The sequence below is a fragment of the Ideonella lacteola genome (assembly GCF_038066555.1).
GTDB classification, from domain to species: domain Bacteria; phylum Pseudomonadota; class Gammaproteobacteria; order Burkholderiales; family Burkholderiaceae_C; genus Ideonella; species Ideonella lacteola.
Map to the genome: position 1 here is coordinate 115344 of NZ_JBBUTG010000005.1, position 56145 is coordinate 171488.

A 56145-nucleotide genomic window follows, 5' to 3' on the forward strand; every position below is an offset into this window, starting at 1 on the left:
GGATCAGGCGCTGTTCCACCTTGCCGCCCGTGCCCAGGGCCTGCACCACGTAGCGGCCATCGGCGCCACGCGGGCCCAGTGCCACCATGGGAATGGCCAGGGCCTGCGCCGCGCGGCCCGTCTCGATGCTGACCTGAACTGTCATGTCGGACAGCAGGCTACCCTCACGGTTAGGCACCTCGAACAGCACGTTGTAGAACACCGCATTGCCGACGCGTTCGGGGATAGGCTGGATCACCCTCAGCTTGCCCTCGTAGCGTTGGGCCTCGCCAGCCAGCGTGACAAAGCTGGCCTGCTGGCCCGGGCGAACCTGCGCGATGTCGGCCTCCGGCACGCGGGCGCGCACGGTGAACTCACCCAGGTCGGCCAGTGTGACCATCACCGGCGTCACTTGAACGGCGATCACCGTCTGTCCTTCCTGCACCGCCAGGTTGACCACTGTGCCGTTCATCGGCGCGGTGATCGCCGTGTAGCCCAGACGCAGCTGGCGCTGATCAAGCTCGGCCTGAAGGCGTTTCAGCGTGGCACTCTGGCCACGCAGGTCGGCTTCGAGCTTGGCCAGCTCGGTGTCAGCGCGCTCGGTCTCGGTGATCGCCGCGGCCTCGTTGCGCAGAAGGCGGTGCAGGCGCTCGGCTTCGCGGCGCGCGAGGCTGAGGCTGGCCTGGGTGCTGTCGATCAGCGCGGCCTGTTGCGCGACGGCGGCTTCGGCCTGGGCCACATCGCTGCGTGCCAACTCGGAATCCAGGCTCACCAGCAGCTCGCCCTTCTTGACCTGTTGGCCCAGCTCCACGTGGATCTTGCGCACCTGGCCGCTGACCTGGGCGCCCACGTCAACCTTGGTGCGGGGCTGCAAGATGCCGGCCGCCTGCACGACTTGGGTGATGTCAGCGGGCGCTGCTTCGCCATTCGGCGGCTCCGGCGGCGGCTTCGAGGGCCCGAAGGCACCCCAGGCAGCCCATCCGGCACCAGACAGCAACAGCAGCAAGGCGATTCGCCCCCACCAAGACCGCCACGCGAAGCGCAGAAAGCCGAGCGGCCGCGAAGCAGCAGAGGCCGCGGTCATTGGTTGCCGCCCTTGCGCGAGAACGGCGCAAGGACCGCGACACTGCCAACGCAGAACTCCTGTGCCGCCGTGTGACCGATCACGAAGAAGCTGCCGGGCAGCGACTGACCACGGACGTAATAAGTCAGATGAGGCACGTTGAGGACCGGCGCGAGCGACAGAAAGGATCGCGTCAGTGTACGGCGCGCGAACGCCGGGCCCAGCGTTGCGGGTGGCTGCCCGGCGTGCCGGGCCTCCCGGGGCCACCGTCGCCGCCGCCAAACTGCCGCCGAAGCCAGCGCTTCCAGCAGCGCCCCTTCGCCGTATGTGGGGCCAGGTTCGGGCCACGGCTCGCGCTACTGCCGCGTGGCTTCCGCTTCCGCTCCGGATCGTTCGGCGGGGTTCGCAGGTGATCGCGAAACACCGTGGAGGAATTCGAGGATCAACCGCGCATGGAGCTCCGGTTGTTCCTCGTGGGCCAGATGGCCCAGGCCGGCCAGTCGGCGCAGCTGGGCCTGGGGTATCCGCTTGGCGAGCTCGATGGCCTGGGTTTCAGGCACCGTGCGGTCGTTGGCCCCATGCAGCCACAGTGTCGGTGACTGCAGTCGCGGCAAGGTGGCCGTCAGTGGTGCCAGGTCCCATCCGCCCATCAGCGCCAGTGCGCCCTCGATGTGCTCGGGGCTGCGCAACAGCGTGCGGTACGCGGCCACGCCCCGCGGGTCGATGCGTGAACCCGTGGCGTCGATGAGCCGCTGAACGTTGTGATCTCGCCCGGCGCGCAGAGCCGCCCACCTTGGCGCGGCAGAACGGGCGATCAATCTCGCCAGCGGTGCCGCGCAGTAGCCGGCCAAGCCCTTGAAGGGCAGCAGCGCCGCGCCCATGAGCACCAATCCCCGCGGTGTCGCCAACGAGCTGAGAGCCATTTGCACGCCGATGGCCGCGCCCGCGGAATGGCCGCCGATGCACTCGGCCTGAAGATCGAGCGTCTGCAACAGGCTGGCAACCGCACGCGCCATGCCCGGCAACGAGCGAGCTTCGAAGGGCGCTGGGTCGCTGAAGCCATGGCCCGGCAGGTCGGGCGCCACCACGTGGTACTCAGACGCCAGCAACGGCATCAGGTCGCGCCAGGAGTGCGTGGCCGAGCCGGTGCCGTGAAGCAGCAGCAAGACAGGCCCGCGGCCCATGCGCTGCACGTGCCAGCGAAGGCCGGCCGCCTGCACGAACCCGCTGCTCTGGCGGTTGGGCCAATCGAGGCCGTCACGGTCCCAGTTCATGCGTGTCTCCCGGGGGGCCCACCGCTATGATGCAACGGCATATGACCCACACGGCGAACGACGCGTCCCACACCGTACTGTTGTCGGCGCGACTGCGCCTCGAAACCCGAGACTTGCACCAGCGCGCAGAGCGCGCGGGGCTGATGGCCGCCTTGCTTCGGGGTGAACTGGCGCGCTCGGCCTATGCCGGCCTTCTGTTCAACCTGCAAGCCATTTACGCTGCGCTCGAGGCGGGTCTTCAGCGGCACGACAAGCGCCTCACCCTGATTGATTTCGGGCCGCTGTACCGGGGCGCGGCGCTGGCCGCAGATCTGCAAGAGCTGGGATGGGCCGATGCCCCCACCGCGCCGCTGGCAGATGCCACCGCGTCTTATGTGTCGCGCCTGAATGCTCTCGCCGAGCGCGAGCCTCTGCTGCTTCTGGCGCATGCCTACGTGCGCTACCTGGGCGATCTGCACGGCGGCCAGATCCTGCATCGCCGCATCAGCCACACGCTGGCCCTGCCAGAGGATCGAGGCGCCCGCTTCTACGACTTTGGCCCGCCGGGCCGGGTGGTCGCGCTGGCCCAGGCGTTTCGCGCTGGATTGGATGCCATGCAGTTGACGCCAGTGGAGGCCGATGGTCTGGTGGCCGAGGCCCGTCGCGCCTTCCAGCGCCACGTGGAGCTGTTCGAGCAGCTCCCTCATTGATCAATCTTCGTCGAACAGCCGCATGCGGCCGTACAACGCCGTCGCGCGCTGGGTGGACGCCTCCACCTCGTTGAGCAGCGGCGCGACGGACGGCCCGCCCGGTCCGTCGGCGATGTCCATCGCCGCCAGACTGGCATTGGTGAGGATGGCGCGGATCACTTCGTCGGCATCGCGCTCCACGGGCTGCAGGCTCAGCTCGAGTTGGCGCCGGGCTGCGGCCGCACGCTGCGTGTCACTGAGATCGGCCAGCATGACGATGAAGCCGAGCAGCGTCCCATCGCGGCCGGGCACGATCTCGGCGCGCACCCCGAGGGGCAGGTCCGGCAGGCCGGCGCGTCGCAGCGCCATCTCGCCGCGCCAGGGTTGGTGCGCGGTGCGAAGCGCTTCCAGGGCCTGGCGCAGTTGAGCAGGCTCGGTGAAGCACGCAGCGAGGTCGTCCAACGTCGCAGGCGGCAGGCTACCGGCCACCAGCTGCGAGAAGGCGTCGCTGGCGAACAGCAGGCGGCCGTCCACGCCGGCAATGGCCACCGGCTCGCGCGAGGCCTGTACCGTCGCACGCACCTGCACGAGCTGGTGTTCGGCGATCAACAGCCGCACCGCATGGACCTGCACGATGATGTCGACGAGCGCGACCCCGATGGCGCGCGCGAGGGCAATCTCGCTGCTTGTCCACGGCAGGGCCGTGCCCCGCACCAGCTCAGACCAGGCCGCAAACGAACGGCGCGGCGACAAATCCAGCGGGCTGTCGCCGATCACGGGCTTGTGGGGGTCGCCCGCCCAGGTGACCGTGAGCAACTGTTCCTTGCGGAACCACATCAGGTAGTCCGGCCGGGTGGTCGACAGCTTGACGGCCAGCACGCCGCTGGCGGTCGGCGTCAGCGACTCGAGCGCCGGGTTCTGCTGCCCCACGGATGAGCAGGCGAACGGCGGCTCGTGGTTCTGCTCGTCGATCCATTGCATCAAGGCCCGCAGCTCGGGCGTGGAAGGCACCTCGCCCGAGGTCAGCACCTCGCCCTCATGGAACAGCGCCGCACCGGTGGCCTCGAGCGGCTGCAGCAGCATGCGCGGGTTGCGCAGCAGCGCGAGCCGCCAGTCGCCCTCGATCGACGTGGCTTCGACCAGACGCTGCTCGAGCCGCCGCACCAGGATGGCGACCTGGGCATGCGCATAGGTCTCGATGGCCGCGATGCGGGTCGAGATCACTTCGGCGAGCAGGTCGCAGGCGGCGCGCACGGCATGGCGCAGGTGGCGGGGTGAATAGTGGTGGGCGGCGATGAGGCCCCACAGCCGCCCTTCTCGCACCAGCGACACGACCAGCGTCGCCGTGACACCCATGTTCTTGAGGTACTGCAGATGAAGCGGCGACATGCTGCGCAGATGGCACAGCGACATGTCCAGCTCCTGGCCGGTGGTCGGCAGCAGGCGCGGCACCAGCGGCACGGGCTCGTAATGGACGTCGACCAGCACGCGGACGCGGTTGCGCAGGTAGAGCTCACGCGCTCGCTGCGGGATGTCCGAGGCGGGGTAGTGGTGGCCCAACAGCGACTCAAGCCGGGGGTCGCGCACCTCGGCCACGATCTTGCCGTGGCCGTCCTGGTCGAACTTGTAGACCATGACACGGTCGTAGCCGGTCAGGTCGTGCACGCACTGCGCCACGGCATCGGTCAGCGCGCCGATGCTCGCGGCCGCGCTGAAGCGTTGGACGGCGGCGGACACCTTGCGCAGCAGCTGGTCGTGCGAGAGCCGGTCCGCCGGTGGCGACGGCTCCAGCTCGACGATCAGGCCGCCACCGGGGTGGCGATGGGCGCTGCCTTCGAAGCAGCCCGGCGAGTGGCCCGAGCCCAAGGTGCACTGCAGCGGCACGGGCTCGCTCAAGTCCTGCGAGGCGATCAGGCGGCGCAGCCGCTCGTGCGCCGTGCCGCCCAGGCTCGCCAGGGCTCGCCCGAGCAAGTCGTCGACCGCCAGGCCCATCATCGCCGCGGTGTTGGCGCTCGCCTGGACCACCTCGAGCGCAGGCTCGCTCAACACCATGAGCAATCCATGCGGCTGCACCGAGCCTGCGAGGTGAATCAGCTCGCGTTCGCAGTTGGTCAGGTCCGCCTGACCGAACGGGGGGCTGTATTGCACAGCTCAGCGCCTGACGGCGATGCCCAACCGCTGGAGGCGCAACGCCAAGTCGTGGTCATTCAAACCGAGCAGGCGCGCCGCCGCGCGCAGCTCGCTGGCCGCGCGGTGCATGGCCGACTCGATGGCATGTCGCTCGGCCAACTCAGCCGCCTGCTGCATCAGCTCAGGCAGCGGCAACTCGCCGACCCGCTCGATCAGGCCCCTGAGCGCCGCAGCCAGCTTGTCGGACGGTGCTTCGTCGCCGGACGTCAAGGCCACTCGGCGCAGCGTCAGCCCGATGCACTCCTGATCACCGTCGGCAAGCAACGCAGCACAGACCTCCACGCCGAAGACCTGGCCGGGGGCGTGGCCGATGCTCACGCCAGAGGCCTGCGCCAGTCCGTCGCGCCGCACGTCGACCATCAACGCGGCCAGCCGGCGATCCGGGTCGCCCAAGGCGTCTGTCAACAACTGGCTGCGCACCTGGGCCTCGACGCCGCAACGGCACAGGGCCACGAACGCATCGTTGGCCATCAGGACCCGGCCGCTGGAATCGGTGACCACGACGCCCTCGCCGGCCGGCCCTTCGGCATCGAAACTCGCCGGACGAGCCCTCACCAGCAGGCGCAGCGCCCCCTGCCCTTCGCCCGGTGCACGGAACGGGGTGGCCGACAGCTCGATCTGCGTGCCTCCGTCACCTAGACGGGTGCGAACCTCGGCCGCACGCGCCGTTCTGCGCGCCATGGCCAGCAGCTCGGCGATCGGCGCCGGCAAGGGTTGCTGCAGCCCGCCGAACAGCTCGTCGGCCGTCGGGTTGGCATCGATCACGGCCAGGCTCTCGCCATCGAGCACCATCACCGCATCGGAGGCCACCTGGGCCAGCAGGCGGTCGCGCGTCTGGGCCTGGCGCAGCTTCCAGTAGTCGCGCTCCAGCTCTTGCTGCGCTTCGATGAAGCGCTGCTGGATCGCGCCGACGGCGCGCAGGTCGCGGCCGACGGCGATCAGCGGGCCCTGCTCGCCCAGCCGCAATGCGGCGTAAGAGATGGGAATGTCGGGGCCGCTGCCGGAGGGGTGATTGACCTCACGCCGCCGCGTGACGCCGGTGCTGCTCGCTTCGAGCAGCAATTGCTTGATCTTCTGGCGCGTGTCGCCGGTGACCGTCTCCTCCCACTGGCGACCCACCCATTGGCGGGCCGGCGGGTTCGGGCCGGCGTCGGCCACCGCCACGTTGCGGATGACTCCGTTCGGATCGATGACGAGGGCAATGTCGCTCGCCACGGAAACGAATGCCTTGGCCAGCTCCGGAGCGAGCCCGGACAACAAGCTCAGGTCTGCAGGGTCGGCTGGGCCAGTGGCCACGCGTTGTCTCCAAGCTCCCGCAAATCGCGGTATCCGCAGAAGTTACCACGCTTTGCCGGTGCAGATCTGATCAGCCCCCGGTGGGCGGGCAGCGCTGGCCAGCGGTCCCGACCGACGCACTACACCCGCAGCAACTGCCTCAGACTTGCCATTCATCGCTGGCGTCTTCGGCCTCGCCCTCACTGGCCCGCCGCAGTGCGCGGCGTCGCAGATGCAGGCCCCACCACTCGGCGGCGAGGGCGAGCGCCACCAGCCCCAGGCCCAAGGTGGACAGCGCGCTCATGATGGCCTCCCGAGGGCCAGGTCACGGCGAGCCAGTTCGACGATCACCAGGCGGACCCGCAACAGCACGGCCGCCAGGGCCTGCGCCGCGAAGGCCCCGGCCCAAGGCCAGGCGGCGGCAGGCACCGGCACGTCCCACGGCGGTTGCGCACCCCCGCTCGCTTGTTGCCACAAGGCACCGGTGGCCAGGGCCAGCAGCGCAGCCAATGCGCCGGTGGGCGCCAAGGCCTCTAGCAGAAGCAGCGGCAGCGCCGCTCGCGACAGACGGCCCGCCACGGCCGCCCCGAGCATCGCCAGTGCCAGCGCGAGCGCCAGCCAAGCCAGCGGCAGGTGCAGCGCCAGCAAACGCTCGGCATCGTGGCCCTCTGCCTGGGCCGGACCACCCATCGCCCGCAGGCCGGTCGCGGCCAGCACCAAAGCCATCACCAGCAAGACCGGCACCGGCCGCCACGCCAGCTCGTAAAAGCGCCAGGGATCCGCAAAGCGCGCCCAGCGCCGCAACGCGGCTTCGGTACCTCCGGGGTGGAGCAGGTCCATGGCGGTCTCCAGGTTGTTGTCAATTTGCATTGACACTACTACTATACAACCAAGTTGACAACCTGTGTGGACACATCACCGATCCAGAGCACCCTGCCCGCGCGTCGACCTCGTCCCCACGCCGTCGTCATCGGCAGCGGCTTTGGCGGGCTCGCCGCCGCGGTGCGCCTGGGTGCCCGCGGCTACCGCGTCACAGTGCTGGAGCAGCTGGATCAGCCTGGCGGACGCGCCCGCGTGCATCGCCAGGACGGCTTCACCTTTGACGCGGGCCCCACCGTGATCACGGCGCCCTTCCTCTTCGAAGAACTCTGGGCCTTGTGCGGCCGCCGCCTCCAGGACGACGTCGACCTGCGACCTGTAGCGCCCTTCTACCGCATCCGCTTCGACGACGGCGAGACCTTTGACTACAGCGGCGACGCGGCCGCGATGCGCGCCGAAGTGGCCCGCGTGGCGCCCGACGACGTGGCCGGCTATGAGCGATTCCTGGCCGCGAGCGAGGCCATTTTCAAGGTCGGCTTCGAGCAACTGGCCCACGTGCCCTTCGACCGCTGGACCGACATGGCGCGTGCGCTGCCGGCTCTGCTGAAGCTCGAGGGCTACCGCAGCGTCTATGGGCTGGCGGCCCGATACGTGCAGGACGAGCGGCTGCGCACGGTGCTCACCTTCCAGTCGCTGCTGGTCGGTGGCAACCCCTTCGACACCACCTCGGTCTACTGTCTGATCGCCTTCCTCGAGCGGCGGTGGGGCGTGCACTTCGCGATGGGCGGCACCGGCCAACTGGTGCAGGGTCTGGTTCGGTTGATCGAGGGCCAGGGCGGCACCGTTCGCTGCAACGCGCCAGTGCACGAGATCCTGGTCGAGCGCGGCACCGCCTGCGGCGTGCGGCTCGACGGCGACGTGCGCATGGCGGCCGACGTGGTCGTCAGCAACGCCGACTCCGCCTGGACCTACAAGCATCTGCTGCCTGGCGTGAAGCGGCAGCGCTGGACGGACCACCGGCTCGACCGGGCGCGGTACTCGATGAGCCTGTTCGTCTGGTACTTCGGCACGCGCCGCCAGTACCCGGATGTCGCCCACCACACGATCGCGCTGGGCCCGCGCTACGGCGGCCTGCTTGGTGACATCTTCGACCGCCACCTGCTGGCCGACGACTGCAGCCTCTACCTGCACCGCCCCACCGCCACCGACCCCTCGATGGCTCCGCCGGGTTGTGACGCTTTCTACGTGCTGTCCCCCGTGCCGCACCTGGCCAGTGGCATCGACTGGCGCGCTCACGCCGAGACTTACCGTCAGCTCATCGCCAGGCGCCTGTCGGCCACCCTGCTGCCCGGCCTGGAGGACGCGGTGGTGACCTCGCGGCTGCTGACGCCGCAAGACTTTCAGGACACCTTGTCGTCCTACCGCGGGGCCGCCTTCGGGCTGGCACCGCAGCTGGCCCAGAGCGCCTGGTTCCGGCCGCACAACCGCAGCGAAGAGGTGCGGCACTTGTACCTGGTCGGCGCCGGCACGCACCCAGGCGCCGGCCTGCCCGGCGTGCTGTCGTCGGCCCGCATCCTCGACCGTGTGGTGCCCCACGGCCGCCAACTGGCACGTGCCCATGAGACTGCCGCGGCCTGACCCCGCCGACGTGGCCGCCTGCTCAGCCCTGCTGAAGCAGCACGCGCGCAGCTTCCATGCGGCGTCGCGGCTATTGCCCGCCAGCGTGCGCGAGTCGGCCTCCGTGCTCTATGCCTTTTGCCGCGTGGCGGACGACACCGTCGATGAGCATGGCGGGCGGCACCTTGCCATCGCGAAATTGCGCGCGCGGCTGGACGCAGCCTACGACGGCAAGCCCACTTCGAACGCGGTCGACCGGGCGCTCGGCGCGGTCGTCGCGCGGCACGCCATCCCGCGCCTATTGCCCGAGCAATTGCTGGAGGGCCTGACCTGGGACGCCGAGGGCCGCACCTACGACAGCTTGGACGAGCTGTTGGACTATGCCGCGCGAGTGGCGGGCTCGGTGGGCGCGATGATGGCCCTGCTGATGGGCGCCCGCTCGTCCGCCGCCCTGGCCCGCGCCTGCGACCTCGGCGTGGCCATGCAGCTTTCCAACATCGCGCGCGACGTGGCAGAAGATGCAGGCCGCGGGCGGCTCTACCTGCCGCGCGAGTGGCTGCGCGAGGCTGGCATCGATGGCGACGCCTGGTTGGCCGCGCCGGCCTGGAGCCCGGCGCTGGAAGGCGTGCTGCGCCGCCTGCTGGCGGCGGCAGATGGTTTGTATGCGCGAGCGGCAAGTGGCATCTCGGCGCTGCCGCTGGGCTGCCGCCCGGGCATCAACGCGGCCCGCCTGCTCTATGCCGCCATCGGCCACGAAGTGCTGCGTGTGGGCGCGAGCGGCTGGCCGCGCCGCGCGGTGGTTTCGCCAGGCCGGCGTGCGTGGCTGCTGGCGCGCGCGGCGGTCACGCCATGGCCGCTGGCCGCCGGCCGGCACGAGCCGCCGCTGCATGCCAACCGCATCTTGGTGGCGGCCGTGCGGGACGCGTGCCGCCGCAGCGATGCCGACTTCGTCCTCGAACTCTTCCTGCGTCTGTCGCAACGCGAGCGCGTGCAGACGACAGTCATGGCCCGGAGGGCTTCCTGATGGCCTTGATCGCTGTGGGTCTGAACCACGGCACCGCGCCGATCGATCTGCGCGGCCGCTTCGCCATCCCCTTCGAGGGCCTGGCCGGCAGCGTGCAGAACTTGCGTTTGCACCTGGCGCGCTCGGAGCCGGAAGCCGCCATCCTCTCGACCTGCAACCGCACCGAGCTGTACGTGGCGGCCGCCAACGACGACACGCTGAAGGGAGAGGCGCTGGCTTGGCTGGCGGGCCGCGCGGGGATGACCGCCGGGCAACTGGCCGGCCACACCTATGCGATGACGGGCGCCGAGGCGGCGCGGCACGCTTTCCGCGTCGCCTCGGGCCTGGATTCTCAGATGCTGGGCGAGCCCATGATCCTGGGCCAGATGAAGCAGGCGATGCGCGCCGCGGAATCGGCCGGCGGCCTGGGCAGCACGCTGCACCAGTTGTTCCAGCGGACCTTCGAGGTCGCCAAGCAGGTGCGCTCGCGGACCGACGTCGGCGCGCAGTCGGTCAGTCTGGCCGCGGCGGCCCTGCGCACCGCACTGCAACTCTTCGAGGACATCGGTCGCACGCGGGTGCTGTGCGTCGGCGCGGGCGAGATGATCGAGCGCGCGGCCACGCATTTCGCGGCGCGCCGGCCCGAGGCGCTGGTGTTCGCCAACCGTACACCGGCGCGCGGCGCAGCGCTGGCGGCGAAGCTGGGCGGCACGGCAATTCCCCTGGCCGACCTGCCGCAGCGCTTGCACGAGTTCGACATCGTCATTTCCTGCACCGCGAGTGCGCTGCCGCTGATCGGCCTGGGCGCCGTGGAGCGGGCCTTGAAGGCGCGGCGCCGTCGGCCGATGCTGCTGCTCGACCTGGCCGTTCCGCGCGACGTCGAGCCCGAGGTCGCGCGCCTGCCTGACGCGTACTTGCGCACGCTGGACGACCTGACCGTCCAGGTGGAAGGCGCCGGGGCCCGCCGCCGGGCGGCGGTGGCGCAGGCCGAGTCGCTCATCGACGAAGGTGTGCGCCGATTCGGCCGCTGGATGGACGAGCGCGGCAGCGTGCCGCTCATCGTCACGCTGCAGGGCCAGGCCGCCGACTGGCGCGCCCTGGAACTCGCCCGTGCACGGCGGCGTCTGGCGCGTGGCGAAACGGTGGACAACGTGCTGGAGGCTCTGGCACGGGCACTGACGAGCAAGATGCTGCACGGGCCGATGGCCGCCCTGCATGCCTCTGCCGGCGAGCCCGAGGTGGCCGACCACGTGACGCGCCTGTTCTTGCGCGGCCGCCCGTAGACCACGCTCAGTGGACCACCCCGGGTAGAGCACCATAGGCAGGGCGCCATGGAAGGCCATCTGTTCGGCCTGATCGAACTGCTGCTCGTCTTCGGCCTCGTGCTCGGCATCGCATGGTGGGAGCTGCGCAGCCTGCGGCGTCCGCCCCGGCCGCCGGCCGCTGGAAAACCAGCGGGCGATGCGGCTGGCGACAAGCCCCCGCCCGATCCGCCCGTGTGAAGAGACGCCGCCGCGGCCTGCGCGTCAGCCGGCGCGGCGCGGCATGCGAAACGGCAGCAGCGCCTGCACCCACGGGGCGGCAAAGCGATCGAGCGACAGGCTCTCGTGCACCGCGCGCATCGCTTGCCCTCGGTGCTGCACAGACAGCAGCGACCGGGCGTAGAACGGGCCATCCTCCCAGGTCTGCAGCAGTCGCGCCTCGCCGCGGGTCTCTCGCGCGAGACGCCAGCGGGTGCGCGGCAGGGCAAGCGTCGGTCCGGGCGGCTCGTGGTTCAGCTGACCATCGCGGCCAACCTTCATGTTCAGCGACATCGTGCTGCCGTCGAGCCGGTGAACGTCATAGCGGACTTGGCTGTTTCCATCAGGCAGCGCGCAACGCGACCAATGCCAGCGGCTGAACGACTCCTCCAGCGGCGTGTCGCCCCAGTTCGTATCGAGGTAGCCCTCGCCCGACCAGTGCAGCGCCGGCGCATCGAGGTGCAGCGAGACCCGCGCGCGTGGCGCGATGGGCTGCCAACGGTGTGCACCCGCGGCATCGAGCGTGAAGGGGCCGCCCTCGATGACCGTCGAAGGCTCCACACGCAGCCGGCCGCGCACCCGGCCCGGCCAAGGCACTGCGAGCTCGTCCAGCGTCACCTCGAGCACCCCGCGGTCCCATTGCAGCGCGCTGGGTCCGATCTGCAGCCGGGTGGCGTTGCGCTGCAGCGCGCCGCGGCCGCGCTCGGTCATGGTCCAGCGATTCGGCCCGGTGCCGTACAGCGCACAGTTCAGCGCCACATGGTCGGCCGGATCCGCCGGGCCGCGTCGGCGAGCGCGAGCGTAGTAAGGCGAAAAGACGCTGCCAATGAACGCGATGAGCGTCAGGCCATGGCGGCCATCGTCGCTCGTCGCGTCCAGGTACCACCAAACGTACCCGCCGGGATTCAGGGGCGTGTCGAAGCCAGGTCCTCCCAGAGGCATTCGGCGGCCCGCTGGCCCGACAGCGCCGCCATCGGCACCCCCGGCCCGGGGTGTGTACTGCCCCCCGCCAGGTACAGGCCAGGCAGCGGATGCCGGGCCCCCATGCGGCGAAACGAGGCCTGCCAACCGTGGCTCGGCGGTCCGTACAGTGCCCCGCCAGTCGCCGGGAAGCGGCGCGCGAAATCGGCCGGCGTCCTCCGCTGGATCGGCGCCAGCGGCTGGATCTTCAGGCCGCAGGCCGAGAGGCGCTGGAAGACGCGTTGCTCGCATGATTCGATCTCCTGCAAAGAGGGTGGGCCGAGGTCGCCGCGCGCCGGGGCATTGACCAGGCACAGCAGGCGCTCGCCTTCGGGCGGGGGGCTCGCGTCCGCAGCGGGGCGGTCCTGCGCGCACACGTAGACCGAGGGGTCCGAGGGCAGGCTGCCATGGCGCTGGATGTCGTCGAACTCGGCCCGGTACGCCGGCGAGAAGAACACGTTGTGGCGCTCCAGCGGAAAGCCCTCGCATCGGGCCACGGCGAGCCAGGTCAGCGCCGACAAGGACCTCTGCTCCGGCCGCTCCCAGCGCCGTCGAGAGGCGCTCAGCGCTTCGGCCGCCGCGCCCCCCAGCTGACCCGCGGCGAGCGCGGCGACGTCGCCATTGAAGACGACCGCGTCGGCCCGCAGTTCCTCGCCGTCGCGCAGCCGCACGCCGACGCAGCGGCCCCGCTCGACAAGGATCTGCGCGACATCGGCATCGCAGCGCAGCTCCGCACCGCGTTGGCGAGCGAGCTTGCTCAGCACATCCGCGATACGCGCCATGCCACCTTCCACCAGCCACACGCCCTGGCGCTCCACATGGGCGACCAGCATCAAGGTGGCCGTGGCCTGGAAGGGCGACGAGCCGCAGTAGGTGGCGTAGCGGCCGAACAGCTGCTGCAGCCGCGGATCGGCGAAATGGCTGCCCAGTTCGTCCCACATGCGGGCAAAGGGCGAGATGCGCGCCAAGCCAGGCAGCCCGCGCCACCCGCTGCGCCGCACCAGCCCGAGAACGCTGGTGCGCTGGCCGCGCAGGAAGGGCTGCTCCAGCGCGTCGTGGATGGTTCTCGCCCGCCGGCAGAAGCCGCGGTAGGCGCGCGCCTCGGCGGCACCGGCGAAACCGCCGATCGCATCGACCGTGGCTTCCAGATCGGCATGCAGGTCGAGACGGTCGTGGGCGTTCCAGGCGTGGCGGGCGAGGATCTTGGCTGGCAGCAGGCTCAGGTGAGCCTCCAGACGCTCACCGACCGATTCGAACAGCTCGTCGAAGACCCAGCGCATCGTGCAGACGGTGGGGCCACTGTCCAGCCACCGCCCACCGACGGGCCGCTCGCGCAGCTTGCCGCCGGGTGCGGCGCCGCGCTCCAGCACCAGCAGCTTCAGCCCCTGTTCGGCCAGGCGAAGCGCGGCCACCAGGCCGGCGACGCCCGCACCCACGATGAGGACGGAACGCGGTCTCATTGACGACGACACTTCATGTGTCTATATTAGTTTACGCTCTACAAGTCGCTTGTAATTTACAAGCGGCATCGGACCGGAGGCCCGCATGCACGTGTCGGCTCGCATCGAACTCGCGCTGGACGCGGCGCTCGCCCTCGGTGAACGAGAGGGCCACCCGCCGAAGCTCGCACAAGCCATGCGCCACGCGGTGTTCCCGGGCGGCGCGCGCATCCGCCCCACCCTGTGCCTGGCGGTGGCCGCCGCCTGTGGCGATGACCATCCGGCACTCGCCGACGCGATGGCCGCATCCATCGAGCTGCTGCACTGCGCCTCGCTGGTCCACGACGACCTGCCCTGCTTCGATGACGCGCCCACGCGGCGTGGCCAGCCGTCGGTGCACCGCGCGTTCGGCGAGCGGCTGGCCGTCCTGGCGGGCGACGCGCTGATCGTGCTGGCCTTTGAGACGCTGGGGCGCGGTGCGGCTGAAGCGCCCGGCCGCCTTCCCGGCCTCGTCTCCGTGCTCGCCGCGGGGGTGGGCATGCCATGCGGCATTGCCGCCGGCCAGGCCTGGGAATGCGAGCCGCGCGTCGTGCTGGGCGACTACCACCGTGCCAAGACCGGCGCGTTGTTTGCAGCGGCAGCCGCCGGCGGGGCTTTGGCAGCGGGTGCCGATGCGCGCGCGTGGCGTGTGTTGGGCGAGCAGCTGGGCGAGGCCTACCAGGTGGCGGACGACATCCGCGACAGTGCCGCCACGGCACAGTGGCTCGGCAAGCCCTCTGGCCGCGACCTGGCGCTCGACCGGCCCAACATCACCCGCGAGCAAGGGCTGCGCCACGCCTTGGGCCACTTCGCCGACCTGATCGCCCAGGCGCAGCAGTCGGTGCCCCCATGCCGTGGCGCCACCGGCCTGCGTCGGATGGTCCAGCGAGAGTCGGAGCGCCTGGTGCCCAAGGCGCTGCTCGAGGAATGGCTGGCCTCGGCCGCCTGACAGTCGGCGCCGCCGATCGCTGGTCCCGTGAACATCAACCCATCGATCGCTCCTGGACTGCTGACGCGTTGGCAAAGCTGGCGCGACCAGTCGCTGATCAGTGCCGATTTCCGTCGCCGGGCCTTGCGCTTTTGGCCCTCGCGCTGGGTGGCGCGGCGCAGAGCGCGGGCGCTGTTCGACATCGTCGCGGGCTTCGTCTACTCGCAGACCCTGCTGGCCTGCGTCCAGCTGCGGCTGTTCGATCGGCTGGCCGAGGGGCCGATGACCGCCACGGCGCTGGCCGCTGCGCTGGAGTTGCCAGCCGACGCCACGCACCGGCTGCTCGATGCGGCGGCGGCGCTGGGCCTGGTGGAGCGCCGCCAGCGCGATCTCTTCGGCCTGGGGCCCCTGGGCGTCGCGTTGGTGGACAACGCCGGTCTGGCGGCGCTCGTGCGGCACCACGCGATCCTCTATGCCGACTTGCAGGATCCGGTCGCGCTGCTGCGCGGCGATCGTGTCGGCCGCTTGGCGAGCTACTGGCCCTACGCGACCTCCAGCACCCCGGATGAGCTGCCTGACGATCGGGTGGGTGCGTACTCAGAGCTGATGTCAGCCTCGCAGCCGCTGGTGGCGGACGAAGTGCTGAGCGCGTACCGCCTGCGGCAGCACGCCTGCCTGATGGACGTCGGGGGTGGCGAGGGGCGCTTCCTCGTGTCGGCCGCTGAACGCGAGCCGCACCTTCGCCTGATCCTGTTCGACCTGCCTCCAGTCGTCGAGCGCGCGCGGGCGCGACTCGGGTCGCTGGGCTTGGGCGGGCGCGGCACTTTCGTGGGTGGCAATTTCCTGGCCGATCCGCTGCCCCCGGGAGCCGACGTCATCTCGCTGGTCCGGGTGGTGCACGATCAATCAGACGATGGCGCCCGCCACCTGATGCGCGCGGCGTTCGCGGCCCTGCCGCCGGGCGGTGTGTTGCTCGTCGCCGAGCCGATGGCCCGCACGCGCGGCGCCGAACCCATGGGCGACGCCTACTTCAACCTCTACCTGCTCGCCATGGGCCGCGGGCGCCCACGCTCCGCCGCCGAACTCACCCGCCTGCTGCACGAGGCGGGCTTTGCCGAGGTGGAGGCCCGCACCACCCGGCTGCCGCTGCAATGCGGCCTGCTGGTCGCCCGCAAACCCGGCTGATCAGCGGCAGACAAATCGTGTGTCAACTCCTATTGACACGCGATTGAGTACGCGTAGTATGACATTCAAGCTCTACGCACCTCTTCGATGCATGCCCTCCACACACTTGAACGCCCTGCGGCACGCCGCGCGGCAAGGACGCGCGCCATGCACAGCCTCGCGGTGGTGATGGAGCAACCGGAGCACTTGAGCTTGAGCCGGCTCGTCCTCCAACCCCCCGGCGACGACGACATCGTGGTCGACGTGGAGTGGAGCGGCATCAGCACCGGCACCGAGCGCCTGCTGTGGACGGGCCGCATGCCCTCGTTCCCGGGCATGGGCTACCCACTGGTGCCTGGCTATGAATCGGTGGGGCGCGTGGTCCAGGCCGGCCCGAACGCAGGCCACGACGTGGGCGAACGCGTCTTCGTGCCCGGTGCGCGTTGCTACGGCGAAGTGCGCGGCCTGTTCGGCGGCGCGGCCTCCCGCGTGGTACTGCCGGGTGCCCGGGCCGTGACGCTGGACGACACGCTCGGCGAGCAGGCGGTGCTGCTGGCGCTGGCGGCGACGGCCTACCACTCGGTCGCCCGCGGCGGCAAGCACGATGTGGTGACGCCGCCGGATCTGATCGTAGGCCACGGCGTGATGGGTCGTCTGCTGGCGAGGCTCAACCTCGCCGCCGGCTACACCGACTTCGCCGTCTGGGAAACCAACCCCGCCCGCGCGCAAGGCGCCACCGGCTACCCCGTGATCGACCCGAAGGACGATCCCCGCAGGGACTACCGCGCCATCTACGACGTGAGCGGCGATTCGGCCCTGCTCGACCAACTCGTGATGCGGCTCGCGCCCGGCGGGCAGATCGTGCTGGCCGGCTTCTACAGCGAACCGCTGCAGTTCGCCTTCGCGCCGGCCTTCATGCGCGAGGTGCAGATCCGCTGCGCGGCCGAGTGGCACCGCAACGACCTGCTCGCCGTCACCGAGCTGGCCAGCGCCGGCGCGTTCTCGCTCGACGGGCTGATCACCCACCACGAAAAAGCCGAGCACGCCGCCGGTGCCTACCGGACCGCCTTCGGCGACGCGGCCTGCCTGAAGATGGTTCTGGACTGGAGACACTGCTCATGAACGCACCTGCCATTCCGGCCGTGGCTCCGGTCCACTTCATGATGAAAGAGCAGTTGCGCGCAGAGGCCGCCATCGAGCCGGACCCGGTGGCCACCTCGCCGGCCGCCAAGACCACGCAGATCATCGCCATCTACGGCAAGGGCGGCATCGGCAAGAGCTTCACCCTCGCCAACTTGAGCTACATGATGGCCCAGCAGGGCAAGAAGGTGCTGCTGATCGGCTGCGACCCCAAGAGCGACACCACCAGCCTGCTCTTCGGCGGCAAGGCCTGCCCCACCATCATCGAGACCAGCAGCAAGAAGAAGCTCGCCGGCGAGGCCGTGGCCATCGGCGACGTCTGCTTCAAGCGCGACGGCGTCTACGCGATGGAGCTGGGCGGCCCCGAGGTCGGCCGCGGCTGCGGCGGGCGCGGCATCATCCACGGCTTCGAGACGCTGGAGAAGCTCGGCTTCCACGACTGGGGTTTCGACTTCGTGCTGCTCGACTTCCTGGGCGACGTGGTCTGCGGCGGCTTCGGCCTGCCGATCGCGCGCGACATGTGCCAGAAGGTCATCGTCGTCGGCAGCAACGACCTGCAGTCGCTGTACGTCGCCAACAACGTGTGCAGCGCGGTGGAGTACTTCCGCAAGCTGGGCGGCAACGTCGGCGTGGCGGGCATCGTGATCAACAAGGACGACGGCACCGGCGAGGCCCAGGCCTTCGCCAAGAACGCCGGCATCCCGGTGCTGGCGTCGATCCCCGCGAACGAGGACATCCGCCGCAAGAGCGCCAGCTACGAGATCATCGGCAAGCCCGATGGCGAGTGGGGCCCGCTGTTTGCCGAGCTGGCCACCAACGTGGCCGAGGCACCGCCCCAGCGGCCCACGCCGCAGACACAGGACCAGTTGCTCGGCCTGTTCAGCGCCGAGAGCACGGGCCGCGACTTCCAGATGGAGCCGGCCACGCTGTTCGACATGATCGGCAAGAGCGAGCAGGCCAAGCCCACGCTCGAAGTCATCTACGACGCGGCCTGACGCCATGAGCAACTGCCACTCCGGGCCGGACCTGAAGCACGCCGCCGCGCAGGCTGCGGGCACGACGCAGACGCTGGAACAGTACGCCAAGGACTACCCGACCGACCCGGACCGCGGCCCGCACGACCAGCCGCAAAGCATGTGCCCGGCCTTCGGCTCGCTGCGCGTGGGCCTGCGCATGCGGCGCACGATGACCATCCTCAGCGGCTCGGCCTGCTGCGTCTACGGCCTGACCTTCACCTCGCACTTCTACGGCGCCAAGCGCAGCGTGGGCTACGTGCCCTTCAACAGCGAGACGCTGGTCACCGGCAAGCTGTTCGAGGACATCCGCGAGGCGGTCCATGCCCACGCCCGGCCGGAAGACTACGACGCGATCGTCGTGATCAACCTGTGCGTGCCCACCGCCAGCGGCGTGCCACTGCGCCTGCTGCCCAAGCAGATCAACGGCGTGCGCATCATCGGCATCGACGTGCCGGGCTTCGGCGTGCCCACCCATGCCGAGGCCAAGGACGTGCTGGCCGGCGCGATGCTGAAGTACGCCCGCCATGAGGCCGAGCAGGGCCCTGTGCAGGCACCGCGCACCGGCGTGAGCGACAAGCCCACGGTGAGCCTGTTGGGCGAGATGTTCCCGGCCGACCCGATGGTGATCGGCATGATGCTCGAGCCCATGGGCCTGGCGGCAGGCCCGGTGGTGCCCACCCGCGAGTGGCGCGAACTCTATGCCGCACTGGACTGCACGGCGGTTGCCGCCATCCATCCCTTCTACACCGCCAGCATCCGCGAGTTCGAAGCCGCCGGCCGCCCGATCGTCGGCTCGGCGCCAGTCGGTCACGACGGCACGGAGGCCTGGCTGCAGGCCATCGGCCAGGCCTGCAATGTCGAGCAGGCCCGCATCGATGCGGTGAAGAACCGCATGCTGCCCGCCATCAAGGGCGCTCTGGCGGCCACACCGATCAAGGGCCGCATCACCTTGTCGGGGTACGAAGGCTCCGAGCTGCTGGTCGCCCGGCTGCTGGTGGAAAGCGGTGCCGACCTGCGCTACTGCGGCACCGCCTGCCCGCGCACCGCCTGGAACGAGGCCGACCGCGACTGGCTGCAGGCCCGCGGCGTGCACGTGCAGTTCCGCGCCTCGCTCGAGCAGGACCTGGCCGCCATGCGCGAGTTCAAGCCCGACCTCGCGATCGGCACCACGCCGGTCGTGCAAGCCGCCAAGCAGGCGCGCACGCCCGCGCTGTATTTCACCAACCTGATCTCAGCGCGGCCCTTGATGGGCCCGGCGGGCGCCGGCTCGCTGGCGCAGGTCATCAACGCAGCCATCGCCAACCAGGGGCGCTTCGACCAGATGAGCGAGTTCTTCGGCGAGACCGGCGAAGGCGACCGCGCCGGCGTGTGGGAAGGCGTGCCCGAGATGCACCCCGAGTTCCGCGCCGACACCCGCCGCCAGGTCATCAAGCTGCTGAAGAAGCGCAAGGCCGAGGAGATGATCTGATGCTGGTGCTGGACCACGACCGGGCTGGCGGCTACTGGGGCGCCGTCTACGTGTTCACCGCCATCAAGGGCCTGCAGGTCATCATCGATGGCCCGGTGGGCTGCGAGAACCTCCCGGTCACGTCGGTGCTCCACTACACCGACGCGCTGCCGCCGCACGAGCTGCCGATCGTCGTCACCGGCCTGGCCGAAGAGCAGCTCGGTCGCGAGGGCACCGAAGGCGCGATGAAGCGCGCGCACGCGGTGCTGGACCCGGACCTGCCCTCAGTGGTGGTGACCGGCTCGATCGCCGAGATGATCGGCGGCGGCGTGACGCCCGAGGGCACCACGATCCAGCGCTTCCTGCCGCGCACCATCGACGAAGACCAGTGGCAGTGCGCCAACCGGGCCATCTACTGGCTTTGGCAGCAATACGGCCTGCGCAAGGTGCCGGCCCGCGTACGCAAGCCCGGCGAGCGGCCGCGCGTGAACATCATCGGCCCGAGCTACGGCATGTTCAACGGGCCCAGCGACCTGGCCGAGATCCGCCGCCTGGTGCAGGGCATCGGCTGCGAGGTGAACATGGTGTTCCCGCTCGGCAGCCACGTGGCGGACGTGGCGCGCCTGGTGGAAGCCGACGTCAACATCTGCCTGTACCGCGAGTTCGGCCGCATGCTGTGCGAAGCGCTGGACCGGCCCTACCTGCAGGCGCCCATCGGCCTGCACAGCACCACCGCCTTCCTGCGCAAGCTCGGCGAATTGACCGGGCTCGACCCGGAGCCCTTCATCGAGCGCGAGAAGCACACGACGATCAAGCCGGTGTGGGACCTGTGGCGCTCGGTCACGCAGGACTTCTTCGCCACTGCCAGCTTCGCGGTGGTCGCCAACGAGACCTACAGCCGCGGGCTGCGTCACTTTCTCGAAGACGAGCTGGGCCTGCCCTGCCAGTTCGCGGTGCCGCGCATCCCCGGCGCCAAGACTGACAACGCCGCGGTGCGCGAGCTGGTCAAGACCAAGACGCCGCTGCTGATGTTCGGCAGTTTCAACGAGCGCATGTACCTGGCCGAAGCCTCTGCCAAGGGGCCGATGAAGCCGAGCTACATCCCGGCCTCGTTCCCGGGCGCGATCATCCGCCGCGCCACCGGCACCCCCTTCATGGGTTACGCCGGTGCCACCTATGTGCTGCAGGAAGTGTGCAACGCGCTGTTCGACGCGCTGTTCCACATCCTGCCGCTCGGCACGGAGTTAGACCGTGTCGAGCCAACCCCCGCCCGGCAGCACCAGCCGCTGCCGTGGGACGACGATGCCCGAGCGAGGCTCGACGCGCTGGTGGAAGCGCAGCCTGTGTTGGTGCGCATTTCCGCGGCCAAGCGCCTGCGCGACCACGCCGAGCAAAAGGCCCGCCGCGCCGGGCACGACCGAGTCAGCGCCGCGTGGGTCGAGGAGGGGGTCGCATGACAGCACCCGCTTGCGTCCGGCCGGCGCCCACCCTGCCGCGCGGGTCCAGCGCGGTGACGGCCGCGAGGCCACTTTTCTAGGAGCAATGTTGATGGTTGACGACAGGAGAGGCTCGCTTTCCGGCCTCACGGATGAGGAAGCACGAGAGTTCCACGGCATCTTCATGAAGAGCTTCATCGGCTTCACGCTCGTGGCGATCGTTGCCCACGTGCTCGTGTGGTCGTGGCGGCCGTGGCTCTGAGCACAGCCGCCGGCCTGCCCGCCAGCGCCCACGCGGCGCCGGCGGACGACCGTCGGTCGTTCATGGTCATCTTCGTGGTGGCCTTCGCTCTCTTTCTCATGATCGCCGTGATCGCCGAAGCGCTGATGGTGCGTTGGCGGCCGTGGTTCCCGGGGGCCGAGAGCGAAAAGTCACTGATCGGAGGCGTGAGGGCGGCGGTGAGCACCTTCATGCCACTGCTGATTTGAGGAGCATTCACATGTACAAGATATGGCTTCTATTCGACCCGCGCAGAGCGCTGGTTGCGCTGATCACTTTCCTGCTGGTGCTGGCACTGGTGATCCATTTCATCCTGCTGAGCACCGACCGGTTCAACTGGCTCGATGGCGGAAAGCACGCCACCCCGGCGCAGACATCTTCGATGCCCGCTCCCGCACCGACCAAGTAGCGGTGTGCCAAGGGGGCCGGCAAGTTGCCGGCCTGACTGACTGCGCGGCGCGCGCCAGGGCCCCAGGGCCCGACGCTCGCGCGTCGCGCGCGCAATTCGTCGGCTGTAGGAGGAGCGACCATGTCCATGCTCAGCTTCGAGCGAAAGTACCGGGTGCGCGGCGGCACGCTTGTGGGCGGCGACCTGTTCGACTTCTGGGTCGGGCCGTTCTACGTCGGCTTCTTCGGCGTCACCACCGCCTTCTTCGCCTCGGTGGGCACGCTGCTCATCGTGTGGGGCGCATCGCAGGGGCCCACCTGGAACCTCTGGCAGATCAGCATCGCGCCGCCTGACCTGAAATACGGCCTCGGCATGGCGCCCTTGATGGAAGGCGGGCTCTGGCAGCTCATCACCATCTGCGCCATCGGCTCGTTCGTCTCATGGGCGCTGCGAGAGGTGGAGATCTGCCGCAAGCTGGGCATCGGCTACCACGTGCCCTTTGCTTTCTCGTTCGCGATCCTGGCCTATGTGACGCTGGTGGTCATCCGGCCACTGCTGCTCGGCGCCTGGGGCCACGGCTTCCCGTACGGGATCATCAGCCACCTGGACTGGGTGTCCAACACCGGCTACCAGTACCTGCACTTCCACTACAACCCGGCGCACATGCTGGGGGTGAGCTTCTTCTTCGCCACCACCTTCGCGCTGTCGCTGCACGGCGCGCTGATCCTCTCGGCCACCAATCCGAAGGCTGGCGAGACGGTGAAGACCGCCGAACACGAGAACACCTTCTTCCGCGACACGATCGGCTATTCGATCGGCACGCTCGGCATCCACCGGCTCGGCCTGTTTCTGGCTCTGTCTGCCGTCTTCTGGAGCGCTGTGTGCATCGTCATCAGCGGGCCCTTCTGGACCCGCGGCTGGCCCGAGTGGTGGAGCTGGTGGTTGAACCTGCCCATCTGGCATTGAGCCCAGCGCACGAGGAGACACGACATGGCCGAATACCAGAATCTCTTCACCCGCGTGCAGGTGGCGCCGACCGCCGGCGGCGCGGCCTCCGTGTCGATCGGCGCGGATGACCGAGAGCGTTCGCGCGCCGTCGGGCACCTGTACTGGCTCGGCAAGCTGGGCGACGCGCAGATCGGCCCGATCTATCTCGGCTGGCTCGGCATTGCCTCGCTGATCTTCGGCTTCACCGCCTTCGAGATCATCGGACTGAACATGTGGGCGTCGGTGGGCTGGGACCCGGTGCAGTTCGTGCGCCAGTTGCCCTGGCTCGGCCTCGAGCCGCCGCCGCCCAGCAACGGGCTGCACCTGTTCCCGCCCCTGAACCAGGGCGGGTGGTGGCTGATGGCAGGCTTCTTCATGACCAGCTCGGTGCTGCTGTGGTGGACACGCATGTACCGCCGCGCCCGCGCGTTGGGCATGGGCACCCACGTCGCCTGGGCCTTCGCGGCAGCGATCTGGCTGATGCTGGTGCTCGGCTTCATCCGCCCGCTGTTGATGGGCAACTGGTCCGAAGCGGTGCCCTTCGGCCTGTTCCCGCACCTGGACTGGACGGCCGCGTTCTCGCTGCGCTACGGCAACCTCTTCTACAACCCGTTCCACATGCTGTCGATCGCGTTCCTGTACGGCGCGACGCTGCTCTTCGCGATGCACGGCGCCACGATCCTCGCGGTCAGCCGCTTCGGCGGCGAACGCGAGATCGAGCAGATCGTCGATCGCGGCACGGCGTCGGAGCGGGCCGCCCTGTTCTGGCGCTGGACGATGGGCTTCAACGCGACGATGGAATCGGTGCACCGCTGGGCCTGGTGGTTCGCCGTCCTGTGTCCGCTGTGCGGCGGCATCGGCATCCTGCTCACCGGCACCGTGGTCGACAACTGGTACCTGTGGGCCGTCAAGCATCACGTCGCGCCGGCCTATCCGGCAGTCTTCGGTACGGTGGTCGACCCGGCCACCATTCCTGTGGGGGTGAAGCCATGAGGCATGAGCACGACCACCGCCAGAAGCGCCTGTTGGCGCTGGCTTTGCTGCTGAGCAGCGCCACCGTTGCCGCGTGGGCCTGGGAGCAACTGCCCGCGGCCGCCATCGGCCTGAGCCAGAGCGCAGCACAGGCCTACCAATGGGCACAGGCCAGCCACCTCGTACCGCCGCCGAGCACCGCAGCGGCCTACGATCCACCCGGCGCATCCGCGGCTGTGCCGGGAGACACCCCATGACGGCGCCTCGCCATCGCGCCGCGCTGGGGCGTGTGGGCGGCCTCGCCGCCATCGCGCTCGCCGCGTTGTCTGGCTGCGAAAGGCCACCGATGGACACCGTGCAGCTCGGCTACCGAGGCACCGGCATGACCGAGGTCTACAACCCGCGCCTGCTGGCCCTGCAGGAGGGCCTCAATGCCGTGCCCGAGGACCAGCCGCCCGCCTCGCCGGATGGCCCCCGGGCCAAGGAGGTGTTCCAGAACGTGAAGGTGCTCGGCGATCAGAGCGTGGGCGAGTTCACGCGCACCATGTTGTCGATGACGGCGTGGGTCGCCCCCAAAGAGGGCTGCGCCTACTGCCACAACACCGCGAACCTGGCCGACGACTCGCTCTACACCAAGGTGGTCGCCCGCCGGATGCTGGAGATGACCCGGCACATCAATGCGAGCTGGAAAGTCCACGTCGCCAGTACCGGGGTCACCTGCTACACCTGCCACCGTGGCAACCCGGTGCCGACGCAGACCTGGTTCGCCCCGCTGCAGAACACCAACCACTTCATCGGCAACAAGGCCGGGCAGAACAGCCCTGCCACCAGTGTCGGGCTGGCCGCCTTGCCGAACGACCCGTTCTCGGCCTACTTGAGCGGTTCGACCGAGATCCGGGTTGAGGGCGTCACCGCCCTGCCCTCGGGCCGTGGCGCATCGATGCAGCAGACGGAAGCGACGTTCGGCCTGATGACCCACATGTCGCGATCGCTGGGCGTCAACTGCACCTTCTGCCACAACACGCGGCAGTTCTCGGGCTGGGAAGAAAGCTCTCCGCAGCGCATCACGGCCTGGCATGGCATCCGCATGGCGCGCGACGTGAACGGCAACTACCTTGACCCGCTTGCGGCGACTTTTCCGGCGCAGCGCAAGGGGCCGGTCGGCGACGTGGCGAAGGTCAGCTGCGCCACCTGCCACCAGGGCGCCTACAAGCCGTTGTACGGCAAATCGATGCTGGCCGGCCACCCCGAACTCATCGCCCCTGCGGCCAAGGCATCGTCGGGCCCGATTCCGGCGGATGCCCTGGCGGCCACCGCCGCGGTGGTGAGCCAGGAGACCAAGTCGCCATAGCGCCACGGGCGCCCGTGGTGCTCCTGGCGCCCGTTCACGCGACACAGTCCTGATGCCCAGCGTGTACCAGCCCTGGGCTTATTCATTCCATCGCAGCTCAATCGGAGCGTGGGGTGAGCTCGCCTGGGGCGCGGTCACTGCATCCGGTTCGCCAGGGGCACCCGAACCATGATCAAGTCAGCGATCGACTTCGGTGAAAAGCTGTTTCTCGTCCTGATCGCGGGCTTCACCGTGGTCGCGATGGGCCAGGAGATCCTGTTCCTCTACGAGCAGCGCAAGGTCGAGCTGAAGGATCTGCTGCTGATGTTCATCTACGCCGAGGTTCTGGGCATGCTGTCGGCCTTCTACAGCCGGCAGCGCAACCTGATCCTGATGCCGCTGTTCATCGCGACCACCGCGCTCAGCCGGCTCATCATCCTGCAAGGCAAAGAGGCCGACGCGGCGATGCTGGTGTACGAAAGCGGCGCCATTCTGCTGATCGGCGCGGCGTGCTGGATCATCAACAAGGTGTCCCGCTCCGAGTGAGCCGGCCAGCGCCCTCACGGCGCCCTCATGGCGCCCCCAATGGCGCCCGCCGAGTCAAGCGCGCGACCGCAGGCCCCAGTTCCAGAGGGCATGGCTCGGCAGGGGGAGCACCATGAACCAGTGCTCCAGCAGGCCGAGTGTCAGCAAGGTGGCGCTCAACACAGCGGCCGCCTCGGCGGCAGCGGTCAACCCACCGCCCAACGCCGCCCGCCACCACCACACCGCGGCCACACTGGACACCAGCACCGACAGCGGGAACAGTGCGTTCATCGGCCGCCGGCGAAAGTAGCTCGCCAGGTACGCCAGGTGCGACGGCAGGAAACGCTCGTTCAGGTTGCGCACGCCGAGAAAGAGGTTGAGCTTGGCGCTCTGGCGCATCACCCAGAGGATGGCGTAGGTGGCCAGCGCAGCCTGGTTCGGCTGGCGCCACGTCAGCACCGCCAGCAGGCCGCCCAGGATCAACAGCGCGATTTCGTGGTGCAGCACGGTCTGGAGTGCGAGCCTCGCGCGCTGCCAACCCTGCGCCTGCTCAGGGCAAGGCTGGCGCCGCGCCCCGGTGACATAGCCCAGCAAGAAGGCCACCTCCTGCCATGCCCACACGCCGAGGGCCGCGGTGAAGGCGACGTAGACCGCGGCGTGGCCGGTGTCCCCGGCCGTCAACGCCACGGCCGCCAGCGACGCGATCAGCATCAGCGTGGCGGCTGTCATGGTCCACTTGTGGGTGGCGCGCGGCATGCCCACCAGGTAGAGGATCACCCCCGTACTGAACCACCACGCGAACAGCGTGTAGACCACCGGAGCAGCCTGGTGCCACACAGCGTCCTGCACCGCTGTCACCAGCTGGGTGCCATGCGCACCTGCGCAGGCAGCGGCCGGCGGCGGGGGGCGAGGACATACAGCCGGGCGAAGCCGGCCACGCCGGCCAGCGCCCAGCCTGCCTGGGCCAGCCGGCCCATGACGCCACCGCGCTCCCGCCCGCGCTCGAAGCCCTGTGCCGCGCGGAGTAGCCGGTCGAGCCCGGCGAAGAAGGCCGGGTGATCGATATCGAGCGTGACGGGGAAGACCTGGGTGGAGATGTCGCGCGTGATGCGGATGACCTCGCGGTCGTAGGCGGTCGGGTCGAACCCCATCGCTGCATTGAGCTGCGGCCGCTGGTGGTCTCGCACGTACATGGTGGCGTACACCGCGAGCTGGAAGAAGCGGATCCACAGCGTGTTCACACCGCTCAGCAACGACGGGTTGGCCCGCAGGATCAGCGCAAACGATTCACCGTGCCGGAACTCGTCGTTGCACCAACGCTCGAACCACCGGAAGATCGGGTGGAAGCGCAGCTCGGGGTGGCGCTCGAGCTGGCGGAAGATCGTGATGTAGCGCGCGTAGCCGATCTTCTCGCTCAGGTAGGTCGCGTAGAAGATGTACTTAGGCTTGAAGTAGGTGTAGGCCTTGTTGCGCTTGAGGTTGCCGAGGTCCACGCCGAGGCCGAAGTCCTTCAGGCTCTGGTTCAAAAAGCCTGCGTGGCGCGACTCGTCGCGCGCCATGTAGCGCATCAGGCGCTTGACGTCGGGGTTCGAGACGTTCTTCTGAATCTCGTTGTACAGCACGCAGCCCGAGAACTCGGACGTGAGCGAGCTGACCAGGAAAGCCATGAACTCGGCGCGCAGCTCGGGCGACCAGGTGGGCGCCAGGCGGGCCACCTCATCGGCGAACGCAGGCGTGCGCTGGAAGTGGTCGTGGTTGTTGTCGCCTTCGTACTCTTGCAGCATCGCGTCCCACTCGGCGCGCAGCGGGCTGACGTCGATGCGGTCCATGGCCGCGAAATCGGTGGTGTAGAAGCGCGGGCTGAGCAGCGTGCTGGCCTCGGCGTGCGCCGCGGCATCGTCCGGCGTGGCGAAAGTGGGTTGGCTCATGAATTCTCCTGTGGGGCAGGCTTCAAGGGTGGGCTTGCGAATCGCTGCCTGGCAGCAGGCGCGCAAAGACGCCGGCATTGGCAGGCCCGAAGGAACGCAGGTCGATCTGGCGGCCGGTGCCCGGGTCTTCGAGCACCAGCCGCCCGTCAGCCAGCGCCACAAGCCGGAACGGCGGCTGGGCACCTACGCCCTGCCGCTTGCGCTCACGGACCAGTCCCCGCACGGCGCTGCGCAGGAAACCGTTGGTGCCGGGCGCCACCTCGCCGATGCGGTGGGCACTGGGCGCGTCGTTGATGTCGATGCCGCCGTCCGCGCGGTCCTCGAAGCGCAGCCAGCGCTCGGCCATCGCCGGCGAAGGCTCCGCTTGCGACGCGCTCACCCCCGAGAGGCGGACCACCGCCACGCCGGCCAGGCTCACCAGAACCAAGGCGACCAGGGCCGTCACGGGCAGCTTCGGCGTTGGGGTGTGGGCGGTGTTCACGGCGTGTCAGGCGGCACGCGCCTCTGGCCGCACCGCCACGCGTATCGGCGGCAGCGCCTCGGCCGGCGACGGCTGCATCCTGGCCACGGCCTGCGGATCGGCACTGGCTTTCAGCGCCTCGGCGAGCAAGGCGGCCACCCGTTGAACCTCGGGCACGGCACGGAGCATGGGCTGCGGCTCCTTCAGGCGCCACGGCCGAGCGTGCGGCCACAAGTTCAGGTACGCGATGCGGGTTCCGGCGACCAATTCCAGCGCGATGTCACCCTCCCCCGCGCCACCCCGGCGCAGGCCGGCAGAGGCGATCTGGCGCAGCGGCAGGTTGAAGGTGAGCGACAGCACGATGCCGATGCGCAGCACCAGGCGCTTGTCGGTGAGCGTGTACACGGTCGTTCTGGCGACGAGAATGGCCAGGCACCACGCCATGCCCACCGCGAAGCCAGCCAGCGGCAACAGCCCGGCCACGGCGATGACGGCCGGCCAGAGCCCGGCGCTGGCAGCGACATCGACCCCACGCCATGCCAGGATGACGGCAAAGTACAGCGCGAGCGGGCGCCAATGCATGGCTTCGCGCGCCAGCGTGCCCGCGTCGGGCCGGCCTTGCCAGAGCAGGCGCTCGCCCTGCGGCAGCGGCTCAGGCAGGCCATGGGCCGCCTCGAACTCGTGTTCGCCGATGTTCACAGCAGCGGCTCCTGCCTGTCGGGCGTGGCGTAGAGCGTGCCGGCGCCGAAGTAGGCCATGATCTTTTCCTCTTCCAGCAGCGTCACACGGTCAGGCACGCGCAGGGCCGGCACGCCAGCAAACTGGTCGGCGCACAGCGAGCGCACCCGCACCCGGTGGTCGTCGATGCGCGCGAAGTTGATCGGCAGCAGCACGCTGGGCCCCTGAGGCAGCGCCACCTCGAGGTAGCGGAACAGCATCTCGGCCTGGTCGACCCACAGCTCGGTGACCGTGCCGGCCACCGCGCCATCCGCCCCGATCACCGGCAGGCCGCGCGGGTCGGGGTCGCCATGGTCGACGCCGAAGCCGGCCAAGACCCGCAGCGGCAGCAGGCGCGGCGCGCCGTCCAGCGTGGTGTCGGGCACGTCGGCCCGCTCGGCGTAACTGCCCGGGCCGACGCCGGCTTGCATCGGGTCGCCGTCCGGCACCAGCGGTGCGCCTGGCCAAGGGCCGCTGGGCCGGGCGCTCAACGGAGCGGGTGCCGACGCCGGCCGCGGCACGCTGACGCTGCTGCCGTCGCGCAGCAGGTAAGTCTTGGGCGACGGGATGCTCGGCCAGCCCTGGATAGGCACCCGCGGCGCTCGGGCGGAGCGATCGGATTCGAGCGGGTAGCCCTCGCGCTTGTTCTCGCGCAGCAGGTAGGTCACCAGCCCGGCGAAGAAGATCCAGAAGGCGTAGAGGACGACCTGGGCGACGTCGATGGTGGGTGTGATGGCACCGGTTTGCATGTTGACTCCTTGTGGGGTCGGGGAGCGAGCAAGGGCGTGTTCACACTACGGAGCCACGGGGTTGCGTAGTGTGAACATGCCCTAGCCCGGGAATTCGGCCAGGCCGAGCTTGCGGCCGAGCGTCGGAGGCGCGGCCTGTTGACGAACCATCGGGCCGATCGCGATCAACGTCGCGAACAGCAAAGCGATCTCGATGTGGTAGACGACGCTGTAGGCCACCTCCGGCCCTTCGAGCGCAGGGCCGAGCAGGCCCTGCGAGGACAGCGCTGCCACCCCATCGCGCAGTGCACCGCCCAGGCCGATGGCCACGCCCCCTGCGCCGGCCTGCACCGCACCCCAAGCCCCCAGCACCAGGCCTGCCGCGGGGCCTGCCTCGGGGTGGCGCAGCGGGTCGGCCAGGTCCATGGCGGAGATCAATGTGCAGACGGCGAACAGGCCGCCGCCGAAACCGATCAGGAACGCGCCAGTGCGGAACAGTGCGGAGGATTGCATCGGCGCGGCGAAGATCACCGCGGCGAACGCGAACACACCCACCAGGGCGCCGAGCGCGGCCAGGCGATGCGGATCGACGCCCTGCTGCAGCCGGCGTGCGGCCCATGCGAAGGCCGATAGCGCCCCTGCGGCCAGCATGGCGGTCAACAGGCTGGTGGCGCCGATCGGCAGCTGCAGCACGGTTCCGCCATAGGGCTCGAGGATGATGTCCTGCATCTGGAACGCAGCGGTGCCCAGGCCCACGGCAACCAGGAAGCGCTTGGCCTTCCGCTGCTCCGCGAAGGCGCGCCAGGCCTCGCCGAAAGGCGTGCCCGCGCGATCGGAGAGCGGCTCCCGTCGGCGCGGCTCCTGCTTCCACAACGCCACGGTGTTGAGCACCATCGTCAACACCGCGGCGCCTTGCACCACCTGGATCAGGCGGATCTGGCTGAAGTCGCGCAGCAGCCAGCCGAAGGCCACGCTGGCGAGCAGCATGCCCACGAGCAGCATCACGTACATCAGCGCCACCACGCGCGGCCGCGTGTGGGCCGGGGCCAGGTCGGTGGCCAGCGCCAGGCCCGCTGTCTGGGTCGTCTGCAGCCCCGCACCCACCATCACGAAGGCCAGCGCAGCCGCCACGGTGCCCACCCAGGCTGGCCCATGCGTATCGCCCGAGAGCACCAGCAGCGAGAACGGCATGATCGCGAGGCCGCCGAACTGCAGCATCGAGCCGAACCACAGGTAGGGCACGCGGCGCCAGCCGAGCGCCGAGCGGTGGGTGTCCGACTTGAAGCCCACCAGCGCACGCCACGGGGCGGCCAGCAGTGGCAATGCGACCATGGCCGAGACCAGCCATGCCGCCACGCCGAGCTCGACGATCATCACCCGGTTCAACGTGCCCACCAGCAGCGCGCTGGCCAGCCCCACCGACACCTGGAACAGCGACAGGCGCAGCAAGCGCGGCAGCGGCAGCTCGACGCTGGCCGCATCGGCAAAGGGCAGCATGCCCGGGCTCAACTTCTGCCACAGCCGGGTGATGCGGACCTGAGGCAGATTCATGGCGCGACCAGCTCCATCGCCTGCGAGGTATAGAAGCCGGTGCTGACACGACGCTGCCGCGCCGGGCGCCAGCCCGCGAGCACGGGGGCGTCAGCGAGTCGGTGGTGCAAGACAGGCGTAGAGACCGGCACCACCGAGGGTGCCCGGTTGCCGCGCGGGAACAGGCGGCCCACCGCGCGCATGGCCACCAGCAGCGGCGTGCTGGGCACGTGGGTGAAGACGATCGACGCGGCGCCGCGCCCCGCCAGGCGTTCGAGCGCCTGCACCGCGTCAGCGGCCTCGTAATGGATCAGCGAGTCCATCGCCACGATGTGGTCGAAGCGGCCCAGCGCGGGATCGAGCATGTCGCCAGCCAAGAAGGTCACTCGGCCTGGCAGGTGGCGCGGCAGGCGTTCGGCCGCCAGCTTCACCAGCGTCGGCGACAGGTCGATGGCCACCACCTCGGCGCCCCGGCGCGCCGCCTCGACCGCCATGGCGCCGGTGCCGCAGCCAGCATCGAGCACGCGCGCGCCATGCAGGTCGGCCGGCAGCCATCCCAGCAGCGTGGCGCGCATCTCGTCGCGCCCGGCGCGCACGCTGGCCCGGATGCGCCCCAGCGGCGCGTTAGAGGTCAGCCGCGCCCAGGCCTGCGCGGCCGTTCGGTCGAAGTAGTGCTCGATCTCACCGCGCCGCTGGACATAGGCGGCCCGCCCCTCAGGGGTGCTGATCCCGGCCTGAGGCGGCGCAGCGCTCGAGCCCGTGTAGCTCCAGTGATTCATCAGTCGTACCCCAGCAGGTCGAAGATGTCGCGGTCTTTCATCGGCACCGCCTCGAAGGGCTCGCCGCCGAGCCACAGGCTCGCGGCCAGGCGCATGTACTCCCGCTGCACCGCCTCCAGCTCGGGTGACGGTTCCATCTCGAACAGCGTGCTCTTTTTCAGCCGGCTGCGTCGGATGACATCGAGATCGGGGAAGTGCGCAGCCAGCTTCAGGCCGATGCGCGCGTTGTACTTGTCAATCTGGTCGGTGCCGGCGCTGCGGTTGGCGATCACGCCGCCCAGGCGCACCTGGTAGTTCTTGGCCTTGGCGCCGATGGCCTGCACGATCCGGTTCATCGCGAAGATGGAATCGAAATCGTTGGCCGTCACGATCATCGCCCGGTCGGCATGCTGCAGGGGGGCCGCGAAGCCGCCGCAGACCACATCGCCCAGAACGTCGAAGATCACCACGTCCGTGTCGTCGAGAAGGTGATGCTCTTTCAACAGCTTGACGGTCTGGCCCACCACGTAGCCGCCGCATCCCGTGCCCGCCGGCGGCCCACCCGCCTCGACACACATCACGCCGTTGTAGCCGGGAAAGACGAAGTCCTCCGGGCGCAGCTCCTCGGGGTGGAAATCGACCGTCTCCAGCACGTCGATGACGGTGGGCAGCATCTTCTTCGTCAGCGTGAAGGTGCTGTCGTGCTTGGGGTCGCAGCCGATCTGCAGCACGCGCTTGCCCATCTTCGAGAATGCCGCGGAGAGGTTGCTGCTCGTGGTGCTCTTGCCGATGCCGCCCTTGCCGTAGATGGCAAAGACCTTGGCGGTGCCGATGCGCAGTGCAGGGTCGAGTTGCACCTGCACGCTGCCTTCGCCATCGGGCCGTCTCGCCTTGGTAGTCGGAAACGGGAGTGAAACGGTGTCGGTCATGCGGCGGCCCTTTCGTCGAAAACGCCTTCGAGCCTGTCTTCCAGCTCCTCGCCAGCACTGCGCAAGGCATCCAGCACCGCAGGATCCGGCGACCAGAACTGGCGTTGCTGCGCTTCGAGCAGTCGCATCGCGACCCGCGCCGAGGCCGTGGGGTTCAGCTCGGCCAGGCGCTGGCGCATGGCGGGGTCGAGCATGAAGGTCTCGGTCAATTGCTGATACACCCATGGCTGCACCTGGCCAGTGGTGGCGGACCAGCCGAGCGTGTTGGTCAGGTGCACCTCGATCTGGCGCACGCCCTCGTAGCCGTGCTTGAGCATGCCCTCGTACCACTTGGGGTTCAGCATGCGGGTGCGGGTTTCGAGCGCCACCTGCTCACTGAGCGTGCGCACCGTGCCGCCGCCGAAGCAGTCGCTCGTCTGGTCGCCGATGTAGACAGGCGCCACCTGCGCGCCCTCGCCCTGCCCCGTCCTGCGGGCCCGCTGGATGGCGCGGCTGATGCCGCCGAGCGTGTCGAAATAGGTGTCGATCGTGGTCACGCCCAGCTCCACGGAATCGAGGTTCTGGTAGGCCAGGTCGACGCCGGCGAGCACGCTGTGCAGCAGCTCGGGCCGCTGCAGCGGGCGGCCGCCGCGTCCGTAGGCGAAGCCCTTGCGGCGCGTGTAGGTCTCGGCCAGCTCGTCGGCGTCGTCCCAGCGGCTGTTGTCGACCAGGCTGCCCACGTTGGCGCCATACGCTCCTTCGGCGTTGCCGAAGACCCGAAGAGCGGCGGTCTCCAGATCCCCTCCATGCTCGGCCTGGAAGGCCAGCGCATGCTTGCGCACGAAATTCGACTCGACCGGTTCATCGGCGCTCGCAGCGAGGAAGGCCGCCTCAGCCAGCAGCTTGATCTGCAGCGGCAGCAGGTCGCGGAAGATGCCCGACAAGGTCACCATCACGTCGATGCGCGGGCGCCCCAGTTCAGCCAGTGAGAGCAACTCGGCACCGGCCAGACGGCCATAGGCGTCGAAGCGCGGCCGGGCGCCCATCAAGGCCAGCACCTGGGCGATCGGCCCGCCCTCGCTCTTCAGGTTGTCGGTGCCCCAGAGCACGATCGCGATGGACTCGGGCTGCCCGTGGCCGGCATGTTCGTGGGCGGCGAGCAGCCGCTCGGCCTGGCGTGCCCCGTCCTGCACCGCGAAGGCGCTGGGGATGCGGAACGGGTCGAAACCGTGCAGGTTGCGGCCCGTGGGCAACACGCTGGGGGTGCGCAGCAGATCGCCCCCCGGTGCGGGGCGCAGGAAGCGGCCGTCGAGCGCATGCAGGATGCCGCCGAGCTCGTGGTCTTCGGCCAGCAGGCGGTCGGCATCGGCCAACGTCTGCAAGCGGCCCTGCAGGGCTGAATCGCCGGCGCCGAGTTGCTCCGCCGTGGCGCCAGCGACGAGCGCCTCCACCAGCTCGCGCGCAGGGCGAGTGCCGTGAGAGGCCTCGGCCAGCGACAGCAGCAGGTCCACACGTTCACTCGCCGTGGGCGCCTGGCCCACGACATGCAGGCCATGGGGGATCAGTGTGTATTCGAGCTCGCGCACCGCGTCGTTCAGGCGCGCCACATGGGCAGCGGCATCGGCATCCCAGGCTGGTTCGGCGGCGCACAGCTCGAGCGACGCGGCCTGCGCCTGGATGAGGGCGACCATCGCGGCGGCTTCGCGCGCGTCGTCGGGGCCGAGGCCGCGGTGACGTTCGATCGACGCCTTCAGGTCGACCAGGCCCTTGTACAGCCCCGCCTGCGCGACCGGTGGCGTGAGGTAGCTGATCAGCGTCGCCGCGGCGCGGCGTTTGGCGATCGTCCCCTCCGACGGGTTGTTCGAGGCATAGAGGTAGAAGTTCGGCAGGTCGCCGATCAGTCGCTCGGGCCAGCAGGTGGCGGACAGGCCCGCCTGCTTGCCGGGCATGAACTCCAGTGCGCCATGGGTGCCGAAGTGCAGCACCGCGTGGGCGCCGAAGTCCTCGCGCAGCCAGCGGTAGAAGGCCGAGAACGCGTGGGTGGGCGCGAAACCGCCCTCGAACAACAGGCGCATCGGGTCGCCTTCGTAGCCCATTGACGGCTGGATGCCGACGAAGACGTTGCCAAAGCGCTCGCCAAGCACGAAGAGGTGGCGACCGTCGCTATGCTGGCGGCCAGGCGCGGGGCCCCACTGCGCCTCGATCTCGCGCAGGTGTCGCTCGCGCTTGACGTGGTCACCCGCGGGGATGCGCACGTGCACGTTGGCCGCCGCGCCGAAGCGCTCGGCGTTGCCGTGGATGAGGCGGTCGCGCAGGGCGTCCACGCTAGCCGGCAGCTCCACCGTGTAGCCGGCGCGCTGCATCGCCGCCAGGGTGTTGAAGAGCGACTCGAAGACGGCGAGAAACGCGGCCGTGCCGGTGTTGCCCGCGTTGGGCGGAAAGTTGAAGATGACGGCAGCCACCTTGCGCTCGGCGCGTTCGGAGCGACGCAGGTCGACCAGCCGGGCCACCCGCGCGGCCAGCGCGGCTGCCCTTTCGGGGCACCGGTGCATGTCGTGTGCACCGGCGGCGGCATCGAAGGTGCAGGCTTGCGCACAGCCGGTGCAGGCCGCGCGCCCGGTGCTGCCACGCCCACCGAACACCATGGGCGCGGTCGCACCATCGAGCTCGGGGATGGCCACCATCATCGTGGCTTCCACCGGCAGCAGCCCGCGGGCCGAGCCGCCCCACTGGTCGAGCGTCTGAAACTCCACCGGCATCACGCCCAGGTAGGGCACATCGAGCCGGGCCAGCACGTCTTCGGCGGCCTGGGCATCGTTGTAGGCCGGGCCGCCGACGAGCGAGAAGCCGGTCAGCGACACCAGGGCATCGATGGCCGGCCGACCGTCGTCGAAGAAAAAAGCGTCGATCGCCGGGCGCGCATCGAGCCCCGTCGCAAAGGCCGGCACCACGCGCAGGCCGCGCGCCTCGAGCGCCTCGATCACGCCGTCGTAGTGGTCGCTGTTGCCCGCCAGCAGGTAAGAACGCATCAGCAGCAGGCCCACCGTTCCGCGGGTGCCGTGCGGCGTCACCCGCGCGAGGTCGGTCAGGCTCGCAGACAGGCGCTGCGGCAGCCGAGGGTGGTACACGCCGACCTCGGGATACTCGACGGGCGCCGTCACGGGCAGCGTGCCACGCAATGCCCGGCGGGGCCCGGCGGCGTACCGGTCGACCAGGAACAAAATCAGATGCGCGACGTTGTCTTCAGAACCGGCGAGCCAATACTGCAGGGTGAGGAAGTAGGCCCGCACGTCCTGCGCAGTGCCCGGGATGAAGCGCAGCAACTTGGGCAGACGGCGCAGCAACTTCATCTGCCGCGCGCCGGCACTGGCCGACAGGCCCTGCCTGTCACCCGCGGACGCAGGCCGGCCGCGCAAGCGCTTGAGCAGCGCCATCGGGCCGCTGGCCGCGCCGTCCATGCTGAACTTGCCCATGCGGGTCAGCTTCATCACCTCGGGCGCACACATCGCGCAGACCATGGCGTCGCAATCGGCACGGCGCGCCTTCAACGCAGGCAGCAAAGGCAGGAAGTGCTCTTCCATGAAGAGCATGGTGACGATGACGAGATCGGCCTGGCCGATGTCGTCCACGCAGCGCGCGACGGCCGCATCGTCGCCGGACCATTCGCCCGCGGCGTGGATCGTGAAGCGCAGGCCGGGCAGCGTGCGCGCGAGGCGGCGATGGGCACGCAGCGCAGCACTGGCGAGGTGGCTGTCCATGGTGACCAGCACCACCCGCAGCGGCACGGCGGCTCCCGCGTCAGCGGCTGAAGTGGGCCTTGGCATCGTAGAGGGTCTCGAGGGTGATCACGGGGAGGCTGCGTTCGCGCGCATAGCGCTCGGTGTTGCGGCGCGCCTTGGCGCGCACGAAGAACGGGATCTTTCGCAGCTCCTGTTCCGCCTCGCGGGCCCAGGCTGCGGGATGGCCTGCGGGCTCTGCGTCGCCCGGTGCTGCGGCGGGCAACGCGGCCGCATGCCCGAGGTGCGAAGGCGCAGCGTCGGGGTGGAATTCCGCATCGCCGCGGAACATGCCCAGCAGGTGTTCTTCCAACCCCATCATCAGCGGGTGAACCCAGGTGTCGAACAGGACGTTGGCACCTTCAATGCCCATCTGCGGCGAATGGCGCGCAGGAAAGTCCTGCACATGCACCGGCGCCGAGATCACGGCGCAGGGCAGGCCCAGGCGCTTGGCGGTGTGGCGCTCCATCTGGGTGCCCAAGACCAGCTCTGGCTGGGCGGCGGCGATCGCCGCCTCGACCTCGAGGTAGTCGTCGCTGATCAGCGCCTCGATGCCGTAGGACAAGGCAGCCTCGCGGACGTCGCGAGCGAACGCCCGGCTGTAGGTGCCCAATCCCACGACCTGGAAACCGAGCTCGCTGGCGGCCACGCGCGCCGCGGCGATGGCGTGGGTGGCATCACCGAAGACGAAGACGCGCTTGCCGGTGAGGTAGGTGGCGTCGACGGACTTCGCATACCAGGCCGCGCGGCCCTCTCGAAGCTCGTCCGCCAGATCCGCAGGGACAGGCACGCCCGCCAGCTCTGCGACCTCGGCGATGAAACGGGCTGTGGCGCGTGAGCCGATCGGGATGGTGCGGGTGGCCGATTGTCCGAAGCGCCGGGTGAGATGCCCGGCAGCCTGCGAGGCCACTTCCGGATACAGCACGACATTGAAATCGGCCTCGGGCAGCCGCACGATGTCGGCTGGGGCGGCACCGAGCGGCGCCACAACGTGGATGTCCACACCCAGCCGGCGCAGCAAGCCCGTGATCTCGTGCAGATCGTCGCGATGGCGGAATCCGAGCGCCGTCGGGCCGAGGATGTTGCAGCGCGGCGCGGCGCCCTCGGCGCGCGGCTCGGCGCGGTCGCGCGCCAGCCCTCGCACGAGCTGGTAGAAAGTTTCGTTGGCGCCCCAATCCTCCTTCTTCTGGTAGGCCGGCAGCTCCAGTGGGATGACTGGGATCGGCAGGTCGAGCGCGCGGGCCAGGCCGCCCGGGTCGTCCTGGATCAGCTCGGCCGTGCAGGAAGCGCCGACGATCATCGCCTGCGGGCGGAAGCGCTCATAGGCCTCGCGCACCGCGGACTTGAACAGCTGCGCCGTGTCGCTGCCCAGGTCGCGCGCTTGGAAGGTGGTGTAGGTGACCGGCGGGCGGCGCGGCAGGCGCTCGATCATCGTGAACAGCAAGTCGGCGTAGGTATCGCCTTGCGGCGCGTGCAGCACGTAGTGCAGATCGCGCATGGCGGTGGCCACCCGCATCGCGCCGACGTGGGGAGGGCCTTCGTACGTCCACAACGTCAGCTGCATGGTGCGATCTGCCTCAGGCCGCTAACAGCGCACGGCGGCGCAAGGGGCGGGCGAACAGTGCGGCCAGGTCGCCCGCCTGCTCGTAGCCCTGGATGGGCGTGAACACGAGTTCGATCGCCCATTTGGTGGTGAAGCCCTCGGCCTCCAGCGGATTGGCCAGGCCCAGGCCGCAGACGACGAGATCCGGCGCCGCACCGCGACAGCGGTCGAGTTGGCGCTCCACGTGCTGACCTTCGGACAAGCGGGTGTTCTGCGGCAGCCAAGCCAACTCCTCGGCGAGATGCTGACGGTGCAGATACGGCGTTCCGACCTCCGCCAGGACCATCCCCAACTCACGCGACAGGAAGCGTGCAAGCGGGATTTCGAGCTGAGAGTCTGGAAACAGGAAGACGCTGCGCCCGGCGAGAAGCTCGCGGTGGGCGACCAGCGCGGCCTGGGCGCGCGCCCGGCCCGGAGACAACGCCGCATCGATGCGGTCGGTAGGCACCCCGAAGGCCCGCGCCGCCGCATGCAGCCAGGCCGTCGTGCCCTGCTCGCCCAGCGGGAACGGCGCGGCGATGCGCGTCGCGCCGCGCTCCTCCAGCGCCTTGGCGGTGTCGGCCAGGAAGGGCTGGGCGAGCAGGTAACGCGTTCCGCGGCCCACGGCCGGCATGTCGTCTGCACGGCGCCCGGGAAGGAAGCGCACCGGCCCAACGCCCATGGCGGCAAAGAGCCGCGCGAACTGGTCTTCCACCACATCCGCCAGCGCGCCGATCACCACGAGCGACGGCGCATCGTCCCTCCGCAGGCCCGGCACCAGGCTGGCCAGGCAAGCGTCCTCGCCCTGGGTGAAGGTGGTCTCGATGCCGCTGCCGGAGTAGTTCAGCACCCGCACGTGCGGCGCGAAACGGTCGGACAGGCGCGACGCTGCACGCGACAGGTCGAGCTTGATGACCTCCGAGGGGCATGAGCCGACGAGGAACAGCAGGCGGATGTCGGGCCGGCGTTCCAGCAGCCTCGCCACCACCCGGTCGAGCTCGGCGTTGGCATCGGCCAGGCCGGCCAAGTCGCGCTCGTCGATGATCGCGGTGGCGAAGCGCGGCTCGGCGAAGATCATCACGCCAGCGGCCGATTGCACCAGGTGCGCACAGGTGCGTGAACCCACGACGAGGAAGAACGCGTCCTGGATCTTGCGGTGCAGCCAGACGATGCCCGTCAACCCGCAAAAGACTTCGCGCTGACCACGCTCGCGCAGCACGGGGGCGTCGGCGCAGCCGGCGGTCTCGGTGCGGATCGGAATGGACACGGCGTTCATCACGCCACCACCGCATCCGGGCTGGGCGCCGCATCCAGGCGCGCGGCTCGCAGCTTGAGCAGGAACTGAGCGGCATTGACGAGGTAAGTCGCATAGGCCGCGAGCGCCAGCAGCATCAACCCTCGTGCGCTCAGCCCGCCGGTGGCCAGCGCCACGACGTAGGCGCTGTGCAGCGCCAGCACCACCATGCTGAACACGTCTTCCCAATAGAAGGCCGGTGCGAACAGGTAGCGACCGAAGACGGCCTTCTCCCACAGGCAGCCCGTGACCATGATCGAGTAGAGCAGCAGCGTCTTCGCGAGCACCGAAACCGTGGCGGCCGCTTCGCCCTCGCCGGTGACGAGAAAGCGCAGCACCAGGGCGAAGCTCACGAGGAATACGGCGAACTGCAGCGGCGCCAGCACGCCCTGAACCAGCGTCCAGCCTGTTGCGTCGCGACGGCGGCGTTGCTCGGGGGTGTACAGCGGGGTCCTGCGGTGGTCCATGAGGCCAATCTAGACGCGCCGTCCTCAAGTGTCAATCATGGTTGACGTAAAACACAGATGACATTACGCTGACCACAACCGAAGTCTCAGCGAATGTCCCCCTTGACGCCGGGGTTCCTTCGCTGGAACAGTCGGCTTGTCAATTTGCTCCGACGGCCCGACGGGCATGCGGCTCACATGACAGCGAAACACTAGACACATAACCGACCGGGTGCCCCGATAGGTCCGCCGGGGAGCGGCGACAAGCCGCCGACGAGCCAGCCGCATTCGGCCCACGAGGAGACACGTGGTGCAGATGTTCACAAGGGGTACTTGCGTGTCCGAAAGCGGGGACGCAGACACCGGCCCTTGCTTATGGAGCGAAGGCGACGCTCCCGGCATGACTCAGGAACAGGCGCGCGATGACCGGGCCGCATCGCTGCTGAGAACCATCGAGGCCGAGATCATTCCCCGGTTGATGTTGGCGCATCGGGGGCCCAGCAACGACGACCGATGTCCCGCCGAACCGCCGCCGCGCGTCGGCGCGGAACAGGTCGAGGAGCTGACCCGGATCATCCTTCGTCGCGATCCCGCCGGCGCCCAGGCCTATGTGCGGGCGCGGCACGGCAGCGGGCTGGCACTTCAGACCATCTACCTGGAGCTGCTGGCCCCCGTGGCACGCCGCCTTGGGGAGATGTGGAGCGACGACTCCTGCGACTTCACGCAGGTCACGGTGGCCTTGTGGCGGCTTCAGCAGATCGTCTACGAGCACAGCCCTGCCTTCCAGCGCGACCGGCGGCACCGTTTTTCGGGACGGCGTGCACTGCTGGTACCGGCGCCCGGCTCGCAGCACACTTTCGGCGTGGTGATGGTGGCCGAGTTCTTCCGCCGAGCGGGTTGGGATGTCTGGGGCGACCCCACCGCCACCGAGGCGGACATTGCCGGCGCACTGGCCTCGGAATGCTTTGATGTGCTGGGCTTGTCGGTGGGCAGCGAGTGCATGGTCACCAGCGTGTCATCGGCTATCCTCTCGTTTCGAAAGGTGTCCCGTAACCCGTCCATCGTCGTGATGGTCGGCGGCCCGGTGGTGCCCCTGCTGCACGATTTCGTGTCGCGGGTCGGTGCTGATGGCACCGCACCCGATGCCGCGACGGCGGTGGCCCTGGCAGAGAGGCTGGTGGCCCAGCGCGCGGCGTCTCCCTGAAGACTTTCCAGGCATGCCGGCAGGACCGGCCGCACCCCAAGGCAATGAATGGCTGACACAGGCGTACTCCCAGTGAACCAATTCGAGGGGGCTGACATTGACGCCCGTGCGGCAGCCGCGCTGATCACGGCGACCTCGGACGTGGCGCTGTTGATCGATGGCCAGGGCGTCATCCGCGATGTCTCCATCGGCCGTGAAGAATCGGCCATCGAGGGTAGCGACGGCTGGGTTGGCAGGCACTGGCTGGAGACGGTCACCGTCGAGAGTCGCCCGAAAGTGCTGGCCATGCTGAAGGACGCCAGCAACGACGCCCTCATCGCGCCGGCGGCCTGGCGCCAACTGAACCACCCCATCCCGGGCGGCGGGGCGGACGTGCCGGTGCTCTACTCGGCGCTGCCGGTGGGCAAGCAGGGCAAGGTGTTGGCGGTCGGCCGCGATCTGCGCACTGTGGCCACGCTGCAGCAGCGTCTGGTCGACGCACAGCAGGCGATGGAGCGCGACTACCTGCGCCTGCGGCAGACGGAGGCGCGCTATCGGCTGCTGTTCGAGACCGTCTCCGAGGCGGTGATCGTCGCCGATGCCTCCACCCTCGCGGTGGTCGAGGCCAACCCGGCCGCGCTGCGCCTGTTCGGCGACGGCGCCAAGCGCCTGATCGGCCGCAGCTTCCTGGATTCGATCGACGGAGGCAGTCGAAGTGCCACGGCGGCGTTGCTCTCCTCGGTGCGCAACGCCGGTCGCGGCGAAGACGTGACCTTGCGCTTGGCATCCAACGGCCACGAATTCGCGCTGTCGGCGTCGCTGTTCCGTCAGGACGGTGGCGCCCTGCTTCTGCTGCGATTGGTGCCACGAGCCGCGGCGGTCGCCGCGGAAGCGGCACGCATGGCGCCTGAAGTCGGCTTGCTGCGTGCGCTGGATCGGCTGCCGGACGCCTTCGTCGTCACCGACCTGCAGGGCCGCGTGCTGACCGCCAATGCCAGCTTCACCGAACTGGCCCAGCTCGCCTCTGGCGAATCGCCCGTCGGCCAGTCTCTAGACCGGTGGCTCGGCCGGTCGGGGGTGGATCTCAACGTGATGATGGGAACACTCAAGCAGCACGGCGTGGTGCGCCTGTTCCCCACCACGCTGCGCCCGGCTTACGGTTCGCCGCTGAAGGTCGAGATCTCGGCGGTGGCGGTCCCCGAGGGCGACCCGCCCTGCCTGGGCTTCACGATCCGCGATGTCGAGCGCCGTCTCGCCAGTGGCACGCCCGGGGGCGGACGCGAACTGCCCCGCTCAGCCGGGCAGCTGGCAGAGCTGGTGGGCCGTGTGCCGATGAAGGACATCGTCAGCGAGACGACGGATCTCATCGAGCGCATGTGCATCGAGGCGGCCCTCGAGCTGACCGGCGACAACCGCGCATCGGCGGCTGAGATGCTGGGCCTTTCACGCCAGAGCCTGTACGTCAAGCTGCGCCGCTACGGCATGGGCGACCTGGGCGGCGACAGCGGCTCCTGAAGGGCCTTGCGGGACCTTCCGCCCCGTCCCAATCACTGGTACCAGCCGACGTGCGCCGTCGGGTTCGCATGGCGGCCCCAGGGGGCCAGCCAGCGCATCAGCCTGTAAAGCCAGGAAGCGAGCATCGTCGACGTCTTCATCGCCGGTCTCCAGTGGTTGTGTAAATCAGTATTGACACTTTCATGTGTCAATGTCAATACTCATCGCCATGCAACGACCGACGCTGTCGACCATGGCTGAGCTGCTCAAGCCGATCACCTGGTTCCCGCCGATGTGGGCCTTCGGATGCGGCGTCGTGGCCTCTGGGGTGCCGCTGGCTGAGCGTTGGCCGCTGCTGGTGGCGGGCGTGCTGCTCGCCGGGCCGTTCGTCTGCGCCACGAGCCAGGCTGTGAACGACTGGTTCGACCGCGAGGTCGATGCCATCAACGAGCCGCATCGCCCCATTCCATCAGGCCGCATGCCCGGCCGCTGGGGCCTCTACATCGCATGGGCCTGGACGGTGCTGTCGCTGCTGCTCGCGGCGCAGCTGGGCCCCGTCGCGCTCACCGCCGCGGCCATCGGCCTGCTGCTGGCCTGGGCCTACAGCGCGCCACCGCTGCGCCTGAAGCGCAACGGCTGGTGGGGCAACAGCGCCTGCGCCCTGTGCTACGAAGGGCTGGCCTGGGTGACCGGGGCGGCCATCATGGCCCTTGGCAGTTGGCCTCATCCACGATCGTTGGCGCTCGCCCTGCTCTACAGCATCGGTGCGCACGGCATCATGACGCTGAACGACTTCAAGGCCATCGAGGGTGACCGCCAGATGGGCATCGGCTCGCTGCCGGTCCGACTCGGCGTCGCCGGTGCCGCCCGCACCGCCTGCGCCATGATGCTGGCGCCGCAGGTGATGGTTGCTTTGCTGCTGTGGGCATGGGGAAGCGCAGCGCAGTCGCTCGCCGTCGTCGGCCTGGTCGTCGCCCAGGCGTTGATGATGCGGCGCTTCCTGCAGGACCCGCGGCGCCATGCCACCTGGTACAGCGGCTTCGGCGTGCCTCTGTTCGTGTCGGGCATGCTGGTCAGCGCCTTCGCGCTGCGCGGCTTGGCGGTGGCCTCATGAACGCGCCCTTCGGTTGGCTGCAGATCGCGCGCCTGGGCCTGGTCCAGGCCGCGCTCGGCGCCATCGTGGTGCTGACCACCTCGACGCTGAACCGCATCATGGTCGTCGAGTTGGCGCTGCCCGCCCTGCTGCCGGGCATGCTGGTGGCATGGCACTACGCGGTGCAGATCGCGCGGCCGCGCCTCGGGCATGGCTCGGACATCGGCAGCCGCCGCACGCCATGGATCATCGGCGGCATGGTCGTGCTCGCACTGGGCGGCGCGCTCGCCGCGCTGGCCACCGCATGGATGGGCAGCTCGCGCTGGGGCGGCATCGGCCTGGCGGTGGTCGCCTTCTCTCTGATCGGGCTGGGCGTCGCGGCCTGCGGCACATCGCTGCTGGTGCTGCTCGCCAAGCGCGTGGCCCCCGAGCGCCGGGCCGGGGCGGCCACCCTGGTCTGGTTGATGATGATCGTCGGCTTTGCCGTGACGGCAGGCACCTCCGGCCCCTTCCTGGACCCCTACTCGCCGCGGCGTCTGGTGCTGGTCGCGACCAGCGTCTGCGCCATCGCGCTGCTCGTCACCCTGCTCTCGATGGCCGGGCTGGAGGGCCGGTCAGAGAAGGAAACCGACACAGCACAGCGGAGCGACCCGGCCCCGCCCCAGCGCGAGTTTGGCTCCGCCTTGCGCGAGGTGTGGGCGGACCCGGCGGCCCGCGGCTTCACCGTCTTCGTGTTCGTCTCGATGCTCGCATTCAGCGCTCAGGATCTGATCCTCGAGCCGTTCGCGGGCAGCGTGTTCGGCTACACGCCGGGCCAGTCGACCTCGTTGTCCGGCGTGCAGCACGGCGGGGTGTTGGCGGGCATGCTGCTCGCAGCGTTCGCCGGCCGCCGGGTGCGCGGGCGGTCGACGGGCACGCTGCGGGCCTGGACGATCAGCGGCTGCATCGCCTCGGCGCTGGCACTCGCCGGGCTGTGCATCGCCGGCATCGTCGGCGGCGACTGGCCCTTCAAGCTCAACGTGTGGGTGCTCGGCGCGGCCAACGGCGCGTTCTCGATCGCAGCCATCGGCTCGATGATGCGCCTGGCCGGCGAAGGGCCCCACGGCAGTGAGGGCGTGCGCATGGGACTGTGGGGTGCGGCGCAGGCAATCGCCTTCGCGCTCGGCGGACTGCTGGGCACGGGGTTGAGCGATCTGGCCCGCGCGCTGATCGGCACGCCCGGCACCGCCTACGCAGCGGTGTTCGCCATCGAGGCGCTGTTGTTCGCCGTGTCCGCCAGGCTGGCGGCCCGCGTCGGGGCCGATGCGCCCACCCACGCGGCATTGCCGATGGCCTGGTCGGCCTCCAGAGGCTGAACGGCATGCGCACCTTCGACGCGGTCGTGGTGGGCGGTGGCCCGGCAGGTGCCACCGCAGCCACCGACCTGGCGCGCCAGGGCTTCAGCGTGCTGCTGCTGGATCGCGCGGGCCGCATCAAGCCCTGTGGCGGTGCCGTACCGCCGCGTCTGATGGAAGAGTTCGAGATCCCCGAAGCGCTGCTGGTGGCACGCGTCACGGCGGCCCGGATGGTGGCGCCCTCCGACCGCCGGGTCGACATGCCGATCGTCGGCGGCTACATCGGCATGGTCGATCGAGACACGTTCGATGAATGGCTGCGCGCCCGGGCCGCCGAGGCCGGTGCCACGCGCCGCGACGGCAGCTTTGTGCGGCTGGATCACGATGCCCAAGGGCGCTGCATCGTCCGCTTCCGCGCCGCGCAGACGCACCGTGACGCGGCTGACGACGCGGCCGACGAAGCCGTGCAGGCCCGGCTGGTGATCGGCGCCGATGGCGCGCGGTCCGAGGTGGCGCGGCAGGCGATCGCCGGGGCCGAGCGTGGCCGCTTCGTCTTTGCCTATCACGAGATCGTGCAGGCGCCCACCGATCCCGGCGCTGGCTTCGAAGCGGCTTGCTGCCAGGTGCATTACAAGGGCGCCTTGTCACCCGATTTCTACGGTTGGGTGTTTCCACACGGCGAAACAGTGAGCGTGGGCACCGGCAGCGCAGACAAGGGCTTCTCGCTGCGTGGCGCTGTCAGCGCGCTGCGACGGGAGGCTGCGCTGGCCGGCATGCCCACGCTGCGCCGCGAAGGTGCGCCCATCCCGATGAAGCCGCTGCCTCGATGGGACAACGGCCGTGATGTGCTGGTGGCGGGCGACGCGGCCGGTGTGGTCGCACCCGCCTCCGGCGAAGGCATCTACTACGCGATGGCCAGCGGCCGCATGGCCGCTGAAGCGGGCGTCCAGATGCTGCGCACCGGCGACCCGCGCGCGCTGCGCCTGGCCCGGCGTCGTTTCATGCGCGCCCATGGCCGGGTCTTCTGGATACTGGGCATCCTGCAGCACTTCTGGTACCGCAGCGATGGCCGCCGCGAGCGCTTCGTCGGCATCTGCCGCGACCGCGACGTGCAGCAGCTCACCTTCGACGCCTACATGCACAAGCGGCTGGTGCGCGCGCGGCCCATGGCGCACGTGCGCATCTTCTTCAAGGACCTCGCCCACTTGCTGGGCCTGGCCACGGCATGACACCGGACATCGCCCTGCTGCTGGTGCACGCCGTCATCGGTGTCACCGTGGCGGAAGGCGTGTTTCTGCTGGCCTGGCACGCCCGCACCGGCCGCGGCCCCCGCGCGAACGCGATCGTCGCGAACCTGATGGCCGGCCTGTGCCTGATGCTGGCGCTGCGCAGCGTGCTGGCCGGCTCATCCTGGGCGGCCTGTGCACTCTGGTTGGCCGCTGCGGGTGCCGCGCACGCCATCGACCTTCGCCGGCGCTGGCCGCCGGCCCTCCTCACCCGCCCTTCGGGATCGGCACCTGCGACCCCTCCTGCTCACCAAGGACCACCATGACCTCACGCCGCCACATCATTGCGCTGCTGCCGCTCGCGGGCGGCGTTTCGCTGCTGCGAGCCCAAGCCCCGGGCCCGGTACTCGACCCCAAGGATGCGCAGGCTGTCTCGCTCGGCTACGTCGTCGACGCAGCGCAGGTGAACAAGACCAAATACCCCAAGTACGCGGGGGGCCAGGCCTGCAGCAATTGCCAGCTGTACCAAGGCGCGGCCGGCAGTGCGCAAGGCCCCTGCCCGATCTACCAGAACAGGCAGGTCGCGGCCAAGGGCTGGTGCAGCGCCTGGGTGAAGAAGGCCTGAACGCACGTCGCACGGAGCGGACATGAGCCACGCGTTCCCGTTTTCCGCCATCGTCGGGCAGGACGAGATGAAGCTCGCCATCCTCATTGCCGCGGTGGAACCGGCGATCGGGGGTGTCCTCGTCTTTGGCGACCGCGGCACCGGCAAGTCGACCGCGGTGCGGTCGCTCGCCGCGTTGTTGCCGACGATGAGCGCGGTGGCCGACTGCCAATACGGCTGCGATCCGCGCGACGACAACGGTTGCGACGCATGCCGGGGCCGAAAGACCGCGGGCCGCGCCCGCAGCAAGCGTGTGCCGGTGCCGGTGGTCGATCTGCCGCTGGGGGCCACCGAAGACCGCGTGCTGGGCGCGCTCGATCTCGAGCGCGCTTTGACGCAAGGCGTGCGCGCCTTTGAGCCGGGCCTGCTGGCCCGCGCGCACCGGGGCTTTCTGTACATCGACGAGGTCAACCTGCTGGAAGACCACTTGGTCGACCTGCTGATCGACGTCGCCGCATCGGGCGAGAACGTGGTCGAGCGGGAGGGTTTGAGTGTTCGCCATCCGGCCCGCTTCGTTCTCGTGGGCAGCGGCAATCCCGAAGAAGGGGAACTGCGGCCGCAACTGCTCGACCGCTTCGGCCTGTCGGTCGACGTGAAGACGCCAGGCGAGATCGCCGCGCGCGTGCAGGTGGTGAAGCGGCGCGATGCCTTCGAGCGCGACCCGGAAGGCTTCAGCGCGACATGGCGCGAAGAGGATGCGAAAGTACGCCGCCGCGTGGTGGCCGCCAAGTCTCGCCTGGCCAAAACCCGCGTGCCGGATGCCTCGCTGGAGCGTGCCGCGCAGCTGTGCATGAACCTGGGCACCGACGGCCTGCGCGGTGAGCTGACACTGATGCGCGCGGCCCGCGCCGTCGCGGCGCTGGACGGCGACCCGGAAGTAGGCGATGCGCACCTGCGCCGTGTCGCGCCCGCCGCGTTGCGCCATCGCCTGCGCCGCGACCCCCTCGACGACACCGGATCGGCCGAACGGGTCGAGCGGGCGATGGCCGACCTGTTCGACGCTTGAGCAAGGCTGAATCCATGCCCGGAACGCACGAGGATGCCGCCTGGGCTGCGGCCCTGTGTGCCCTCGATCCGTGTGGCCTCGGCGGCGTGGTGCTTCGGGCAGCGCCTGGCCCGGCGCGCGACCAGTGGCTGCAGCGTCTCGCGCCACTGCTGCCGGCGGGTACTCCCCTGCGCCGCATGCCGGCGCACATCGACGACGAGCGGTTGCTGGGCGGGCTCGACCTCGCCGCGACCTTGCGCCAGGGCCAGCCCGTGCTGCGCCGGGGCCTGCTCGCTGAAGCCGACGGCGGGCTGCTGGTGCTGGCGATGGCCGAGCGACTCGCTCCCGCGCAGGCCGCACGCGTGGCGGCCGCACTCGACCAGCAATCCGTCACGTTGCAACGCGAAGGCCTGTCGCGCCAGTTGCCAGCGCGGCTGGGCATCGTTGCGCTCGACGAAGGCGACAGCGAAGACGAGCGGGTGCCGAAGACGCTGGGTGACCGGCTGGCGATCCAACTGACACTGCCCGACCGGGCTGACCCCCAACCCTGGCCCTCGTTCGACATTCCGGGTGCGCGGGCCCGGCTGCCCCACGTGGCGACGCCCGACGCGCTCGTTGAGGCGCTGTGTGAAGCCACGCTGTCGCTCGGCATCGGCTCGGCCCGCGCGCCGTGGCTGGCGCTGCGCGTGGCGCGCGGCGCGGCGGCGTTGCGCTCGGCGCCGGAAATCAAGACGAGCGACATCGAGTTGGCGGCGCGCCTGGTCTTGGGCCCGCGGGCGACCCGCGCACCCTGCCCACCGGAGGCGCCGCCCACCGAGTCCTCGCCGCCCTCACCCGACACGTCGTCCGATATGTCGCCCGATACGTCGCCAGACACATCACCCTTGAACGAGCACACAGCCGATCGGAGCGACCCCACCCCGGCGCAGGCTGAAGCCAACGACGCCACCATGCTAGACCGCCTGCTGCAGGCGGCCGTGTGCAGCCTGCCACCGGGCCTGCTCTGGACCGTGGCCCAAGGGAGTTCGCAGCGGGCTCCCCCCAGCACGGGCGGCCGCCACGGCCCGGCGCGGCTGTCGCTGGTGCACGGCCGGCCCGTCGGGGCGGTGCGGGCCGATCTGCGCAGCGGCGCGCGCATGGACCTGCTGCAAACGCTGCGCGCTGCCGCCCCCTGGCAACCCTTGCGCCGGCGTGAAGCCTCAGAGCGGTCATCGACCGCGGCGATTCTCGTGAGGCGCGAAGACTTTCGCATCCGGCGCTTCTCGCAGATGCCCGAGAGCACCACCATCTTCGCCGTCGACGCCTCAGGCTCGCAGGCGCTGCACCGCCTGGCCGAGGCAAAGGGTGCCGTCGAGTTGCTGCTGGCCGATTGCTATGTGCGGCGCGACCGGGTGGCGCTGGTCGCCTTTCGCGGCACCCGGGCCGATCTGCTGCTGCCGCCCACCCGCTCGCTGGTGCGGGCCAAGCGCAGCCTGGCGGGCCTGCCGGGCGGTGGCGGCACGCCGCTTGCTGCGGGCATCGACAGTGCACGCAGCGTCGCAGAGGCGGTGCAACGTCTGGGCGGCAGCCCGCTGATCGTGCTGCTCACCGATGGCAAGGCCAATGTGACCCGACAAGGTCAAGCCGGGCGGGCCCAGGCACAGGCCGACGCGATCTCGTCCGCCCAGGCCGTGCGCCGAACCGGGTTGGGTGCCCTGGTGCTCGACTCGGCCCCCCAGCCCGGCGGGGCCGCGCGCGACCTGGCTGAAGCCATGGGCGCCCGCTACCTGGCACTGCCACATGCCGACGCGCGGGCACTGGCCGTCGCGGTCAATGCACATCGTTCGGCGGCCTCGGTCGCCTGAGCGGCGCTGCGCGGCGGCAGCGGGAACACCGATTGCAGCCCGGCCGGCAACGGTCCCTTTGAGAATGCGCTGATGCTCCGTGTCCTGCTGCTCCTGTCCGCCTTGCTGATGCCCGTGGTGGGCTTTCTGTCGCAGCGCGGCGCCTTCGGGCCCGACAACAAGACCATCTCCGACGCCTACCCGACGCTGCTGATCGCGGAGGGCTATGCCTTCAGCATCTGGGGGGTCATCTTCCTGCTGGACATCGCACTGGCCGCCATGCAGTGGAAGCGTGGCACGGCCCTGCCGCCGCGCGTGCAGGGCGCGCTCGTGATCGCCTTCGGTGCCGCTTCGGCGTGGATGATTCTTTTCCCTCAGCTGCAGTTCTGGCTCGCGCTGGCCACGATCTGGGCTTCGCTGCTGGCGCTGCTCTACGCCGCCTTCCACATGGCCGACGAGAGCGCCGGCTCCGGCTCGCTCGCCACGCCGTTGGCCCACTGGGCCGTCGGCCTGCACGCGGGCTGGATCTCGCTGGCGGTGCTGCTCAACACGGCGCAGGTCATCGCGGCCTATCGCCTGGCGTCGATCGACCACCAGCTGCCGTGGTCCCTTGGCCTGTGGGCCGCGGCCGCTGCCATCCTGGCGTTCGCCATCCATCGTGTGCGCGGCCACTGGGCCTACACCGTGGCGGCCATCTGGGGGCTGACCGGTGTGGCCGTCAAGCAGTGGTCCAACCCGATGCCCGGCGCGCGCGAGTCGGCGGCCATCGCGATCGCGTTGGCGGCGGTCGCGATCGGCCAGACGCTGTGGGAGCGCTCGCGCCAGCCGACGCCGCATCAGACATCGACGTGAACTGATTCACCACCCCGCCGCCCCCCGGGGCCCGACGCGCCCCGTTCAGGGCAACGCTGCCAAGGCCGCCTGTCGAAGGGCCAAACGGCCAAGAGGCCAAGAGGCCCAAAGGCCCAAAGGCCAGAACGAGCGACCGAGGAACATCGAGCCGACTTTTTGCACGAGACTGGTGCAACTTGGGGAAGTCCTGCTGGTGCGGCGGCGCATTCCCTGCAAACCTGCGCACCAGGATGGCCCGCGTGTGCTGCGCGGGCCATCCTCAACGTGAACGGTGCATGGCCGAAGTTGCATCGCAGGGTGGTCGACTCAAGCCTGCATCTCTCGAACAACGTCTCGACAGCAAGGACAACGATGCTCTATCCCAAAGTTCGCAGAAAACTGGTGCTGGCTCTGCTTGGATGCGCGTTGACAACGAGCCTGAACGCTGCGGAGGTTGAGGTTCTGCATTGGTGGACATCCGGGGGCGAGGCCAAGTCCATTCAGGAACTGAAGCGACTGCTGGCCGCGCAGGGCCACAAATGGCGCGACTTCGCGGTCGGCGGCGGCGGCGGCGACCAGGCGTTGGAGGCGCTGCGCAAGCGGGTTGAAGAAGGGCGCCCACCGGCTGCAGCCCAGATCAAAGGCCCTTCCATACAGGCCTGGGGAAAACGAGGTGCCCTGGCCAATCTGGATGACGTTGCTTCAGAGCAGCGTTGGGATGTTCAGTTGCCCAGCGCCGTGGCTGAGCTGATGAAGTATCAGGGCCACTATGTGGCGGTGCCTGTCAACGTGCACCGGGTGAACTGGCTCTGGATCAGCCGAGACGCGCTGCAGAAGGTCAGCGGCCGCAGCCCTCAAAGCTGGGAAGAGTTCTTTTCCCTGGGCGATCGGCTGAGAAAGGCGGGAATCGTTCCACTCGCACATGGCAACCAGCCTTGGCAGAACTTCACGACCTTCGAGATCGTGGTGCTCGGTGTGGGTGGGCCGGACTTCTATCGCAAGGCGCTCATTCAACTCGACCCGACGGCCATCAAGAGCGACACGATGCTGAAGGCGATCTCCACGTTTCGTCGTCTCAAGGGCTATACCGACGCAGGCGCCAATGACCGCGACTGGAATCGCGCCACCTCCATGGTGATCAAAGGCGAAGCCGCGATGCAGTTCATGGGCGATTGGGCGAAGGGCGAGTTCCTGGCCGCCGGCCAGAAACCGCTCAAGGACTTTTACTGTGCCTCCGCACCCGGCACCAGCCGCGCGTTCATCTTCAACATCGACAGCTTTGCCATGTTTCGATTGCAGGATCCCAAGGCAGTCGAAGCGCAGAAGGCCATGGCGAGAGCCGTGATGAGCCCCGAGTTCCAAAGCATCTTCAATCTCAACAAGGGGTCGATCCCGGTCGCCACCGCGGTGAATCTGGACAACTTCGACCACTGCGCACAAGAGTCGAGCGCCTACTTCGTTGCCACGTCCATGATCCACGCGCTCGTGCCCTCGGTGGCGCACAAGATGGCCATTTCGAGCGCACAGCAAGCGGCCGTGCAGAACGCCGTCCACACCATTTGGAACAAGGACGAGGCCAGCAACGAAGACGGGGTTGGCCTGCTGCTCGCCGCCGCGAAGGTGCCGGCGGACTGACCGCGGCCGGCCGCGCGCACTGCTGCATCCGGCGGCATCCGTCGGCCATGCAGCGGGATGGCGGTGACCACCCCGGGGCCGCTGGGGCAACGGTGAACGCTGCCGCTCAGCCCTGCGGCACCGTGCGCGTGAAGCTGCCGGTGACCTCGGGCATCTCAGCGCCCATCAGGCCGTGCCAGACGGAGCCCATGCCCTTGCTGACGACGTCGTAGGCGTCGTCAACCTTGCCGTGGGGCGTGAGGTCCAGACGGTCGTTCACCTTGTAGTCGATCGTGATGGTGCCGTCCTTGGCCACGTGGGCGGTGCCGTCCAATTGGCAATGGCGCAGCAGCCAAGTCTGTTCGTTGCCCGCCACCTGCCACGTCTTTTTGACGTTGGGGTCAGACAGGTCGTAGAAATGCTTGGCCTGATCCCATTTGTCCGATTCGCCGCTTTCACCGCCCAACGTCAGTGGCACCTTCCCATCAGACTCCGCGTACAAGCCTTGGCCCTTGTACATGTCGGACAGCGAGATGTCGAAGTCCGTCTTGCCGTACCGCGGGTCGGCCTTTGCTGCCGCGGTGACATCGACGTTGATCTTCTTCTCAGCGTCGAGGAAACCCGGGTCTTTCTGAATGCCGTCGGTCGCGTCTTTGTCCAGCGTGACGTGCTCGGCTCCGAACAGCGCCTCGATCGAGGCCTTGGCCACGTTGTTGAACGGCAGCTTGTCGGTCCAATCGGCAACGGTCTTCTCTGCCTGGTCGTGGCCCGGGACGTGGTTCCAGGCGGCGACTGCGCCGTCACGCACTCCGTCGCGGGCGGCATACAACGGAGGCGAAACCTTGTCCCACGCCGCTTCGGCGATGGGGGCGCCCTTTTCCAATGCCGTTTCCAGCACGGGCGAAGCCTTGTCCCACGCAGCGTGGACCACGGGGGAGGCCTTGTCCCACGCCGCGCCCAGCACCGGCGAGGCCTTGTCCCAGGCTTTCTCTACGACGGGCGCGGCCTGCTTCGCTGCCGATGTCGCACCGTCCACAAAGCCATCGCGCACTTTCTCCAATTGGGGCACGACATCGCGCTGGAAGAAGTCGCCAGCGCTCGACGTCACGGAGTTGATCCAGGACATGTGATCTCCAGGTCAGGTTCAAGAGGCAGGCCGCCCATACAGCGCAGAGCGCCTGTGAATGGTAGGACGCGAGCCCCTTGAAACCCAACTACGAATCACCGTATCGATGCGCCCTTTGGCCAGGGCCAGCGAACGTCTTGACAACCCCGCCACAGGCGCTGCGCGGGTATCACCGGGCCGTTATCGCGCGGTCTCGGGTCCTGTCTCCGGCGGCGGGACGAGGCGCTGCAGCAAGTCCAGCGTCGGAAAGCCATCGGCAGCCAGGCCCACACTGCGCTGGTAGGCCCGCACTGCCTGGCGCGTGGCCGGCCCCACGGCACCGTCGGCCGTGCCGCTGGCAAAGCCGCGGTCGTTCAGCGCCGTCTGCAGGGCCATCACCTGGCTGCGCGTCAGCGCCACCAGGTCGCGCGGCCACGGCGCCTGCACGGCCAGGCCGTCGGCGATGCGCTGGCTCAGCAGGCTGACGGCCAAGGCATAGCTGTTGGAGTTGTTGTAGCGCATGATCACACGGAAATTGGGGCCCACGAGGAAGGCCGGGCCGCGGGCGCCGGCAGGCAGCAACACGGACCCATCGGCAAATGCCGGCAACGGCGAGCCATCCATCGTGCGCAGCCCTTCGGCAGACCACTGCTCGCTGGTCTGGCGCACCGCCGGATCGGCGCGCGCGTGGTCGAAGCCGGGAGGCAGTTGCACCTCGACACCCCACACCTGCCCCGCCTGCCAGCCTGAATGCGCGAGGAAGTTGGCGGTCGAGGCCAGCACATCGGCCATGCTGCCCCAGATGTCACGCCGGCCATCACCATCACCATCCACCGCATGGACGACGAAGGCCGATGGCATGAACTGCGTCTGCCCCATGGCGCCCGCCCACGAGCCGATCATGTGCTCGCGGTCGATGTCGCCGCTCTGCACGATCTTGAGTGCAGTGATCAGTTGGCTGCGCGCCCAGGCCTCGCGCCGGGCATCAAACGCGAGCGTGGCCAAGGCATCGATCGTCGGCGTGCTGCCGTAGTTGCCGCCGTAGTTGCTCTCGATGCCCCAGATGGCCACCAGAGTGGGCAGTGGCACGCCATAGCGCTCGGCAGCCGCCTGACCCACGGCCTGCACTTCTTTCAGCTTCTCCTGCCCTTGCGCCACCCGCTGTGCCGACACGGCGATGTCGAGGTAGTCCCACACCGCGCGGGTGAACTCGGGCTGCGCCCGGTCCAGCTCGACCACCCGCGGCAGGTAGCGTGCACCGTCCAGCGCGGTCCGCAACGTGGGCTCGCCGACCCCGGCAGCCACTGCGCTGGCACGAAAGCCCGCCAACCACTGTGCAAACCGCTGCTGCAAGGCGCGCTCTTCGGGGGACATGCCATCGGCCGCACCCGACGCTGCGGGTGATGGCGCAGAAGCGGCAGCCTCCTGCGACGCCGCCTGCCCCCCAGCGGGGGCCGAGGAAGGGCCTGCAGCGCAACCGGCCAGCAACAGCACCGCCGAGGCGCGCAGCGCCCGCCCAGCCTGGCGTCGAATGAAAGTTCGTCTATGCATGGGCCCGATTCTCGATCCATCCGTGTCGCGGTGCCTCGCCGGGCGACGCATCGCAGCGCCCTCGAGGAACTTTACAGGCCGAGCAAACGTCGAGCCCGGTCTGCCTCACCTCTCGGGCGATGACGTCTCGTTTCATATGTCACCCTGCTAACGCGTTATCGGAACGTATCATTGACCCTTCTGTTGTATCGATTATCCCAGCGATGTCACGTTCCACGTTTTCAGCCCACCGCCTCACCGCGTACACGCCTTGGGCCTTGGCCTTCGCGGCGGCCCTTGGCGCCGCGCCGAGTTGGGCGCTGTCACTCAACGACAGTGGCCTGACGCAGTGCCAGGATGCGAGCGGCGAATTCACGCAGGTGTGCCAAGGCAGCGGGCAAGATGCCGAGTTCGGCCGCGACACATCAGCCGTCGACAGCGATGGTGCTGCGGGCTTTCGCTTCACCAAGGTCTGCCATTCCGGCGAGCGTGCCGGCCACGGCAACTGCCCGAAAGACCCCGCACTGGGAGCCGACGTCAACCAATGGGGATGCACCCGCGACGAGGTGACCGGCATTCTTTGGGAAATCAAGACCGATGATGGTGGGTTGCGCGATTGGCACCACAGCTACACCCACAAGAAGGTCGAACCGGGCGGCGATGGCGGCCGCTTCGATGCCGACACCTTCGTCAAGGCGGTCAATGCCGAGGGCCTGTGCGGCCACCACGACTGGCAACTGCCCACACCCACGGCCCTGCAATCGCTCGTGCACTATGGCATCGGCCCGCGCGAAGGCGTGCCCACCATCGACGCCACCTACTTCCCCAACACCTACTACGGCGCCAACTGGTCTCGCACCTATGCGGCCGATGGTGACAGCCGCTCCTGGTTCGTTCATTTCGACACCAACTACGTCGGCCGCAGCGACAACACCATCTACAAGCGAATCCGCCTGGCCCGCGGAGACAACCACGATGCCAAGCCGGCCCGCTACGAGGTCTCGGCCGATGGGCAAGAGGTGAAAGACCTGCGCTCCGGCCTCATCTGGCGCCGGTGCGTCGAGGGCCAAGCGTGGGACGGCGAGCATTGCACCGGCACGCCGGCCACCTACACCTGGCGGCAAGCCCTTGCGCTGGGTGACGGGCAAGCCGCTGGCTGGCGCCTGCCCAATGCGAAAGAACTGGCCTGGCTCGCCGACCGCACCCGCGTGTCACCCGCGCTCGACACCGCCGTCTTCCCGGACGCGCCCAGCGGCAAGCACTGGACATCGACGGCGATTCTCTCCACGCCCACACATGCCTGGCATGTCGAGTTCGACATTGGCGAGGTCTACCGCACCACCCAAAAGGCGGCCCTGTACGCGCGGCTGGTGCGCTGAGGCGGGCAGCTGCGCCCGGCGCAGCCCACCCAAGAGCCCAACAGCTGAACCACCCCGAGGACGCGCTCTCATAGCGACAAAGGGCCTGCCGCGGCTGCAGGCTCCCTTTGTGTCTTTCAGGACGTGCCTGACTGGCTCTTCAGGCTGAGAGCACGAGGCCGTGCTTTCGGGCATAGCGCTTCACATCGGGTACGTTGCTGAAACGCCGCTCCAAGGACGACGAGTTCTGCCGTTCGCCCGCGCCTGGCAATACCGGGGCGAGAGCTGCATCCACCCCCAGAAAGCCGAGGATGGCATC

The 56145-nt window shown here is 69.3% G+C and carries 54 protein-coding genes (2 of these 54 running past the window's edge); 31 read left to right on the forward strand and 23 right to left on the reverse strand.

Going from position 1 to position 56145, the window contains the following annotated elements:
• Positions 1-1063 carry the 5' portion of an efflux RND transporter periplasmic adaptor subunit gene (locus tag AACH06_RS10550; RefSeq protein WP_341425633.1) on the reverse strand. The gene continues 119 nt to the left of window position 1, outside the view, so the window shows 1063 of its 1182 coding nt (coding positions 1-1063); its start codon is at positions 1061-1063; its stop codon lies beyond the left edge, outside the window.
• A 335-nt stretch (positions 1064-1398) separates the two neighbouring features.
• On the reverse strand, positions 1399-2316 hold the full coding sequence (bchO, locus tag AACH06_RS10555; protein ID WP_341425634.1) for an alpha/beta fold hydrolase BchO: 918 nt from the start codon (positions 2314-2316) through the stop codon (positions 1399-1401).
• A gap of 41 nt (positions 2317-2357) precedes the next feature.
• Here bchO and AACH06_RS10560 point away from each other — a divergent pair, with 41 nt between their 5' ends.
• Positions 2358-3005 carry a biliverdin-producing heme oxygenase gene (locus AACH06_RS10560; RefSeq protein WP_341425635.1) on the forward strand — a complete coding sequence of 216 codons (648 nt, stop codon included), beginning with the start codon at positions 2358-2360 and terminating at the stop codon, positions 3003-3005.
• On the opposite strand, the gene AACH06_RS10565 is transcribed toward AACH06_RS10560, so the two are convergent.
• The 4 genes from AACH06_RS10565 to AACH06_RS10580 form a co-directional block, all read right to left on the reverse strand.
• Positions 3006-5132, reverse strand: a complete 2127-nt coding sequence (locus AACH06_RS10565) for a GAF domain-containing protein (protein ID WP_341425636.1) — start codon at positions 5130-5132, stop codon at positions 3006-3008. It lies immediately after the preceding gene.
• A 3-nt stretch (positions 5133-5135) separates the two neighbouring features.
• The gene (locus tag AACH06_RS10570) at positions 5136-6470 is read right to left on the reverse strand and encodes a PAS domain-containing protein (protein ID WP_341425637.1); all 1335 of its coding nucleotides are present in this window, start codon (positions 6468-6470) and stop codon (positions 5136-5138) included.
• A gap of 139 nt (positions 6471-6609) precedes the next feature.
• Positions 6610-6753, reverse strand: coding sequence for a hypothetical protein (locus AACH06_RS10575; protein ID WP_341425638.1), 144 nt, complete (start codon positions 6751-6753; stop codon positions 6610-6612).
• Entirely contained in the window at positions 6750-7289 is a 540-nt protein-coding gene (locus tag AACH06_RS10580) for a hypothetical protein (RefSeq protein ID WP_341425639.1), read from the reverse strand. The genes AACH06_RS10575 and AACH06_RS10580 overlap by 4 nt, the downstream gene beginning before the upstream one ends.
• Positions 7290-7343: 54 nt before the next feature.
• On the opposite strand from AACH06_RS10580, the gene AACH06_RS10585 reads away from it, so the two are divergent.
• Genes AACH06_RS10585 through AACH06_RS10600 form a run of 4 tightly spaced genes read left to right on the forward strand, consistent with a single transcriptional unit; the run spans position 7344 to position 11390 of the window.
• Entirely contained in the window at positions 7344-8906 is a 1563-nt protein-coding gene (locus AACH06_RS10585; RefSeq protein WP_341425640.1) for a phytoene desaturase, read from the forward strand.
• A complete protein-coding gene (locus AACH06_RS10590; RefSeq protein WP_341425641.1) occupies positions 8887-9909 on the forward strand; it encodes a phytoene/squalene synthase family protein in 1023 nt (340 codons plus the stop codon). Before AACH06_RS10585 ends, AACH06_RS10590 begins: the two co-directional genes overlap by 20 nt.
• Complete coding sequence (gene hemA / locus AACH06_RS10595) at positions 9909-11171, forward strand: glutamyl-tRNA reductase (protein ID WP_341425642.1); 1263 nt, start codon at positions 9909-9911, stop codon at positions 11169-11171. Before AACH06_RS10590 ends, hemA begins: the two co-directional genes overlap by 1 nt.
• Positions 11172-11219: 48 nt before the next feature.
• Positions 11220-11390 carry a hypothetical protein gene (locus tag AACH06_RS10600; RefSeq protein WP_341425643.1) on the forward strand — a complete coding sequence of 57 codons (171 nt, stop codon included), beginning with the start codon at positions 11220-11222 and terminating at the stop codon, positions 11388-11390.
• Positions 11391-11414: 24 nt separating this feature from the next.
• Here AACH06_RS10600 and AACH06_RS10605 read toward each other — a convergent pair whose 3' ends face one another.
• Entirely contained in the window at positions 11415-12350 is a 936-nt protein-coding gene (locus tag AACH06_RS10605; RefSeq protein ID WP_341425644.1) for a carotenoid 1,2-hydratase, read from the reverse strand.
• Positions 12314-13828 carry a 1-hydroxycarotenoid 3,4-desaturase CrtD gene (gene crtD, locus AACH06_RS10610; RefSeq protein WP_341425645.1) on the reverse strand — a complete coding sequence of 505 codons (1515 nt, stop codon included), beginning with the start codon at positions 13826-13828 and terminating at the stop codon, positions 12314-12316. The genes AACH06_RS10605 and crtD overlap by 37 nt, the downstream gene beginning before the upstream one ends.
• Before the next feature lie 85 nt (positions 13829-13913).
• On the opposite strand from crtD, the gene AACH06_RS10615 reads away from it, so the two are divergent.
• From AACH06_RS10615 to AACH06_RS10680, 14 genes are all read left to right on the forward strand, one after another.
• Positions 13914-14795 (forward strand): polyprenyl synthetase family protein, encoded by an 882-nt coding sequence (locus tag AACH06_RS10615; RefSeq protein ID WP_341425646.1) that lies wholly within the window; start codon positions 13914-13916, stop codon positions 14793-14795.
• Positions 14796-14822: 27 nt separating this feature from the next.
• On the forward strand, positions 14823-15959 hold the full coding sequence (locus tag AACH06_RS10620) for a methyltransferase (RefSeq protein ID WP_341425647.1): 1137 nt from the start codon (positions 14823-14825) through the stop codon (positions 15957-15959).
• Between the two features lie 147 nt (positions 15960-16106).
• Positions 16107-17060 (forward strand): chlorophyll synthesis pathway protein BchC, encoded by a 954-nt coding sequence (bchC, locus tag AACH06_RS10625; RefSeq protein ID WP_341425648.1) that lies wholly within the window; start codon positions 16107-16109, stop codon positions 17058-17060.
• Positions 17057-18073, forward strand: coding sequence for a chlorophyllide a reductase iron protein subunit X (locus AACH06_RS10630; RefSeq protein ID WP_341425649.1), 1017 nt, complete (start codon positions 17057-17059; stop codon positions 18071-18073). Before bchC ends, AACH06_RS10630 begins: the two co-directional genes overlap by 4 nt.
• A 4-nt stretch (positions 18074-18077) precedes the next feature.
• Positions 18078-19562, forward strand: a complete 1485-nt coding sequence (gene bchY / locus AACH06_RS10635; protein ID WP_341425650.1) for a chlorophyllide a reductase subunit Y — start codon at positions 18078-18080, stop codon at positions 19560-19562.
• A complete protein-coding gene (gene bchZ, locus AACH06_RS10640) occupies positions 19562-20998 on the forward strand; it encodes a chlorophyllide a reductase subunit Z (protein ID WP_341425651.1) in 1437 nt (478 codons plus the stop codon). The genes bchY and bchZ overlap by 1 nt, the downstream gene beginning before the upstream one ends.
• Before the next feature lie 91 nt (positions 20999-21089).
• On the forward strand, positions 21090-21239 hold the full coding sequence (gene pufB / locus AACH06_RS10645; protein ID WP_341425652.1) for a light-harvesting antenna LH1, beta subunit: 150 nt from the start codon (positions 21090-21092) through the stop codon (positions 21237-21239).
• Positions 21230-21466 (forward strand): hypothetical protein, encoded by a 237-nt coding sequence (locus tag AACH06_RS10650; RefSeq protein WP_341425653.1) that lies wholly within the window; start codon positions 21230-21232, stop codon positions 21464-21466. Before pufB ends, AACH06_RS10650 begins: the two co-directional genes overlap by 10 nt.
• Before the next feature lie 11 nt (positions 21467-21477).
• Complete coding sequence (gene pufA / locus AACH06_RS10655; protein WP_341425654.1) at positions 21478-21666, forward strand: light-harvesting antenna LH1, alpha subunit; 189 nt, start codon at positions 21478-21480, stop codon at positions 21664-21666.
• Between the two features lie 120 nt (positions 21667-21786).
• The gene (gene pufL / locus AACH06_RS10660; protein WP_341425655.1) at positions 21787-22611 is read left to right on the forward strand and encodes a photosynthetic reaction center subunit L; all 825 of its coding nucleotides are present in this window, start codon (positions 21787-21789) and stop codon (positions 22609-22611) included.
• 24 nt (positions 22612-22635) lie between these two features.
• The gene (gene pufM / locus AACH06_RS10665) at positions 22636-23625 is read left to right on the forward strand and encodes a photosynthetic reaction center subunit M (RefSeq protein ID WP_341425656.1); all 990 of its coding nucleotides are present in this window, start codon (positions 22636-22638) and stop codon (positions 23623-23625) included.
• Complete coding sequence (locus AACH06_RS10670; RefSeq protein WP_341425657.1) at positions 23622-23861, forward strand: hypothetical protein; 240 nt, start codon at positions 23622-23624, stop codon at positions 23859-23861. The genes pufM and AACH06_RS10670 overlap by 4 nt, the downstream gene beginning before the upstream one ends.
• Positions 23858-24955, forward strand: coding sequence for a photosynthetic reaction center cytochrome PufC (pufC, locus tag AACH06_RS10675; RefSeq protein WP_341425658.1), 1098 nt, complete (start codon positions 23858-23860; stop codon positions 24953-24955). The genes AACH06_RS10670 and pufC overlap by 4 nt, the downstream gene beginning before the upstream one ends.
• A gap of 168 nt (positions 24956-25123) precedes the next feature.
• Positions 25124-25480 (forward strand): phosphate-starvation-inducible PsiE family protein, encoded by a 357-nt coding sequence (locus AACH06_RS10680; protein ID WP_341425659.1) that lies wholly within the window; start codon positions 25124-25126, stop codon positions 25478-25480.
• 54 nt (positions 25481-25534) lie between these two features.
• Here AACH06_RS10680 and puhE read toward each other — a convergent pair whose 3' ends face one another.
• The 12 genes from puhE to bchF all read right to left on the reverse strand — a co-directional run bounded on the left by puhE (position 25535) and on the right by bchF (position 39607).
• Positions 25535-26308 (reverse strand): putative photosynthetic complex assembly protein PuhE, encoded by a 774-nt coding sequence (puhE, locus tag AACH06_RS10685; RefSeq protein ID WP_341425660.1) that lies wholly within the window; start codon positions 26306-26308, stop codon positions 25535-25537.
• A gap of 5 nt (positions 26309-26313) precedes the next feature.
• Positions 26314-27387: a magnesium-protoporphyrin IX monomethyl ester (oxidative) cyclase gene (gene acsF, locus AACH06_RS10690; RefSeq protein ID WP_341425661.1), complete on the reverse strand. Its 1074-nt coding sequence runs from the start codon at positions 27385-27387 to the stop codon at positions 26314-26316.
• A 22-nt stretch (positions 27388-27409) separates the two neighbouring features.
• Positions 27410-27868: a photosynthetic complex assembly protein PuhC gene (gene puhC, locus AACH06_RS10695; RefSeq protein ID WP_341425662.1), complete on the reverse strand. Its 459-nt coding sequence runs from the start codon at positions 27866-27868 to the stop codon at positions 27410-27412.
• A gap of 6 nt (positions 27869-27874) precedes the next feature.
• The gene (puhB, locus tag AACH06_RS10700) at positions 27875-28546 is read right to left on the reverse strand and encodes a photosynthetic complex putative assembly protein PuhB (protein ID WP_341425663.1); all 672 of its coding nucleotides are present in this window, start codon (positions 28544-28546) and stop codon (positions 27875-27877) included.
• A complete protein-coding gene (gene puhA / locus AACH06_RS10705) occupies positions 28543-29313 on the reverse strand; it encodes a photosynthetic reaction center subunit H (RefSeq protein WP_341425664.1) in 771 nt (256 codons plus the stop codon). Before puhA ends, puhB begins: the two co-directional genes overlap by 4 nt.
• Positions 29314-29394: 81 nt before the next feature.
• Positions 29395-30843 (reverse strand): PucC family protein, encoded by a 1449-nt coding sequence (locus AACH06_RS10710; protein ID WP_341425665.1) that lies wholly within the window; start codon positions 30841-30843, stop codon positions 29395-29397.
• Positions 30840-31601, reverse strand: coding sequence for a magnesium protoporphyrin IX methyltransferase (gene bchM, locus AACH06_RS10715; protein WP_341425666.1), 762 nt, complete (start codon positions 31599-31601; stop codon positions 30840-30842). Before bchM ends, AACH06_RS10710 begins: the two co-directional genes overlap by 4 nt.
• A complete protein-coding gene (gene bchL / locus AACH06_RS10720; protein WP_341425667.1) occupies positions 31601-32509 on the reverse strand; it encodes a ferredoxin:protochlorophyllide reductase (ATP-dependent) iron-sulfur ATP-binding protein in 909 nt (302 codons plus the stop codon). The genes bchM and bchL overlap by 1 nt, the downstream gene beginning before the upstream one ends.
• Positions 32506-36312 carry a magnesium chelatase subunit H gene (locus tag AACH06_RS10725; RefSeq protein ID WP_341425668.1) on the reverse strand — a complete coding sequence of 1269 codons (3807 nt, stop codon included), beginning with the start codon at positions 36310-36312 and terminating at the stop codon, positions 32506-32508. The genes bchL and AACH06_RS10725 overlap by 4 nt, the downstream gene beginning before the upstream one ends.
• On the reverse strand, positions 36287-37828 hold the full coding sequence (gene bchB / locus AACH06_RS10730) for a ferredoxin:protochlorophyllide reductase (ATP-dependent) subunit B (RefSeq protein WP_341425669.1): 1542 nt from the start codon (positions 37826-37828) through the stop codon (positions 36287-36289). The genes AACH06_RS10725 and bchB overlap by 26 nt, the downstream gene beginning before the upstream one ends.
• 13 nt (positions 37829-37841) lie before the next feature.
• Positions 37842-39122 carry a ferredoxin:protochlorophyllide reductase (ATP-dependent) subunit N gene (locus AACH06_RS10735; protein ID WP_341425670.1) on the reverse strand — a complete coding sequence of 427 codons (1281 nt, stop codon included), beginning with the start codon at positions 39120-39122 and terminating at the stop codon, positions 37842-37844.
• Positions 39122-39607: a 2-vinyl bacteriochlorophyllide hydratase gene (gene bchF, locus AACH06_RS10740; RefSeq protein ID WP_341425671.1), complete on the reverse strand. Its 486-nt coding sequence runs from the start codon at positions 39605-39607 to the stop codon at positions 39122-39124. The genes AACH06_RS10735 and bchF overlap by 1 nt, the downstream gene beginning before the upstream one ends.
• 379 nt (positions 39608-39986) lie before the next feature.
• Here bchF and AACH06_RS10745 point away from each other — a divergent pair, with 379 nt between their 5' ends.
• The 11 genes from AACH06_RS10745 to AACH06_RS10795 all read left to right on the forward strand — a co-directional run bounded on the left by AACH06_RS10745 (position 39987) and on the right by AACH06_RS10795 (position 51854).
• Positions 39987-40790: a cobalamin B12-binding domain-containing protein gene (locus AACH06_RS10745; RefSeq protein ID WP_341425672.1), complete on the forward strand. Its 804-nt coding sequence runs from the start codon at positions 39987-39989 to the stop codon at positions 40788-40790.
• 72 nt (positions 40791-40862) lie between these two features.
• Positions 40863-42284, forward strand: coding sequence for a transcriptional regulator PpsR (ppsR, locus tag AACH06_RS10750; protein ID WP_341425673.1), 1422 nt, complete (start codon positions 40863-40865; stop codon positions 42282-42284).
• 208 nt (positions 42285-42492) lie between these two features.
• Positions 42493-43377: a chlorophyll synthase ChlG gene (gene chlG / locus AACH06_RS10755; RefSeq protein ID WP_341425674.1), complete on the forward strand. Its 885-nt coding sequence runs from the start codon at positions 42493-42495 to the stop codon at positions 43375-43377.
• On the forward strand, positions 43374-44711 hold the full coding sequence (locus tag AACH06_RS10760; RefSeq protein ID WP_341425675.1) for a BCD family MFS transporter: 1338 nt from the start codon (positions 43374-43376) through the stop codon (positions 44709-44711). The genes chlG and AACH06_RS10760 overlap by 4 nt, the downstream gene beginning before the upstream one ends.
• A 5-nt stretch (positions 44712-44716) precedes the next feature.
• Entirely contained in the window at positions 44717-45919 is a 1203-nt protein-coding gene (locus tag AACH06_RS10765; RefSeq protein WP_341425676.1) for a geranylgeranyl diphosphate reductase, read from the forward strand.
• Complete coding sequence (locus tag AACH06_RS10770) at positions 45916-46242, forward strand: hypothetical protein (protein WP_341425677.1); 327 nt, start codon at positions 45916-45918, stop codon at positions 46240-46242. Before AACH06_RS10765 ends, AACH06_RS10770 begins: the two co-directional genes overlap by 4 nt.
• Positions 46239-46541: a high-potential iron-sulfur protein gene (locus AACH06_RS10775; protein ID WP_341425678.1), complete on the forward strand. Its 303-nt coding sequence runs from the start codon at positions 46239-46241 to the stop codon at positions 46539-46541. The genes AACH06_RS10770 and AACH06_RS10775 overlap by 4 nt, the downstream gene beginning before the upstream one ends.
• A gap of 22 nt (positions 46542-46563) precedes the next feature.
• Positions 46564-47586: a magnesium chelatase ATPase subunit I gene (gene bchI / locus AACH06_RS10780; RefSeq protein WP_341425679.1), complete on the forward strand. Its 1023-nt coding sequence runs from the start codon at positions 46564-46566 to the stop codon at positions 47584-47586.
• A gap of 14 nt (positions 47587-47600) precedes the next feature.
• Complete coding sequence (locus tag AACH06_RS10785; protein WP_341425680.1) at positions 47601-49409, forward strand: magnesium chelatase subunit D; 1809 nt, start codon at positions 47601-47603, stop codon at positions 49407-49409.
• A gap of 72 nt (positions 49410-49481) precedes the next feature.
• The gene (locus AACH06_RS10790) at positions 49482-50240 is read left to right on the forward strand and encodes a hypothetical protein (protein ID WP_341425681.1); all 759 of its coding nucleotides are present in this window, start codon (positions 49482-49484) and stop codon (positions 50238-50240) included.
• Between the two features lie 351 nt (positions 50241-50591).
• A complete protein-coding gene (locus AACH06_RS10795) occupies positions 50592-51854 on the forward strand; it encodes an ABC transporter substrate-binding protein (protein WP_423222012.1) in 1263 nt (420 codons plus the stop codon).
• A gap of 106 nt (positions 51855-51960) precedes the next feature.
• On the opposite strand, the gene AACH06_RS10800 is transcribed toward AACH06_RS10795, so the two are convergent.
• Positions 51961-52959, reverse strand: coding sequence for a hypothetical protein (locus tag AACH06_RS10800; protein ID WP_341425683.1), 999 nt, complete (start codon positions 52957-52959; stop codon positions 51961-51963).
• Between the two features lie 180 nt (positions 52960-53139).
• Positions 53140-54489 (reverse strand): lytic murein transglycosylase, encoded by a 1350-nt coding sequence (locus AACH06_RS10805; protein ID WP_341425684.1) that lies wholly within the window; start codon positions 54487-54489, stop codon positions 53140-53142.
• Positions 54490-54692: 203 nt separating this feature from the next.
• On the opposite strand from AACH06_RS10805, the gene AACH06_RS10810 reads away from it, so the two are divergent.
• Positions 54693-55847, forward strand: a complete 1155-nt coding sequence (locus AACH06_RS10810; protein ID WP_341425685.1) for an Lcl C-terminal domain-containing protein — start codon at positions 54693-54695, stop codon at positions 55845-55847.
• Between the two features lie 139 nt (positions 55848-55986).
• Here AACH06_RS10810 and AACH06_RS10815 read toward each other — a convergent pair whose 3' ends face one another.
• Positions 55987-56145: the 3' end of a hypothetical protein gene (locus AACH06_RS10815; RefSeq protein ID WP_341425686.1), read on the reverse strand. The gene runs 585 nt beyond the window's last position; the window shows 159 of its 744 coding nt (coding positions 586-744); its start codon lies beyond the right edge, outside the window; its stop codon occupies positions 55987-55989.

Bases quoted from the DNA above. Each gene is read 5' to 3' on its own strand.
- bchL (WP_341425667.1), bottom strand. From the start codon at position 32,509: ATGACCGACACCGTTTCACTCCCGTTTCCGACTACCAAGGCGAGACGG.
- pufC (WP_341425658.1), top strand. From the start codon at position 23,858: ATGACGGCGCCTCGCCATCGCGCCGCGCTGGGGCGTGTGGGCGGCCTC.
- AACH06_RS10615 (WP_341425646.1), top strand. From the start codon at position 13,914: ATGCACGTGTCGGCTCGCATCGAACTCGCGCTGGACGCGGCGCTCGCC.
- AACH06_RS10805 (WP_341425684.1), bottom strand. From the start codon at position 54,489: ATGCATAGACGAACTTTCATTCGACGCCAGGCTGGGCGGGCGCTGCGC.
- AACH06_RS10630 (WP_341425649.1), top strand. From the start codon at position 17,057: ATGAACGCACCTGCCATTCCGGCCGTGGCTCCGGTCCACTTCATGATG.
- AACH06_RS10795 (WP_423222012.1), top strand. From the start codon at position 50,592: ATGCTCTATCCCAAAGTTCGCAGAAAACTGGTGCTGGCTCTGCTTGGA.
- hemA (WP_341425642.1), top strand. From the start codon at position 9,909: ATGGCCTTGATCGCTGTGGGTCTGAACCACGGCACCGCGCCGATCGAT.
- AACH06_RS10670 (WP_341425657.1), top strand. From the start codon at position 23,622: ATGAGGCATGAGCACGACCACCGCCAGAAGCGCCTGTTGGCGCTGGCT.
- AACH06_RS10710 (WP_341425665.1), bottom strand. From the start codon at position 30,843: ATGAATCTGCCTCAGGTCCGCATCACCCGGCTGTGGCAGAAGTTGAGC.
- AACH06_RS10605 (WP_341425644.1), bottom strand. From the start codon at position 12,350: ATGCCTCTGGGAGGACCTGGCTTCGACACGCCCCTGAATCCCGGCGGG.
- AACH06_RS10765 (WP_341425676.1), top strand. From the start codon at position 44,717: ATGCGCACCTTCGACGCGGTCGTGGTGGGCGGTGGCCCGGCAGGTGCC.
- AACH06_RS10775 (WP_341425678.1), top strand. From the start codon at position 46,239: ATGACCTCACGCCGCCACATCATTGCGCTGCTGCCGCTCGCGGGCGGC.
- puhA (WP_341425664.1), bottom strand. From the start codon at position 29,313: ATGCAAACCGGTGCCATCACACCCACCATCGACGTCGCCCAGGTCGTC.
- pufL (WP_341425655.1), top strand. From the start codon at position 21,787: ATGTCCATGCTCAGCTTCGAGCGAAAGTACCGGGTGCGCGGCGGCACG.
- AACH06_RS10735 (WP_341425670.1), bottom strand. From the start codon at position 39,122: ATGAACGCCGTGTCCATTCCGATCCGCACCGAGACCGCCGGCTGCGCC.
- pufB (WP_341425652.1), top strand. From the start codon at position 21,090: ATGGTTGACGACAGGAGAGGCTCGCTTTCCGGCCTCACGGATGAGGAA.
- AACH06_RS10725 (WP_341425668.1), bottom strand. From the start codon at position 36,312: ATGCCAAGGCCCACTTCAGCCGCTGACGCGGGAGCCGCCGTGCCGCTG.
- AACH06_RS10785 (WP_341425680.1), top strand. From the start codon at position 47,601: ATGCCCGGAACGCACGAGGATGCCGCCTGGGCTGCGGCCCTGTGTGCC.
- AACH06_RS10600 (WP_341425643.1), top strand. From the start codon at position 11,220: ATGGAAGGCCATCTGTTCGGCCTGATCGAACTGCTGCTCGTCTTCGGC.
- bchY (WP_341425650.1), top strand. From the start codon at position 18,078: ATGAGCAACTGCCACTCCGGGCCGGACCTGAAGCACGCCGCCGCGCAG.
- pufM (WP_341425656.1), top strand. From the start codon at position 22,636: ATGGCCGAATACCAGAATCTCTTCACCCGCGTGCAGGTGGCGCCGACC.
- bchC (WP_341425648.1), top strand. From the start codon at position 16,107: ATGCACAGCCTCGCGGTGGTGATGGAGCAACCGGAGCACTTGAGCTTG.
- bchZ (WP_341425651.1), top strand. From the start codon at position 19,562: ATGCTGGTGCTGGACCACGACCGGGCTGGCGGCTACTGGGGCGCCGTC.
- crtD (WP_341425645.1), bottom strand. From the start codon at position 13,828: ATGAGACCGCGTTCCGTCCTCATCGTGGGTGCGGGCGTCGCCGGCCTG.
- AACH06_RS10575 (WP_341425638.1), bottom strand. From the start codon at position 6,753: ATGAGCGCGCTGTCCACCTTGGGCCTGGGGCTGGTGGCGCTCGCCCTC.
- AACH06_RS10790 (WP_341425681.1), top strand. From the start codon at position 49,482: ATGCTCCGTGTCCTGCTGCTCCTGTCCGCCTTGCTGATGCCCGTGGTG.
- bchI (WP_341425679.1), top strand. From the start codon at position 46,564: ATGAGCCACGCGTTCCCGTTTTCCGCCATCGTCGGGCAGGACGAGATG.
- AACH06_RS10770 (WP_341425677.1), top strand. From the start codon at position 45,916: ATGACACCGGACATCGCCCTGCTGCTGGTGCACGCCGTCATCGGTGTC.
- AACH06_RS10680 (WP_341425659.1), top strand. From the start codon at position 25,124: ATGATCAAGTCAGCGATCGACTTCGGTGAAAAGCTGTTTCTCGTCCTG.
- bchF (WP_341425671.1), bottom strand. From the start codon at position 39,607: ATGGACCACCGCAGGACCCCGCTGTACACCCCCGAGCAACGCCGCCGT.
- AACH06_RS10590 (WP_341425641.1), top strand. From the start codon at position 8,887: ATGAGACTGCCGCGGCCTGACCCCGCCGACGTGGCCGCCTGCTCAGCC.
- AACH06_RS10800 (WP_341425683.1), bottom strand. From the start codon at position 52,959: ATGTCCTGGATCAACTCCGTGACGTCGAGCGCTGGCGACTTCTTCCAG.
- pufA (WP_341425654.1), top strand. From the start codon at position 21,478: ATGTACAAGATATGGCTTCTATTCGACCCGCGCAGAGCGCTGGTTGCG.
- bchB (WP_341425669.1), bottom strand. From the start codon at position 37,828: ATGCAGCTGACGTTGTGGACGTACGAAGGCCCTCCCCACGTCGGCGCG.
- chlG (WP_341425674.1), top strand. From the start codon at position 42,493: ATGCAACGACCGACGCTGTCGACCATGGCTGAGCTGCTCAAGCCGATC.
- bchM (WP_341425666.1), bottom strand. From the start codon at position 31,601: ATGAATCACTGGAGCTACACGGGCTCGAGCGCTGCGCCGCCTCAGGCC.
- bchO (WP_341425634.1), bottom strand. From the start codon at position 2,316: ATGAACTGGGACCGTGACGGCCTCGATTGGCCCAACCGCCAGAGCAGC.
- AACH06_RS10745 (WP_341425672.1), top strand. From the start codon at position 39,987: ATGACTCAGGAACAGGCGCGCGATGACCGGGCCGCATCGCTGCTGAGA.
- AACH06_RS10760 (WP_341425675.1), top strand. From the start codon at position 43,374: ATGAACGCGCCCTTCGGTTGGCTGCAGATCGCGCGCCTGGGCCTGGTC.
- acsF (WP_341425661.1), bottom strand. From the start codon at position 27,387: ATGAGCCAACCCACTTTCGCCACGCCGGACGATGCCGCGGCGCACGCC.
- AACH06_RS10810 (WP_341425685.1), top strand. From the start codon at position 54,693: ATGTCACGTTCCACGTTTTCAGCCCACCGCCTCACCGCGTACACGCCT.
- AACH06_RS10580 (WP_341425639.1), bottom strand. From the start codon at position 7,289: ATGGACCTGCTCCACCCCGGAGGTACCGAAGCCGCGTTGCGGCGCTGG.
- AACH06_RS10560 (WP_341425635.1), top strand. From the start codon at position 2,358: ATGACCCACACGGCGAACGACGCGTCCCACACCGTACTGTTGTCGGCG.